The sequence below is a fragment of the Pantoea sp. NPDC088449 genome (assembly GCF_044753225.1).
Taxonomy (GTDB): domain Bacteria; phylum Pseudomonadota; class Gammaproteobacteria; order Enterobacterales; family Enterobacteriaceae; genus Pantoea; species Pantoea floridensis.
Window position 1 is genome coordinate 1087312 of record NZ_JBIVMT010000001.1, and the last position, 57434, is coordinate 1144745.

Annotated in this window: 55 protein-coding genes (2 of these 55 only partly in view); 23 read left to right on the forward strand and 32 right to left on the reverse strand. The window is 55.0% G+C overall.

Annotated features, from left to right (window positions below):
- Positions 1-362: the start of a peptidase T gene (gene pepT, locus ACIP6T_RS05195; protein ID WP_097097389.1), read on the reverse strand. 865 nt of this gene lie to the left of the window's left edge; 362 of the gene's 1227 nt are visible here — the first part of the coding sequence; the start codon lies at positions 360-362; the stop codon falls past the left edge of the window.
- Positions 363-488: 126 nt separating this feature from the next.
- Between pepT and ACIP6T_RS05200 the strand changes: the two genes are divergently transcribed.
- Positions 489-2084, forward strand: a complete 1596-nt coding sequence (locus ACIP6T_RS05200; protein ID WP_400455745.1) for an ABC transporter substrate-binding protein — start codon at positions 489-491, stop codon at positions 2082-2084.
- Position 2085: 1 nt separating this feature from the next.
- Here the strand turns inward: ACIP6T_RS05200 and ACIP6T_RS05205 are convergent, their stop codons facing one another.
- Positions 2086-3012 (reverse strand): LysR family transcriptional regulator, encoded by a 927-nt coding sequence (locus tag ACIP6T_RS05205; protein WP_097097387.1) that lies wholly within the window; start codon positions 3010-3012, stop codon positions 2086-2088.
- Between the two features lie 148 nt (positions 3013-3160).
- On the opposite strand from ACIP6T_RS05205, the gene ACIP6T_RS05210 reads away from it, so the two are divergent.
- Both ACIP6T_RS05210 and ACIP6T_RS05215 read left to right on the forward strand, forming a co-directional pair.
- Complete coding sequence (locus ACIP6T_RS05210) at positions 3161-4582, forward strand: M20 family metallopeptidase (protein ID WP_400455747.1); 1422 nt, start codon at positions 3161-3163, stop codon at positions 4580-4582.
- Positions 4579-5853 (forward strand): MFS transporter, encoded by a 1275-nt coding sequence (locus ACIP6T_RS05215; protein WP_400455749.1) that lies wholly within the window; start codon positions 4579-4581, stop codon positions 5851-5853. The genes ACIP6T_RS05210 and ACIP6T_RS05215 overlap by 4 nt, the downstream gene beginning before the upstream one ends.
- A gap of 38 nt (positions 5854-5891) precedes the next feature.
- Here the strand turns inward: ACIP6T_RS05215 and aldA are convergent, their stop codons facing one another.
- The 3 genes from aldA to ACIP6T_RS05230 form a co-directional block, all read right to left on the reverse strand.
- Entirely contained in the window at positions 5892-7328 is a 1437-nt protein-coding gene (aldA, locus tag ACIP6T_RS05220) for an aldehyde dehydrogenase (protein WP_400455751.1), read from the reverse strand.
- Between the two features lie 202 nt (positions 7329-7530).
- On the reverse strand, positions 7531-7629 hold the full coding sequence (locus ACIP6T_RS05225) for a YoaK family small membrane protein (RefSeq protein WP_141400252.1): 99 nt from the start codon (positions 7627-7629) through the stop codon (positions 7531-7533).
- A 14-nt stretch (positions 7630-7643) separates the two neighbouring features.
- On the reverse strand, positions 7644-7967 hold the full coding sequence (locus tag ACIP6T_RS05230; RefSeq protein ID WP_097097383.1) for a hypothetical protein: 324 nt from the start codon (positions 7965-7967) through the stop codon (positions 7644-7646).
- Between the two features lie 366 nt (positions 7968-8333).
- On the opposite strand from ACIP6T_RS05230, the gene rhaT reads away from it, so the two are divergent.
- Positions 8334-9368: an L-rhamnose/proton symporter RhaT gene (gene rhaT, locus ACIP6T_RS05235; protein WP_400455754.1), complete on the forward strand. Its 1035-nt coding sequence runs from the start codon at positions 8334-8336 to the stop codon at positions 9366-9368.
- 28 nt (positions 9369-9396) lie between these two features.
- Here the strand turns inward: rhaT and rhaR are convergent, their stop codons facing one another.
- Complete coding sequence (gene rhaR, locus ACIP6T_RS05240) at positions 9397-10263, reverse strand: HTH-type transcriptional activator RhaR (RefSeq protein ID WP_345829789.1); 867 nt, start codon at positions 10261-10263, stop codon at positions 9397-9399.
- 15 nt (positions 10264-10278) lie between these two features.
- Positions 10279-11100 carry an HTH-type transcriptional activator RhaS gene (gene rhaS / locus ACIP6T_RS05245; RefSeq protein WP_400455756.1) on the reverse strand — a complete coding sequence of 274 codons (822 nt, stop codon included), beginning with the start codon at positions 11098-11100 and terminating at the stop codon, positions 10279-10281.
- Positions 11101-11390: 290 nt separating this feature from the next.
- Here rhaS and rhaB point away from each other — a divergent pair, with 290 nt between their 5' ends.
- The 4 genes from rhaB to rhaM are packed head-to-tail and all read left to right on the forward strand — an operon-like array spanning position 11391 to position 15269.
- A complete protein-coding gene (gene rhaB / locus ACIP6T_RS05250) occupies positions 11391-12863 on the forward strand; it encodes a rhamnulokinase (RefSeq protein ID WP_400455758.1) in 1473 nt (490 codons plus the stop codon).
- Positions 12856-14112 carry an L-rhamnose isomerase gene (locus tag ACIP6T_RS05255; protein ID WP_400455760.1) on the forward strand — a complete coding sequence of 419 codons (1257 nt, stop codon included), beginning with the start codon at positions 12856-12858 and terminating at the stop codon, positions 14110-14112. Before rhaB ends, ACIP6T_RS05255 begins: the two co-directional genes overlap by 8 nt.
- A 10-nt stretch (positions 14113-14122) precedes the next feature.
- A complete protein-coding gene (gene rhaD, locus ACIP6T_RS05260) occupies positions 14123-14965 on the forward strand; it encodes a rhamnulose-1-phosphate aldolase (RefSeq protein ID WP_097097377.1) in 843 nt (280 codons plus the stop codon).
- Complete coding sequence (gene rhaM, locus ACIP6T_RS05265) at positions 14955-15269, forward strand: L-rhamnose mutarotase (RefSeq protein ID WP_097097376.1); 315 nt, start codon at positions 14955-14957, stop codon at positions 15267-15269. The genes rhaD and rhaM overlap by 11 nt, the downstream gene beginning before the upstream one ends.
- A gap of 57 nt (positions 15270-15326) precedes the next feature.
- Here the strand turns inward: rhaM and ACIP6T_RS05270 are convergent, their stop codons facing one another.
- Entirely contained in the window at positions 15327-15974 is a 648-nt protein-coding gene (locus ACIP6T_RS05270; RefSeq protein WP_345829785.1) for a TetR/AcrR family transcriptional regulator, read from the reverse strand.
- A 296-nt stretch (positions 15975-16270) separates the two neighbouring features.
- Between ACIP6T_RS05270 and ACIP6T_RS05275 the strand changes: the two genes are divergently transcribed.
- Complete coding sequence (locus ACIP6T_RS05275) at positions 16271-16528, forward strand: YdgH/BhsA/McbA-like domain containing protein (RefSeq protein WP_400455763.1); 258 nt, start codon at positions 16271-16273, stop codon at positions 16526-16528.
- An 84-nt stretch (positions 16529-16612) separates the two neighbouring features.
- Here ACIP6T_RS05275 and ACIP6T_RS05280 read toward each other — a convergent pair whose 3' ends face one another.
- The 3 genes from ACIP6T_RS05280 to ACIP6T_RS05290 all read right to left on the reverse strand — a co-directional run bounded on the left by ACIP6T_RS05280 (position 16613) and on the right by ACIP6T_RS05290 (position 19858).
- Positions 16613-17797, reverse strand: a complete 1185-nt coding sequence (locus ACIP6T_RS05280) for a sugar transporter (RefSeq protein ID WP_097097373.1) — start codon at positions 17795-17797, stop codon at positions 16613-16615.
- Positions 17798-18176: 379 nt separating this feature from the next.
- Positions 18177-18434, reverse strand: coding sequence for a hypothetical protein (locus ACIP6T_RS05285; protein ID WP_097097372.1), 258 nt, complete (start codon positions 18432-18434; stop codon positions 18177-18179).
- Positions 18435-18601: 167 nt separating this feature from the next.
- Positions 18602-19858, reverse strand: coding sequence for an MFS transporter (locus ACIP6T_RS05290; RefSeq protein WP_400455766.1), 1257 nt, complete (start codon positions 19856-19858; stop codon positions 18602-18604).
- 94 nt (positions 19859-19952) lie between these two features.
- Here ACIP6T_RS05290 and ACIP6T_RS05295 point away from each other — a divergent pair, with 94 nt between their 5' ends.
- The 3 genes from ACIP6T_RS05295 to bioD all read left to right on the forward strand — a co-directional run bounded on the left by ACIP6T_RS05295 (position 19953) and on the right by bioD (position 23009).
- A complete protein-coding gene (locus tag ACIP6T_RS05295) occupies positions 19953-20849 on the forward strand; it encodes a LysR family transcriptional regulator (protein ID WP_400455768.1) in 897 nt (298 codons plus the stop codon).
- A gap of 135 nt (positions 20850-20984) precedes the next feature.
- Entirely contained in the window at positions 20985-22202 is a 1218-nt protein-coding gene (locus ACIP6T_RS05300) for an ROK family protein (RefSeq protein ID WP_097097369.1), read from the forward strand.
- Positions 22203-22304: 102 nt separating this feature from the next.
- Positions 22305-23009, forward strand: coding sequence for a dethiobiotin synthase (gene bioD, locus ACIP6T_RS05305; RefSeq protein ID WP_097097368.1), 705 nt, complete (start codon positions 22305-22307; stop codon positions 23007-23009).
- A gap of 114 nt (positions 23010-23123) precedes the next feature.
- Here the strand turns inward: bioD and osmV are convergent, their stop codons facing one another.
- Genes osmV through ACIP6T_RS05325 form a run of 4 tightly spaced genes read right to left on the reverse strand, consistent with a single transcriptional unit; the run spans position 23124 to position 26577 of the window.
- Entirely contained in the window at positions 23124-24260 is a 1137-nt protein-coding gene (osmV, locus tag ACIP6T_RS05310; protein ID WP_097097367.1) for an osmoprotectant ABC transporter ATP-binding protein OsmV, read from the reverse strand.
- Positions 24260-24907, reverse strand: a complete 648-nt coding sequence (gene osmW / locus ACIP6T_RS05315) for an osmoprotectant ABC transporter permease OsmW (RefSeq protein ID WP_064738719.1) — start codon at positions 24905-24907, stop codon at positions 24260-24262. Before osmW ends, osmV begins: the two co-directional genes overlap by 1 nt.
- A gap of 9 nt (positions 24908-24916) precedes the next feature.
- The gene (locus tag ACIP6T_RS05320) at positions 24917-25843 is read right to left on the reverse strand and encodes a glycine betaine ABC transporter substrate-binding protein (RefSeq protein WP_097097366.1); all 927 of its coding nucleotides are present in this window, start codon (positions 25841-25843) and stop codon (positions 24917-24919) included.
- A gap of 17 nt (positions 25844-25860) precedes the next feature.
- Positions 25861-26577: an ABC transporter permease gene (locus tag ACIP6T_RS05325; RefSeq protein WP_097097365.1), complete on the reverse strand. Its 717-nt coding sequence runs from the start codon at positions 26575-26577 to the stop codon at positions 25861-25863.
- A 383-nt stretch (positions 26578-26960) separates the two neighbouring features.
- Here ACIP6T_RS05325 and ACIP6T_RS05330 point away from each other — a divergent pair, with 383 nt between their 5' ends.
- Complete coding sequence (locus ACIP6T_RS05330) at positions 26961-28421, forward strand: MDR family MFS transporter (protein WP_400455773.1); 1461 nt, start codon at positions 26961-26963, stop codon at positions 28419-28421.
- 31 nt (positions 28422-28452) lie between these two features.
- Here ACIP6T_RS05330 and ACIP6T_RS05335 read toward each other — a convergent pair whose 3' ends face one another.
- A complete protein-coding gene (locus tag ACIP6T_RS05335) occupies positions 28453-28749 on the reverse strand; it encodes a DUF1161 domain-containing protein (RefSeq protein WP_097097363.1) in 297 nt (98 codons plus the stop codon).
- Between the two features lie 52 nt (positions 28750-28801).
- Positions 28802-29137: a DUF1283 family protein gene (locus tag ACIP6T_RS05340; RefSeq protein ID WP_097097362.1), complete on the reverse strand. Its 336-nt coding sequence runs from the start codon at positions 29135-29137 to the stop codon at positions 28802-28804.
- 131 nt (positions 29138-29268) lie between these two features.
- Here ACIP6T_RS05340 and ACIP6T_RS05345 point away from each other — a divergent pair, with 131 nt between their 5' ends.
- A complete protein-coding gene (locus ACIP6T_RS05345) occupies positions 29269-29598 on the forward strand; it encodes a YnfA family protein (protein ID WP_400455776.1) in 330 nt (109 codons plus the stop codon).
- A 127-nt stretch (positions 29599-29725) separates the two neighbouring features.
- Here ACIP6T_RS05345 and ydfG read toward each other — a convergent pair whose 3' ends face one another.
- Positions 29726-30472, reverse strand: coding sequence for a bifunctional NADP-dependent 3-hydroxy acid dehydrogenase/3-hydroxypropionate dehydrogenase YdfG (gene ydfG / locus ACIP6T_RS05350; RefSeq protein ID WP_049852249.1), 747 nt, complete (start codon positions 30470-30472; stop codon positions 29726-29728).
- Positions 30473-30853: 381 nt separating this feature from the next.
- On the opposite strand from ydfG, the gene guaD reads away from it, so the two are divergent.
- From guaD to dcp, 5 genes are all read left to right on the forward strand, one after another.
- Positions 30854-32182 (forward strand): guanine deaminase, encoded by a 1329-nt coding sequence (gene guaD / locus ACIP6T_RS05355; RefSeq protein ID WP_400455778.1) that lies wholly within the window; start codon positions 30854-30856, stop codon positions 32180-32182.
- Positions 32179-33621 (forward strand): xanthine dehydrogenase small subunit, encoded by a 1443-nt coding sequence (gene xdhA, locus ACIP6T_RS05360; RefSeq protein ID WP_400455781.1) that lies wholly within the window; start codon positions 32179-32181, stop codon positions 33619-33621. Before guaD ends, xdhA begins: the two co-directional genes overlap by 4 nt.
- Complete coding sequence (xdhB, locus tag ACIP6T_RS05365; RefSeq protein ID WP_400455784.1) at positions 33611-35977, forward strand: xanthine dehydrogenase molybdopterin binding subunit; 2367 nt, start codon at positions 33611-33613, stop codon at positions 35975-35977. The genes xdhA and xdhB overlap by 11 nt, the downstream gene beginning before the upstream one ends.
- A complete protein-coding gene (xdhC, locus tag ACIP6T_RS05370; RefSeq protein ID WP_097097358.1) occupies positions 35964-36746 on the forward strand; it encodes a xanthine dehydrogenase accessory protein XdhC in 783 nt (260 codons plus the stop codon). The genes xdhB and xdhC overlap by 14 nt, the downstream gene beginning before the upstream one ends.
- Positions 36747-36818: 72 nt before the next feature.
- Positions 36819-38870 carry a peptidyl-dipeptidase Dcp gene (gene dcp, locus ACIP6T_RS05375; RefSeq protein WP_400455786.1) on the forward strand — a complete coding sequence of 684 codons (2052 nt, stop codon included), beginning with the start codon at positions 36819-36821 and terminating at the stop codon, positions 38868-38870.
- A gap of 37 nt (positions 38871-38907) precedes the next feature.
- On the opposite strand, the gene hpxO is transcribed toward dcp, so the two are convergent.
- A complete protein-coding gene (gene hpxO / locus ACIP6T_RS05380; protein ID WP_400455788.1) occupies positions 38908-40065 on the reverse strand; it encodes an FAD-dependent urate hydroxylase HpxO in 1158 nt (385 codons plus the stop codon).
- A gap of 247 nt (positions 40066-40312) precedes the next feature.
- Between hpxO and ACIP6T_RS05385 the strand changes: the two genes are divergently transcribed.
- Together ACIP6T_RS05385 and ACIP6T_RS05390 are read left to right on the forward strand one after the other, a co-directional pair.
- Entirely contained in the window at positions 40313-40552 is a 240-nt protein-coding gene (locus ACIP6T_RS05385) for a hypothetical protein (RefSeq protein ID WP_097097355.1), read from the forward strand.
- Between the two features lie 75 nt (positions 40553-40627).
- Positions 40628-41890 (forward strand): phosphatase PAP2 family protein, encoded by a 1263-nt coding sequence (locus tag ACIP6T_RS05390; protein WP_400455791.1) that lies wholly within the window; start codon positions 40628-40630, stop codon positions 41888-41890.
- A gap of 29 nt (positions 41891-41919) precedes the next feature.
- On the opposite strand, the gene ACIP6T_RS05395 is transcribed toward ACIP6T_RS05390, so the two are convergent.
- From ACIP6T_RS05395 to ACIP6T_RS05440, 10 genes are all read right to left on the reverse strand, one after another.
- On the reverse strand, positions 41920-42420 hold the full coding sequence (locus ACIP6T_RS05395) for an RES family NAD+ phosphorylase (RefSeq protein WP_400455794.1): 501 nt from the start codon (positions 42418-42420) through the stop codon (positions 41920-41922).
- Positions 42420-42902, reverse strand: a complete 483-nt coding sequence (locus tag ACIP6T_RS05400; RefSeq protein ID WP_345829766.1) for an antitoxin Xre/MbcA/ParS toxin-binding domain-containing protein — start codon at positions 42900-42902, stop codon at positions 42420-42422. The genes ACIP6T_RS05395 and ACIP6T_RS05400 overlap by 1 nt, the downstream gene beginning before the upstream one ends.
- A gap of 103 nt (positions 42903-43005) precedes the next feature.
- Complete coding sequence (locus ACIP6T_RS05405) at positions 43006-43335, reverse strand: DHCW motif cupin fold protein (protein WP_097097351.1); 330 nt, start codon at positions 43333-43335, stop codon at positions 43006-43008.
- Between the two features lie 65 nt (positions 43336-43400).
- Entirely contained in the window at positions 43401-44885 is a 1485-nt protein-coding gene (locus ACIP6T_RS05410; RefSeq protein ID WP_400455798.1) for an FGGY-family carbohydrate kinase, read from the reverse strand.
- Positions 44886-44945: 60 nt separating this feature from the next.
- Positions 44946-45785, reverse strand: coding sequence for a class I fructose-bisphosphate aldolase (locus ACIP6T_RS05415; protein ID WP_097097349.1), 840 nt, complete (start codon positions 45783-45785; stop codon positions 44946-44948).
- A complete protein-coding gene (locus ACIP6T_RS05420; RefSeq protein WP_345829762.1) occupies positions 45769-47523 on the reverse strand; it encodes a glycerol-3-phosphate dehydrogenase/oxidase in 1755 nt (584 codons plus the stop codon). Before ACIP6T_RS05420 ends, ACIP6T_RS05415 begins: the two co-directional genes overlap by 17 nt.
- Positions 47516-48505, reverse strand: a complete 990-nt coding sequence (locus tag ACIP6T_RS05425; protein WP_097097347.1) for a sugar-binding transcriptional regulator — start codon at positions 48503-48505, stop codon at positions 47516-47518. Before ACIP6T_RS05425 ends, ACIP6T_RS05420 begins: the two co-directional genes overlap by 8 nt.
- 13 nt (positions 48506-48518) lie before the next feature.
- Positions 48519-49514 (reverse strand): ABC transporter permease, encoded by a 996-nt coding sequence (locus ACIP6T_RS05430; RefSeq protein ID WP_097097346.1) that lies wholly within the window; start codon positions 49512-49514, stop codon positions 48519-48521.
- On the reverse strand, positions 49511-51019 hold the full coding sequence (locus ACIP6T_RS05435; protein ID WP_400455802.1) for a sugar ABC transporter ATP-binding protein: 1509 nt from the start codon (positions 51017-51019) through the stop codon (positions 49511-49513). Before ACIP6T_RS05435 ends, ACIP6T_RS05430 begins: the two co-directional genes overlap by 4 nt.
- Positions 51020-51029: 10 nt before the next feature.
- Positions 51030-52058 (reverse strand): substrate-binding domain-containing protein, encoded by a 1029-nt coding sequence (locus ACIP6T_RS05440; protein WP_400455804.1) that lies wholly within the window; start codon positions 52056-52058, stop codon positions 51030-51032.
- Between the two features lie 391 nt (positions 52059-52449).
- Here ACIP6T_RS05440 and ACIP6T_RS05445 point away from each other — a divergent pair, with 391 nt between their 5' ends.
- Both ACIP6T_RS05445 and ACIP6T_RS05450 read left to right on the forward strand, forming a co-directional pair.
- Positions 52450-53712 carry a YbiU family protein gene (locus ACIP6T_RS05445; RefSeq protein ID WP_400455807.1) on the forward strand — a complete coding sequence of 421 codons (1263 nt, stop codon included), beginning with the start codon at positions 52450-52452 and terminating at the stop codon, positions 53710-53712.
- 42 nt (positions 53713-53754) lie between these two features.
- Complete coding sequence (locus ACIP6T_RS05450) at positions 53755-54498, forward strand: DNA-binding transcriptional regulator YciT (protein WP_345829755.1); 744 nt, start codon at positions 53755-53757, stop codon at positions 54496-54498.
- Between the two features lie 221 nt (positions 54499-54719).
- Here the strand turns inward: ACIP6T_RS05450 and ACIP6T_RS05455 are convergent, their stop codons facing one another.
- The 3 genes in view from ACIP6T_RS05455 to ACIP6T_RS05465 are tightly spaced (at most 13 nt apart) and all read right to left on the reverse strand, a layout consistent with a single transcriptional unit that may run on beyond the window.
- Positions 54720-55673 carry a sugar-binding transcriptional regulator gene (locus ACIP6T_RS05455; protein ID WP_400455810.1) on the reverse strand — a complete coding sequence of 318 codons (954 nt, stop codon included), beginning with the start codon at positions 55671-55673 and terminating at the stop codon, positions 54720-54722.
- Between the two features lie 13 nt (positions 55674-55686).
- Positions 55687-56625 (reverse strand): sugar phosphate isomerase/epimerase, encoded by a 939-nt coding sequence (locus ACIP6T_RS05460; RefSeq protein ID WP_097097338.1) that lies wholly within the window; start codon positions 56623-56625, stop codon positions 55687-55689.
- 10 nt (positions 56626-56635) lie between these two features.
- Positions 56636-57434 carry the 3' portion of a glycerol-3-phosphate dehydrogenase gene (locus ACIP6T_RS05465; RefSeq protein ID WP_400455813.1) on the reverse strand. 728 nt of this gene lie beyond the right edge of the window, so only the last 799 of its 1527 coding nucleotides appear in the window; the start codon falls outside the window, past its right edge; it ends in the stop codon at positions 56636-56638.

Consider the following 57434-nt stretch of genomic DNA (forward strand, 5'->3'; position numbering starts at 1 on the left):
TGTTCAGCAACGCGCAGCCAGATATCCTGCGTACGATTCAGGCAGACATCATCGCCGGTAAATGTCAGGGTTTGCGGGTGGATGTCCGGTGAAAGACCCACATCCACGGTATCGATGTGGGTGATAAAGCCAATACGCGGCGCAGCAGGACGATTGCCTGGTTTTACGGCCGTTACCGTGGCGTGCTTATCGATCACGATATCCTGCAATCCCAGTTCGCCGAGCTCCTTTGCCAGTAATTCTGCCATCGCATGTTGCGAAGGCGTACTCGGCAGCGTGGTTGATTTGGCATCGCTCTGGCTGGAAACCGCCAGATAACGGTAAAAACGCTGGGTCAATTGGCTGGCAAGTTGGTCTGTCATCACAATTCCTTATTAGCATTGCGGCGTCTGTAGTACGCGTGCTGGTTAAATCATGTTATTTATTAGTCAGATGAACATTAAATAACGAAGCTGACTCATGGAAGTCAATAAAAAGCGAGGATAATGATGAAAAAAGTGATGGCAAAACTGACGCTCACGGCACTGGGATTAGCGGTTGCCGGCGGAGTTTCGGCGAAAACGCTGGTTTATTGTTCAGAGGGATCGCCGGAAAACTTCAACCCGCAGTTGTATACCTCGGGCACCAGCGTGGATGCCAGCGCCGTGCCGATTTTCAACCGCTTGGTTGATTTCACTCCGGGTACAACCAAACTGGTGCCGAGCCTGGCCGAGAGCTGGGATATCAGCGCGGATGGTACGGTTTACACCTTCCACTTGCGCAAAGGGGTAAAATTCCAAAGCAACAAGCTGTTTAAGCCTTCGCGCGACTTCAATGCCGATGACGTCATTTTCTCGTTTATGCGTCAGATGGACCCGAAAAACCCCTACCACAATGTCTCTGGAGGTAACTACGCTAACTTTGAAAGCCTTGAGTTGGCGAAGCTGATCAAAAATATTGAAAAAGTCGATGACAACACGGTGCGTATCACCCTGGCACATGCCGAAGCGCCATTCCTCGCCGATTTGGCGTGGTATTTCGCCTCAATACATTCGGCTGAATACGCCGACCAGATGCTGAAAGCCGGAACGCCGGAAAAAGTGGATATGGAGCCCATTGGCACCGGACCGTTTGAGCTGGTGCAGTACCAAAAAGATTCGCGCATTCTCTATAAAGCCTTCCCCGAGTATTGGCAGGGCAAGGCGAAGCTCGATCGTATAGTGTTCTCCATCACGCCGGATGCGTCGGTGCGTTACGCCAAGCTGGAGAAAAATGAGTGCCAGATTATGCCGTTCCCCAATCCGGCCGATCTGGAGAAGATGCGCGCCAATCCTGACTTAACCCTTGAACAGAAATCGGGCCTCAACACCGGTTTTCTCTCTTTCAACACCACCAAAGCACCGCTGGATAACGTTAAAGTACGTCAGGCGCTGGCGATGGCGATCAACAAGCAGGCGATCATTGATGCCATTTTCAAAGGCACCGGCACCGTGGCGAAAAACATCCTGCCGCCGGACGTGTGGAGTGCGGATAAAGATCTGAAGGATTACGACTACGATCCGGCGAAAGCCAAAGCGCTGCTGCAGGAAGCGGGAATCAAGCCGGGTACCGAAATTGCGCTGTGGGCAATGCCGGTACAAAGACCGTATAACCCCAACGCACGTCGTATGGCAGAGATGATCCAGGCCGATTGGGCTAAAGTGGGCATCAAAGCCAATATCGTGAGCTATGAGTGGGGCGAATACCTCAAGCGCGTCAAGGATGGTGAACATCAGGCGGCGTTGATGGGCTGGACCACCGCAACCGGTGACCCGGATAATTTCTTCGGTCCTCTGTACAGCTGCACGTCAGCTAACGGCGGCTCCAACTCCTCGAAATGGTGTTATCAGCCGTTTGAGAAAATCATCACCGACGCGCGGGCTGAGCAGAATCATGACAAACGCGTGGCTCTTTATCAGCAGGCGCAGCAGATGATGCACGACCAGATGCCTGCGGTGATGATTGCTCATTCAACCATTTTCGAACCGGTACGCAAATCGGTGAGCGGCTATCAGGTGGATCCGTTCGGTAAGCACATCTTCTATCCGGTGGATATTAAGAACTAAATTACGGCTTCCAGCGCTGACGTAAAGGCTCTTCCAGCGCATCAAGTTGCTGTAGCAAAAAAGTGAGAAACACATTCAGGGCGGCGCTACGGGGCCGCCCTGAATGCGTCTGCAGCTGCAAGGTGCGCTGGCTCAGCTGATCAATGCCCACCGAGCGCAATATCAAACCGTGTGTTTCAGCTTCCTGCAGTACGGTAAAGGCACTGCAAATAGTCACTGCCTGCGGCGTGCGTAGCAGAAATTGAAATAGCATGGAGAAGGTATCGCAGGTCATTACCGGCTCTAGCAGGCAGCCGCTCATGTGGCTGGCGAGTTCAAACAGCTGCCGTACCGTGGTGTTCTGCTGCGGCAATGCCAGCGGATAGTGGTTCAGATCGGCCAGCGTGACATGTGTAGCTTTGGCTAAGGGATGGCTGTGATGCATCACAATGAGTACTGGAGCAGGCCACGAACCCACAACATCAACGCCCCGTTCAGCGTGCAGGCTGAACTGCAGGGCCACATCACAGTCGCCGTTGCGCAGTGCTTCCGCCACGCCTTGCGTGCTTAACACCTTTACTTCAAACAACACGCCAGGATTGTGAACGCGAAAGTCTGCAATCATGCGCGGTAAAAGGGTAAATGCCAGTCCATCGGTACAGGCGATGCGAATCAGCGTGCGGCGCACCGCGTTTAATCCTTTAATTTCCGCTAGCGCGTACTCCATATCCAGCATGTTTTTATGCACGTGGTGCGCGAAGATTTCTCCAGCCTCATTCAGCGCCATTCCGCGTGCGTGGCGGTCAAATAGCGGTGCGCCAACCTGCTTTTCCAGCCGTTGAATTTGGCGACTAATAGCGGAAACGGCAACAAACAGCTGTTGACTGGCCGCGCTTAGCGAGCCGGTATTAACGACGGCGAGAAAATAGCGGATTTCAGTGCTTAACATGCAGACGCCTCATCGTGGAGCATGCCTCATAACCGGGCAGGCGAGTTTTGCTTTAAAAGCAAATGTTACTCGATAATTTGATAATTGTGGCAAAGCAGAGTTTCCGTAAAGATGAAATTACGACAAAACAATAAAAGACAGAGCAAACATGACGGCACAACAAGCGGTGCAACAAGCCAGCGCCTATTTTGATAGCGGGGAATTCCAACGTATTTTGGCGCGTCGCGTCGCCCAGCGCACAGAGAGCCAGCGACAAGATCGTGATAGCGAATTACAGCGTTACCTGCAGGATGAAATCGGCCCACAGCTGATTGCGCTCGGCTTCACCTTGCATTTTATCGACAATCCGGGAGCCGCCCATCGTCCGTTCCTCGTGGCGGTGCGCATTGAGGATCCCGCTCTACCAACGCTGCTCAGCTACGGTCATGGCGATGTGGTATTTGGCGATGATGAAAACTGGCGTGAAGGTTTATCACCGTGGCAGCTGGTGGAAGAGGGCGATCGTTGGTATGCCCGGGGTAGCGCAGATAATAAAGGCCAGCACTGCGTCAATCTGGCCGCGCTTGAGCAGGTTTCCCAGGCGCGCGGCGGCAAACTGGGCTTCAACTGCAAAATACTGTTTGAGATGGGCGAGGAGATCAGCTCGCCAGGCCTGGCGCAGCTGTGCCATCAGCACAGTGAATTGCTGCAAGCCGATCTGTTTATCGCTTCCGACGGTCCGCGTCTCAATGCGATTCGCCCAACGCTTTTTCTGGGTTCACGCGGTGCCGTTAACTTTCGTTTGACGGTTAACGCCCGTGATAACGCCTATCACTCTGGCAACTGGGGCGGCTTACTGACCAACCCCGGCACGCAGCTGGCTAATGCGATTGCTTCGCTGGTCAACGCGCAGGGCGTATTGCAGGTTGATGCGTTGAAACCCAACTCACTCACGCCGCAGGTGCGCGAGATTCTGGCGGATATCGAGGTCGGGGGCATGCCGGGCGATCCCGCTATTGATGCCAACTGGGGCGAGCTAGGGCTTTCGCCTACTGAGCGGCTGTATGGCTGGAACACGCTGGAAGTGTTGTCATTTCTGACGGGCAATCCGGCGCAGCCGATGAACGCGATTCCAGGCAACGCAACCGCAGTATGCCAGCTGCGCTTTGTGGTTGGCACCGATTGGGAGCACCTTGCGCAGCATATTAGCGCCCATCTGCAACGACACGGTTTTGGCTACGTGGACGTTGAGTTCCTGCGCGGATCGCCCGCGACACGTCTCGATCCCACCGATCCGCTGGTCAATTGGGTGCTGACCAGCATGGCGGAAACGTGCGGCAAGAAACCGGCGCTGCTGCCTAATCTCGGCGGTTCGCTACCGAATGAAGTGTTCTCCGATATTCTCGGCTTGCCAACGCTTTGGGTGCCGCACTCCTATCCGGCCTGCGGCCAGCATGGCGTGAACGAGCACATGTTGAAATCGATTGCCCGCGAAGGTTTGCAGATCATGACGCGCCTGCTGTGGGATCTGGGTGAGCGGGGAACCGAACTGGTGGCGCAGCACCGTGCGCACGTGGGAGGTGGGCGATGAGCAGCGTGAATACCACCTTGTCATTGAGTACCACCAAACCGAATCTGCATAAAACCCTGTTTGCTACCTGTATTGGCAACGCGCTGGAGTGGTTCGACATCGCCGTTTACGGCTTTTTTGCCAGCTACATCGCGCATGCTTTCTTCCCCACCAGCGATCCCTCGGTCTCAATGCTGCTGACGTTTGGCAGCTTTGGCGTATCGTTCCTGATTCGTCCCTTGGGTGCCATTGTGCTGGGCAACTACGCCGATCGCCACGGACGCAAAAAAGCGTTGCTGCTGTCGATTAACCTGATGATGCTCGGTGGCGCGGTGATCACCTTTATGCCGAGCTACAGCAGCATTGGTGTGATAGCGCCATTGCTGATTTTGCTGGCGCGCCTGGTGCAGGGATTTTCAGCCGGTGGCGAATTTGGTAGCTCGACGGCCTTTCTGGTGGAGCATTTTCCGGAGCGCAAAGCTTTTATTGCCAGCTGGCAGTTCGCCACTCAGGGTGCCAGTACCTTGATGGCGTCAGCATTTGGGCTGGGATTGACGCAGGCTCTCACAGAAAGCCAGATTCAGGAGTGGGGCTGGCGGATCCCCTTTGCCTTTGGTCTGCTGATTGGTCCGCTGGGGATTTATATACGCCGTCACGTCCATGAACCCGCAAGCTTCGCCGAACACAAACCGGAAGCCGCGCCGCTGAAACGCCTGTTGGGTCGACAAAAAGAGCTCATGCTGTTGGCGATCGGCCTGATGGTGATTTCGACTGCCGTCAATTACATGCTCAATTACGTGCCGACCTATGCCACTAAAAATCTGCACTTGTCGGGGAGCGTCGCGTTCACTGCCACGCTGTTGGCGGGGGTGATTTTGACGGTAGTGACACCGATTATGGGCCTGTGGGCGGAGCGCGTAGGACGTGTACCGCTGATGTGGGGTTCACTGATTCTGCTGATCGTCACCATCTATCCGGCGTTTAAGCTGGTCGTGGAGCACGCCACGCCAACCACGCTGATTCTGCTGGTGTGCTGGATGGCGCTGCTGAAGTCGATTTACTTCTCTACGGTGCCTTCAGTGATGGCGGATCTCTTCCCGATCGGCACGCGCGCCAGCGGCATGGCCATTAGCTATAACGTGGCGGTAACGGTGTTTGGTGGTTTTGCGCCGCTAATCTGTACCTTGCTGATTAGTGCGACCGGCACCAGTCTGGCGCCGGGCTATTATCTGATGGCGATGTCACTATTAAGCGGTCTGGCCTTGCTGCGCAGCCAGAAGCGCATTGCGTAATGGTTTTCCGGTGCGCAGCAATGCGCACCGGGTTTTCCTCATGAGAACTGCAAATAGGCGACGTGCGTCTGTAGAAACTCTTCTAACCCGTGACGTCCATCGGCGCCCCCAATCCCCGACTTGCGCCAGCCCGCGTGGAAACCTTGCATCGCTTCAAAATTCTCGCGGTTGATGTAGGTCTCTCCAAACTTCAGCTTACGCAGTGCCACCATTGCGGTATTCAGATTTTGCGTATAAATCGATGAGGTAAGGCCGTATGCGCAATCGTTGGCCAGCGTGACGGCTTCATCAAGCGTTTTAAAGCTCATCACTGGCAGCACCGGTCCGAAGATTTCCTCTTGCATGATCTCCATATCCTGACGCACGCCAGTAATAATGGTGGGTTCAAAATAGAAGCCTTTATTGCCGGCACGTTTGCCGCCCAGAACCACTTTGCCGCCATCAGCGACCGCTTTTGCAACTTTGTGTTCAACGCGCTCCAGCGCGGCGGACGTAATCAGTGGGCCCATATCAATGTCGTTTTGCTCAGCCGGATTACCGAACTTCACCTGCTGCATCGCGCGAGTTAGGGCACTGATAAAGCGGTCGTAAATGCCTTCCTGCACGTAAACACGCTCAGCACAGTTACACACCTGCCCGGTGTTGATTACGCGCGAACTGACAATGGCTTTAACCGCTAAATCCAAATCGGCATCATCCATCACGATTGCTGGTGCTTTTCCGCCCAGCTCCAGCGACACTTTGGTGACATTTTTCGCCGCTGCTTCCATGGTTGCGATGCCGGCGTTGACGCTGCCGGTCAGGCTCACCAGGCCCACCTTCGGGTTGCCTGCTAGCTCCTGGCCAATTTCCGGGCCATAGCCGTAAACAAAGTTGATCACGCCTTTTGGCAGGCCAATCTCATGAATAATCTGCGCGAAAATTGCCGCATTGTTCGGCGTCAGTTCACTGGGTTTGATCACGATAGTGTTGCCGGTCACCAGCGCAGGCGCCGCTTTACGCGCAATCAGGAAGAAAGGGAAGTTCCACGGCAGGATGCCAGTGGTGACACCGATGGCTTTTTTGAAGACAAAGATGTTTTCGTTGGGACGATCGCTGTTAATGATCTCGCCGTCATAGCGGCGCGCCCATTCAGCCATGTACTCAAGATAATCGGCGGTGAATAGCACTTCGGTTTGCGCCAGGCCTTGCGTTTTGCCACCCTCAGCAACGATAGTCGCGGTCAGTTCCGGCTCGCGCTGGCGAATAGCTACCGCAATTTTGCGCAGCCAGTTTCCGCGCTCCACGGCGGGCAGGGCTTCCCAATCAGGTTGCGCCGCTTCGGCGGCGTGAATCGCCTGCGCGGCATCTTGCCTACGCCCTTCGGGTATGCGCGAAAGCAATACTTCTGTCGCCGGATTAATAACTTCTATCCATTTATCATTCTGGTCGGCAACAAACGCGCCATTAATATAATGTTGGTGATGTGTTGTCATATGCAGGCTCCCCGCGATCGTTTTCGTTAAAATTCTGTGAAATAAAGAGTGAAACAGATCAGGGTGTCGCACCTTTTCGTCATTGCCAGGACGAAGGGTGGGATGGCAAAGAAGGGAAGAAGAGCGTGACGGACGCAGCATTCCTGGCGAAATGCCGCGTTTTCAGGTGGTTAGTTGCGCCTGGGCAAATGTTAAATCGTTATCAGGAACCCGGTACAGCTGCACCACTTACAATAAACCACGCTAGAAAACTAACGCCGGCAATAATGATGGCAATGGGGAAAAGCAGTCCGATTTTCATAATAATCCCGTGAGTTATGCGAGTTGAACGATCGCGCGATGGGTTTTCATCATACTGAACAGCTGGAATTGCGTTGCGTCATCAACCTGACGCAGATGTTCACCTTTTTGATAATGAATACTGTGGACGTGTCCCAGCTGGCGCCACACCACAATCACCGACGCCAGCAGGGCGCAGTTCTCTTCGCTCTGCAGGCAATCAATCGTGGCGTAATGTGCCTCATCCAGTCCATTAATAAAGACGTTGAGCGCCTGCGCTGGCACGACAGCGCGGATGTCATCGAGCATCACGCGACTCACCGATTGCGACAGCAGCAGCCTCAATCTTTTGGTATTCATCTCAATCCTTCGTCCTGATGATTTTCCCAACGTTATACGGATTATTTGTCAGCGGGGAAAGCCTGGCGCACGGCTTTGTGTGACTGCCATGTTAAAGGACGCTTTGGCAGTGAAGTAAATACTGTGCTGATCGACACAACAAAAAATAAAAATATGCTGAATAATAAGCTACTTATCAAAATCCTATGCTGTCATGCCTGCAAATGCGATTTTGTGATCCTTATGTTGATGACCCCCCGAATTTTGCCAGTCACCTGCGCTTTCCGGCAGCCATTCAAAGGCTGAGCGAAAGCGGCTCACCGTAGACTGCCGGTAATCGGGAGACCGCCGGTTTCCTGTTGGCCTCAACCTTACGAAGGAATAACAATGAACAGTGCCATCATTGCAGGTATTTTCTGGCATCTGGTGGGTGCCGCCAGTGCCGCCTGTTTTTATGCTCCATTTAAGCAGGTGAAAAAGTGGTCTTGGGAAACGATGTGGTCGGTCGGGGGTATTATGTCATGGCTGATTCTGCCTTGGGCGGTCAGCGCCGTCTTGCTTCCTCACTTCTGGAGTTACTATAGCAGTTTCAGTTTTTCACAGCTGATGCCGGTCTTTCTGTTTGGTGCCATGTGGGGCATAGGCAATATCAATTACGGTTTGACCATGCGCTATCTGGGGATGTCGATGGGCATCGGTATCGCCATCGGTATCACCTTAGTGGTAGGAACCCTGATGACACCGCTGCTGCAAGGGCGTTTTGTCGAGTTGTTCAGCTCGGCAGGTGGACGAATGACACTGCTCGGCGTGTTTGTTGCGCTGATCGGTGTAGGAATCGTGTCACGTGCTGGTCTGTTGAAGGAGCGCGCGCTGGGTATCAATGCCGAAGAGTTCAATCTGAAAAAAGGACTGGTGCTGGCGGTCATGTGCGGCATCTTCTCTGCGGGCATGTCGTTTGCGATGGATGCCGCGAAGCCGATGCATGAAGCCGCTGCCAATTTAGGTATCAATCCCCTCTATGTGGCATTGCCGAGCTACGTGGTAATCATGGGCGGTGGTGCGTTGGTGAATCTGGCTTACTGCTTCATCCGCCTGGCGGTAAAAAGCGATTTGTCTGTGCGTCGTGATTTCTCGGTCGCTAAGCCCATGCTGCTTGCGAATATTGCCTTTGCCGTGCTGGGCGGCACCATGTGGTATCTGCAATTCTTTTTCTACGCATGGGGCCACGCCAAAATCCCAGCGCAGTATGACTTCGTCAGCTGGATGCTGCATATGAGTCTTTACGTGCTGTGCGGCGGCTTGGTCGGATTGGTGCTGAAAGAGTGGAAATCGGTGGGGCAACGTCCAGTACGCGTCCTTTCTCTGGGTTGTGTGGTGATTATCATTGCCGCCAACATTGTGGGTTTAGGCATGGCGGCCTGATGAATAGCCTGATGCGCCAAATGGCGTGTCAGGCTTTGGCCTTTTCTGATAAGAGTTCTCGCTGCGGCAGGAAGCGCTGCCGCCAGGCACTCGGCGTTAATCCCGTTTCACGCGTAAACACCACCGAAAAGTAGTTGCTGTCATCAAAGCCACACCGCGCCGCCACTTCACTGATTAATCCCTCTTGCGTCCGTAACAGATATTTCGCCTGACAAAGCTGGAGCTGTCGTAAATAGTGCCCAACGGTCATCCCCGTTTGCTGACGAAAAAGCTGTTTTAATGCGCGTTCACTTAACTGATTCTGTTGACAAAAAAGGGATAAATCGAAGGGGCGACTGATGGCACCTTGCAGCGCCGACATCAGGAGATCAAGCTGTTCGCCTTCCGGCAGTGCCCAGGGGCGATCGGCTGCATAACCGTGCCGCCGCAAAATGAGCGCCAGCTGTAAAAACAGGGCTTCAGAGAGCTGTATCGAAAGTGAATCACTTTTACGGCTTTCGCGTTCTAGCTGACTAATTACGCCGCGAGCCAATGCCATACCGCGCGTGGTTAAGCGCCAGCAACCGGGAGAATTCTCTTCCTGTGGAGGCAGCAGCTGACTCCAGTCGAGGCCAAGGCGAAAGCGATCGCGACAGTAAAGTATATTGTCGAGCGCCAGATCGTTGACGCTGTCATAGCTGTGGCAATCATTGTCATGGATGTAAAACACATCGCCGCAGGTCACTAACCATGGACGATCGTTTAATACATGCAGGCCGTTGCCGCGCCAGACAATGACAATTTCACTGAACTCATGGCGATGTGGCGGAAAGGAGGGCTGCGGCATGCGCTCGGCCACGGCAATCGGCAGATTGGTGGCCGGGAAATAGTCTTCGCGCGTTAAGAGCAACGGCATGAGAAAACACTCCGGTTATAGCATCTGCTGGCGCTCCGCTCGGGGCGCGCAGCCAAATTCTCGCCGGAACAGCGTGGAGAAGTGGTTACTGTCACCAAACCCACACTGATAGGCGATGTCGGTAATGCGCATATCGCTATGACGCAGTAAATGCCGCGCCTGTAACAGGCGTAGCCGATTAAGGTAACGCTGCGGCGTATTGCCGGTTTGCTGCTTCATCTGACGGTGCAGGGTACGCAGCGACAACGAAAAACGATCGGCCAACGCATCCCACACAATATCTTCACTGTAGTGTTCATTGAGCCAGTCAAGCAACCGGTGCAAGCGTGCTTCCTGGTCCTGAGAGTGATCGTTGTGAGCCGCTTCGCGCAGCAGCACCAGCAGTTGCAGAAAGAGCTGTTCCTGGTGTGCGTGGCGTTCCAGCGACCAGCCATCCTGTTGCTTCATCTGCGTCACAATGTGCAACGCTTGCGCCATGACTTTGTGATTAATGCGCCAATGCGAAGCGTAGTTATCCTCTTCCTCACGAGGCAGCAACGCCTGCAAACCGGAAAGAAATCGAAAAGAGGCCGGGCTACGGTAAAGCACATTGGTCAGGCACAAATTTTCGGTTTGCTCATAGAGGTGGCGATCGTGATCGCGAATAAAGCATACGCATCCGGCAGATAACGCCTGCGGCTGACCGTTAAACACATGAATACCTGAACCTTGCTCCACCAGCACAATTTCATGGAAATCATGATGATGTTCAGGAAACGCCTGCTGTGGCACGCGCGGCTCAATGGCGATGGCGTAATCCCCGGCTGGGAAGAAATCTGCGCTATGTAGAACAGTCATGGTTCGCCTCTCATTTGACTCAACTGCAGCCGAGTCTACGCAGGCGCCCCGCAGCTTACCTTGAATTTTGAACTGTGTGACGCAGGAAAATGGCTAATTTTTCAAGATCTCATCGGCGAATGACGGAAATGCGGCAAGGCTCACAACTCTCTACTTATCGGGTTATGTGAGCTTTCTCACGAACTTCTTTGTCCGTCTGCCAGCAGATATTACGGCCTGGCAGTAAGGGGAAGGTGGCCAAAAGCAGAGGTTTCTAATCTGTAGTCATCTCATTACAGGAAGAACACGCCATGAGTATGCGTAACATTGTTGCCATTGATTTAGGCGCATCCAGCGGGCGCGTGATGCTCGCACAATGGAGTTCAGCGAAGCAGCACATTAGCCTGCGCGAAGTCCGCCGCTTTACCAATCAGCGCGTACGCCGTGCCGACTATGATTGTTGGGATCTGGACCGACTGGAGCAGGAGATACGTCTCGGACTCGCCCAGCTAGACGACGAAGGCATCGTGCCAGACAGCATCGGCATTGATACCTGGGGCGTCGATCTGGTGCTGCTGGATGCCAACGGCGAGCGTGTCGGTGAGGCGGTTAGCTATCGTGACAAGCGCACGGAAGGGCAAATGGCGCAGGCCATTAACGACCTTGGCAAAGAAGCCATCTATCAACGTACGGGCATTCAGTTTCTCCCCATCAATACGCTCTATCAACTGCGTGCGCTGCATCAACAGCAGCCCGATTGGCAGGCACGAGTGCGCCATGCCTTAATGATTCCGGACTACCTGCATTATCGCCTTACCGGCCAGATGAACTGGGAATATACCAACGCCACAACGACACAATTGCTCAATATCCAGAGCGGTGAGTGGGACCACGATTTACTGGCATGGGCGGGTGTCCCTGCCGAGTGGTTTGGTAAACCGACGGCACCGGGAAATACCGTGGGATACTGGACCAGCGCCAGTGGCAACCATATTCCCGTGATTGCTGTCGCCACTCACGACACCGCCAGTGCGGTTCTGGCGACACCATTGATGCAGGATGATGCTGCCTACCTCAGTTCAGGCACCTGGTCACTGATAGGCATTGAGAGTTTGCAGCCTTGTGTCAGCAGCGCTGCGCTTAACGCCAACGTGACTAACGAAGGCGGAGCAGAAGGCTATCGTGTGTTGAAAAACATCATGGGCCTGTGGCTGCTGCAACGAGTGTGCACGGAACTGCACATTACCGATCTCTGCTCACTGATCGACGATGCTGCACAAGAACCGCTGTGCCACGCCCTGATCAATCCCAACCACAGCCGCTTTATCAACCCTATCAGCATGGTCCAGGAGATCCAAAACGCCTGCGCCGAGCAGAATATGCCGGTGCCGCAAACGCCTGCCGCGCTAGCGCGCACCATTTTTGACAGCCTGGCACTGTTATATCGCCAGTCAATCGGAGAACTCGACCAGCTCCGCGCCACGCCGCTGCGGCAGCTGCATGTGGTGGGCGGTGGCAGCCAAAACCCGCTCCTGAACCAACTGTGTGCCGATGCTTGTCAGTTACCCGTATTGGCCGGCCCTATTGAAGCCTCAACGCTCGGCAACGTCGGTTGCCAGTTAATTGCGCTGGGGGAATTGCGTGACGTTAACGATTTACGCCGCTGCATCAGCCAAAACTTCCCGTTGAAAACATTTGAACCGCTAAAAAACAGTGCCTTTGCTGCCCATCAGGCACGCTTTGCGGCGCTGAGCCAACCTGCTAAGGAACTTGCATATGACTAAGCTGATTGAACAAGCCTATGAACTGGCTAAACAACGCTATGCCGCGATGGGCATAGATGTGGAACAGGTGATGGCGCAACTGGATGGCATTCCTGTCTCAATGCACTGCTGGCAGGGCGATGATGTACGCGGTTTTGAAAATCCGAACGGCGAGTTAACCGGCGGCATTCAGGCGACGGGCAACTATCCCGGCCGCGCCCGCAATGCTGACGAGCTGCGCGCTGATGTAGAAAAAGCGATGTCGCTTATTCCCGGCGCCAAACGCCTCAACCTGCACGCGATTTATCTGGAGAGCGATAAGCCGGTTGATCGTGATGCAATTGAGCCACAACATTTCAGCAACTGGGTGGAATGGGCTAAAACGCATAAGTTAGGTCTCGACTTCAATCCAAGCTGCTTCTCGCATCCGCTGAGCGCGGATGGTTTCACGCTGTCGCACGCAGATAACGGTATTCGCCAGTTCTGGATCGATCACTGCAAAGCCAGCCGCCGCATTTCTGCCCACTTTGGCGAGCAGTTAGGTACACCTTCGGTCATGAATATTTGGGTGCCGGACGGAATGAAAGATCTCACCGTCGATCGATTAGCGCCACGGCAACGACTGGCCAGCGCTCTTGATGAAGTTATCAGTGAAAAACTCAACCCAGCGCATCATATCGATGCCGTAGAGAGCAAACTATTTGGCATTGGGGCAGAGAGCTACACCGTGGGCTCCAATGAGTTCTGCCTCGGGTATGCCAGCAGCCGCCAAACCGCATTAACGCTCGATGCCGGGCACTTCCATCCTACCGAAGTGATTTCGGACAAAATATCCACCGCCATGCTTTACGTGCCGCGTCTGCTGCTGCATGTGAGCCGCCCAGTGCGTTGGGACAGCGATCACGTGGTCATTCTCGACGATGAAACGCAAGCCATCGCCACTGAAATTGCCCGCCACAAGCTGTTCGACAAAGTGCATATCGGCCTCGACTTCTTCGATGCTTCGATCAACCGCATCGCGGCATGGGTGATTGGGACGCGCAATGCCAAAAAAGCGCTGTTACGTGCGCTGCTTGAGCCAACCGATCAGTTACGTAAGCTGGAATTAGAAGGGGATTACACCGGCCGTCTGGCCATGCTGGAAGAACAGAAATCCTTGCCGTGGCAAGCGGTATGGGAAGCATGGTGCCTGCGCCACGATGTTCCGGCTGACGCCAGCTGGCTGAGCGAAGTCCGTCATTATGAACAACAAACACTGCGTCAACGTTAAGGGACACATCATGCAAAATATTCTCTCTTCCGCTTTTGTTCAGGGAATGGTTAAAGCGACCAGCGACATGTGGTTGAAGGGCTGGGATGAGCGTAACGGCGGTAACGTTACCCTGCGCTTGTTACCTGAGGAAGTTAAAGCTTACGCCAGTGATTTTTATACGGAGCCGCGCTGCATTGAGTTGACGCAACCCGCACCGGCCCTGGCCAATGACTGGTTTCTGGTAACCGGTTCGGGCAAATTTTTCCGCAATGTCCAGATCGATCCGGCCGATTGCCTCGCGCTGTTGCAGGTGGATGACAAAGGGTTGTCATACAAAATCCATTGGGGATTGAGTCATGGTGGCTTGCCAACGTCAGAATTAGCTGCGCACTTTCAGTCGCACAGCGTGCGCAAGCAGATCTCCAACGGCGTCGACCGCGTCATCATGCATTGTCACGCCACCAACTTCATGGCGCTGAGCTATGTGGTGGATCTGGACTCAGCGCGCTTTACGCGCTTGCTATGGGAAGGCAGCACTGAATGTCTGGTAGTGTTCCCCGATGGCGTTGGCATTCTGCCGTGGATGGTGCCTGGCACCGATGGCATTGGGCAAGCGACAGCGGATGCGATGGCAAACCACAGCATTGTGATGTGGCCGTTCCACGGCATTTTTGGTGCCGGCCCCAATCTTGATGAGACGTTTGGCTTAATTGATACTGCCGAAAAATCATCAGAAGTGGTGGTAAAAGCGCTGTCGATGGGCGGCATTCGTCAAAGTATCACCACCGAGCAGTTGATTGCATTGGGTGAGCGTTTCAACGTCAAGCCATGGCAAGCAGCTTTACAGGCGGAGCGCAGTGATGTTGCGTAAGGCGTTTGTGATGCAGGTTCATGCACACTGCCACGATGAGTATTTGCGTCGCCATTCGCCTATATGGCCAGAGCTGGCCGAAACGCTGAAAGCCCATGGTGCACACAATTATGCTATTTGGTTAGACGAAGAGCGCAATCTACTCTTTGCAAGTGTGGAGGTTGAGTCTGAAGCGCGTTGGGATGCTGTGGCAAAAACGGATGTGTGTCAGCGCTGGTGGGCATCGATGAAAGAGTTAATGCCAGCAAATCCTGATAACAGCCCGCTGAGTGCGGCTCTCAAACCGATGTTTTTCTTGCCGTAGAATCGCGCGGTAAAAGAAGTTAAGCAGGCCAGCATTCATGTTGGCCTGCATTTTTATCTAGCTCAGCTCACAATAACCTGCCAACGCAGGCCAAATTGCCATCTGCGTATCGACGATCTGGTCAAGATCGGCGCGATTGGCACCTTCGCGAGCCCGCACCGACATTCCCTGCAGCAAGCAGGCGAGATAACTGGCTAATGTGCTGCTGTTAGCGCACTGTGGCAGTTCATTACGTTGCTGCCGCTTATCGAGAAACGCTTTTAACGCAGACTCTTGCGCATGATGCTGCTGCGCAAGCATCTGTGCCACCTCTTCTGAGCCAGACGATAACGCGCTGGACGTACAGATAAAAAAGCAGCCTGCGGGTTTATCGCACTCGGTAAAGCAAGCCGCGGTGGCGCGAAAATAGGCTTCAATTGCGGTTTTCACATCCAGAGCATCATCATTCAATACCGCATTACGCTGTGCACTGAATGTTTCGATGTAGCGCTGCATTGCCGCACGAAATAAACCCTCTTTGTTTTCAAACTCAGCATAGAGCGTAGGTGCTTTAGCGCCGGTTGCGTTAACCAAATCTGACAGCGAAGTGCCTTCATAACCATGGGCCCAGAACAGCATCAATGCTTTATCTAGCGCATCGTTACGATCAAAGACTTTTGGTCGACCGCGAGTTTTACGGTTTACCGCTGCGGTAATGTCTGTCATTGGGCACCTCATTGCATAAAAACACCCAATTAAATTACCGATCATTAAATAAATATGCAAGTCGACTTCATCTTACCTGGTTCAGGCTTTGCCCGTTTGTGCTTTCGCTGGCTAAAAGCACCCGAATGGATAAGTCAAAAAAGCGCTGAAAGCCCATAATCACGCCACTCCCGATTAAAATAATGACCGTTAATAAAATGATTGACGAGCATGCCCATTCGGCGTTAGCATTTAATTAACGGTTGTTAAGTTAATCGCATCCGACCCCAATTCATCTGTGTATAAGAGAGAAAATTATGAAAAGCATTAAACTGACCCTGGCCGCTGTGGCACTGTCCTCCATCGCGTTTGGTAGCATAGCTGCCGATCTGGTGAACGAAGCGCCAATGAATCAACAACAGGTTGGCGTGATTAGCGCTTCAGGTAGCACTAACCTGACCTCGCTGGAGAACCAACTATCGGAGAAGGCCAATGCTGCGGGAGCAAAGTCTTTCCGCATAACTTCGACCTCTGGCAACAACAAGCTAAATGGCACAGCAGTCATTTATAACTAAGAGAATTGTGCAGCGTGCCCCGAAGCATGCTGTGAGAAATGAATAAAAGGCTTCAGCAGCGTATGTCTGCTGAAGCCTTTTTTATTATCCGTTGGAACGTAACTGAGGATAGCGACGGAAGATAGCGATACACCAGAACAGGGCGGCAAGCCCAATAATGCCACCAACGTTACCCACATCTGACATTTTCATATGCAGGCTAACCTGGTTGCCCAGCAGCGCGCCTGCGCCAATGCCAATATTGTAAATCCCTGAGAACAGCGACATTGCGACATCAGTTGCATCCGGTGCCAGTGCCAACACGCGCACCTGCATAGCCAATCCGATCATCATCATTGCCATGCCCCAGGCGATGCATAGCACGGTGATTGCGGCGGGACGCGCGGCGGCAAAGACCAATAGACCCATGCTCAACGTGATGATAGCAATGGCCGCGATCAACATCGCTGAGGGGAATTTATTACCTAGCGTGCTGAACAACACGCTGCCGATAATGCCAGCCGATCCAAACAGCAGCAAAAGCAGGGTGGTGAAGTTTTCATCGGCATTGGCCACTACCTGCATAAACGGTTCGATATAGCTGTAAGCGGTGTAATGCGCCGTCACCACCACCGTTACCAGAATGTACATGGCGACCAAAGCAGGACGACGGAATAACATCGGTACGCTGCTCAGCGAACCGGTGTGTTCACTAGGCAGGCGAGGAAGTACGCGCATCAGCAGGATGAGCAATACCAAAGCCGACAATCCAATCATACCGAAAGTTGTACGCCAGCCGAGGTATTGACCCACGATGCGGCCAATGGGCACACCCAATACCATGGCCAGCGCCGTCCCGGTAGCCAGCATACTTAATGCCTGTGTTTTCTTACCGGCAGGCGCCACACGAATTGCCAGCGAAGCGGTAATTGACCAGAACACCGCATGCGCCAGCGCAATGCCAATACGGGAGATAACCAGAGAAGTGAAATCCCACGCCACAGAAGAGAGCACGTGGCTGGCAATAAACAGAATAAATAGCACCGACAGGAGTAAGCGGCGTTCAATGTTACGCGTCAGCAACATCAACGGCAGCGACAATAGTGCCACCACCCATGCATAGATGGTGAGCATGATGCCAACGTCGGCGGTCTTCATGGCATAACTGGCGGCGATATCCGACAGCAGACCAACCGGAACGAATTCCGTGGTGTTAAAGACAAAAGCAGCGATAGCCAGCAGCACGACGCGCAGCCAGGCTGTCTTACGGGAGACGGTTGTAGATTGCATGGAGTTCAAATCAGTCAGGCGGCGAATGTAAGGGCCAAATTGCACCCCATAAAGGTGACCTTTGTCACAAAATTGCGGCTATTGTGGAGCATTAATGCGCCGAGGGAAACCGTTTGTCGGGCTTTTATCGCTGAATATTTTTTATCACCTCAGGCGTGGCTAATAGCCTGAGGTTATTATTGTTTTCTGCTCGATAAATAAACAGCACGAAGGAGTGAAGTAAAATGCTAAGACGGATTCGGGGCGATCTGGACCTTGGGCGCATTCCTTACACAAAGGTCCAGTCAATATTAAGCTGAAATTTATAATTATTATGAAATCCCTTAGTTTCGCTTAACAAAATGGTTTAATCGCTTAAGCCATTGTCAGACCAGTATTATCAGAGTCTCACCATATGTTTTAGTGCCACACTATTCTGGGTTGTCAGGTTTTTTTTTACACCGACCGGACAACAGTGCTCGCAGCCCATCGCGCTGGTATAAAACTTACGCGCCTGTTGGATGGCGGCGTTCGGCGTATAAAAAGTACCTAGAAAACGGCGTGCATTATCGGAAGGGAGGAACGGGCAGCCCGTTGCATGTACCACATGATTGTCGTTATAGCCGGCATGCTTATCGACGTAATAATAGAGTTCCATCTAACGTCCTCATTGCTGTGAAATAATAAAAGTCTAACTATTGTTGGAATGGAATTATTATAGCGATGAATCGCCATTTTGTTTTATCTGGAACTGTCAGAACGGCGGATGGCGTAACGTGATAAAAGAAGCGGGGCGCACAGGCCCCGAGAGAAAGGTGAAAAGTATTACAGTTTTCGGCACTGTAAGCGCCATCCGACCAACAAAGCCATTAATAATAAAAGCGTAATGAAGACGGTGACGCCTATCCAACCATAGCTATGCCAGAACACGCCACCTAGCGTTCCTGCCACACTTGAGCCCACATAGTAGCTGAATAGATAAAGTGAAGAGGCCTGGCCTTTAGCGCGGCGCGCGCGTGGACCAATCCAGCCGCTTGCAACCGAGTGAGCGGCAAAGAATCCAGCGGTGAACAACATCATGCCAGGTAAAATTGCCCACAGTGAGTCAAAGGCGGTAAGCAACAGTCCCGCGAGCATGATCGCCGTGGCGCTAATCATCACTGGACCACGCCCAAAGCGGCTGGTCATGGCCCCGGCCTTCGGCGAGCTCCAGGAGCCGGTAAGATAAACAATTGAAAGCAAACCCACCACCGCCTGGCTTAGCGACCACGGTGCGTTCAGAAGGCGATAACCGATGTAGTTAAACAGCGTCACGAATGCGCCCATCAGCAGAAAGCCTTCCGCAAACAGCAACGGCAGTCCTTTATCGCGCCAGTGCAGGCGGAAGTTGATGAACAAACTGCGCGGTCGCAGCGATGCCGGACGGAAATGGCGCGATGCTGGCAAAATTTTCCAAAACATCAGCGCACCGGCAAGCGCAAAGCAGCCGATTACGCCAACAGCAATGCGCCATGAGAAAAAGTCAGTGAGAACGCCGGTAAGCAATCGTCCACTCATACCGCCAATCGAGTTGCCGCTAATATACAGTCCCATCGAAAAGGCGATAACCCGCGGATGAATCTCTTCGCTCAGATACGTCATGCCCACAGCCGCGACGCCGCTAAGCGATAAACCTATCAACGCGCGCATCAGCAAAATCCCCTGCCAACTGCTCATGGTGGCTGATATCAACGTGCAAATGGCCGCGAGCAATAGTGCCGTTACCATTACCGATTTGCGTCCAATTGCGTCCGATAACGGGCCGGTAAACAGCAATCCCAACGCCATTAACCCGGTCGAAAGTGAGAGCGAAATGCTGCTCTCTGCGGGCGACACGCCAAATTGCTGTGATAGCACTGGGAGGATGGGCTGTACGCAATATAACAAAGCAAAAGTGGCAAGGCCGGCGGAAAACAGCGCAAGGGTCACGCGCATAAACTGCGGCGTTCCGCGCTCAATCCATTCTGAAGGGGGTACAGCGGGTGCAGGCTCTACGGACAACTCGTCTTCATCAAGTATCCCCGCCTGGGAAGAGCGACTCACGGAACATCCTCGGTTGGTGATTAATGACGTTACTGTAGGAAAGCGCTAATAGGTTGTACAATATATTAATAATCTCAAATAAGACGTTTAAAATATGAATATTGAGTTGCGCCATTTACGCTATTTCATCGCCGTGGCGGAAGAGTTGCATTTTGGCCGTGCAGCACAGCGCCTGAATATTTCGCAACCGCCGCTCAGTCAGCAGATTCAGCATCTGGAACAGGAAATTAACGCTCAACTTTTTACGCGTACCAATCGTAGCGTGCAGCTCACGCCCGCAGGGCGCCTTTTTCTCCAGGATGCGCGCGCTATTATGCTGCAGGTTGAGCAGGCAACGGGCCGTGCGGCGCGAGTACATAGCGGCCAGGAGGGTGAGTTACGCATCGGTTTTACGTCGTCCGCTCCGTTCACCGGTCTGGTATCCGATGCGCTTTATCAGTTCCGGCAGCGCTGGCCGGAGGTGCACATTCAGATGCAGGAGAACAATACGCGCCAGCAGCTTGCGCCTCTGCATGAAGCGCGGCTCGATCTCGGCGTTATGCGCAATACGCCGCTACCCAACGACCTGCAACATCGGGTGTTACTGCGTGAACCGCTCTGTGCCGTGGTGCACTGGGCACATCCGCTGGCTGATGCGGAATCAATTTCCATCCAGCTATTAGCAAACGAGCCATTTGTGTTTTTTGATCCGCAAGGGGGGACGGCGCTGTACGGAGAAATTCTGGCGCTGCTGCATCGTTATCAAATCCAACCCTTTATTACCCAGGAAGTCGGTGAAGCGATGACTATTCTTGGCCTGGTGGCAACCGGTCTTGGTGTCTCGATCTTACCGGCGTCTTTCCGTCGAGCGCGTCTGGCGGATGTGGTATGGATTCCCTTGCAGGAGAGCGATGCAGTTTCTGAGGTTTGGCTGGTCTGGTCGGCGACGCGAGAACCCACCGCGCAGATGGCAAATATGATGACGCTGATGCTCAAAAATGCCGAGAATTGAACCAGCTGCTGTCGCGACATACTCTCTTTATGTGCGATAAATCACATTTCTAATCAAATATTTGACGCTGCCGGTCAATCTGCATCACCATAGCTGCTGTTTATTTAGAAGCGCGAAAATAATGGGAGCAGGGGCGTGAATCTGTACAGTCAACCTGGCCATATTGACCAGATAAAACAGACCAACGCAGGTGTGGTTTACCGACTGATTGACCTTTACGGCCCGATTTCGCGTATTGAGCTGTCTAAACGTGCCCAGTTAGCACCCGCCAGTATTACCAAAATCGTACGTGAAATGCTTGATGCCCACCTGGTGCAGGAAACGGAGTTCCAGGATCCGGGCAGTCGCGGGCGTCCGGCGATTGGTCTGATCCTCGATACCCTTGCCTGGCACTTTCTCGCTATTCGCATCCAACCCGGACAGATTACGCTAACGCTGCGCGATCTCAGCACGCGAGCAATCCAGGAAGATCGCTTACCGCTGCTCGCCACGCCTGAAAAGCCTTTGCTACAAACCTTGCAAGACATCGTCAATGATTTCTTCATTCGACATCAAAGTAAGCTGGAGCGGCTAACCGCTATCGCCATTACGCTACCGGGATTAATCAACGCCGCTTCGGGCGTGGTGCATCGCATGCCAGGATATGATGTGGAGGAGATGCCTCTGGGAGAAACCCTGGCTCAGCGCACCGGGCTACCGGTGTTTGTGCAGCATGATATTTCCGCATGGACGCTCGCAGAAGCGCTATTTGGCGCATCGGGCGGCGCGCAAAACGTGATTCAGATAGTGATTGATGAAACGGTTGGCGCGGGCGTCATTAGCGGCGGACAGTTGTTGCATAAGAATGGCCGCACCTTAGTGGAAATTGGACATACGCAAATCGATCCCTACGGCCAACAGTGCTATTGCGGGAATAATGGTTGCCTCGAAACGGTGGCCAGCACCGGAAGTCTGCTGAACCTGACGGCGCAGCGTTTGCCGTCGCAGCCAGAAAGTTTGTTGCATGATGCACCTTTGACCATCGCAAGCCTGTGCTCGGCAGCCCAGCAGGGCGATCGTCTGGCGCGCGATGTCATTGCCGGAGTGGGCCATCATATAGGCCGCATGCTAGCAATGATGGTCAACATCTTTAATCCTCAACAAATACTTATCGGTTCTCCGCTCAACCAGGCTTCTGACGTTCTGTTTCCGGCGGTGAGTAGTACCATTCGTCAGCAGGCATTGCCCGCGTATAGCCGTGAAATCCAGCTCACGCCAACGGCTTTCAACGATCCTGGTACCTTTGGCGGCGCGGCGCTGATCAAAGACGCGCTCTATAGCGGCTCTTTATTGGTAAAACTGTTGCAGGGATAATTAAAGCTCACCTTAAGTTTGCGCTAACGCAATCTGCTTCTCGCCACATTTCCTTAAACTGCCTCCTTCGCACGTTACACATCGCTTTAATGAAGGAGGAGAGTGGTGAAAACACTTTTTGTCACCGGTACCGACACCGCGGTGGGTAAAACCGTCGTATCACGCGCGTTATTACAGTGTTTCGCAAAAGCCGATTTATGCGCAGCAGGTTACAAACCTGTCGCCAAAAGCGCGCAGGTCACACCTGAGGGGCTACGTAATAAAGATGCGCTTTTATTACAGCAGTCTTCCGCTCTCACTCTGCCTTATAGCGCGGTGAATCCTATTACGTTGATTGAGGATGAGATCAGCACCAGCTCTTCGCAACGTATTGATTATTCACTGTTGAGTCGCGGGCTTCATGATTTACAAGCGCGCGCAGCCTGCGTTGTGGTTGAGGGCACGGGTGGTTGGCGCAGTTTAATGAACGATCTCCAACCGTTATCTAACTGGGTACAGCAGGAGCAATTACCCGTGCTGTTGGTGGTAGGGATTAAAGAAGGCTGTATCAGTCATGCATTACTCACCGCAGATGCCATTGCGCTTGATGGATTGAAATTAGTGGGCTGGGTTGCTAATCGTATTAATCCAGGTTTGGCCCATTATGCTGAAATTATTGATGTGCTGCGGGAAAAACTGCACGCCCCTTTGTTAGGGGAATTGCCTTATTTACCGCGCGCAGAACAGCGCGAACTCAGCCGCTATCTGGATGTAAATCTATTGAATGAAGCGGTTGCGCGCAATGACAGTGCCAAACCGGCAGCCTGATGAAAGTGAATGCAGTGATGAATTTTGCTCTGGTGCGTCTCGTCGTCACCCTATGCTGAGTCATGCCCCGCGCGGTAAAAAGCGCGGGGCACTTACTCGATTAACGTTGGTTTATTACGGATTTAACCGACGACGCGTACGCCCTGAACTCAGATAATCGGCGATGTAATCCTGTGATATTTCGCCGCTGTAGCGTCCCTCTTCATCGACAATCGGCATCCATACCGTGTTGTGTTCATACAGTTTGGAGAGCACCACACGCAGGTTTTCTTCGGCTTTACCCGTCACTTTAAACGTATGCAGCATCTCTTCGCAGCGACCGGTGGCTCCGCGCGCTTCACGACGCTTCACAAATCCCAGTGGCTTGCCATCTTCATCTACTACCGTCACCGAACGCATATCGTTATCGTCCATGGTGGCGAACGCTTCCTGCAGGGGCGTATTACGTTGTACGGTAATGGTGGGCTGTTGATCGGTTACATCGCCTGCCTGCACCAGCAGTAACCGTTTCAGCGTTCGGTCCTGACCGACAAAAGAGCCAACAAAATCGTTAGCGGGTTTGGCTAACAGCTCATCCGGGCTGGCGCACTGCACGATTTTACCCTGACCAAATACCGCAATGCGGTCGCCCAGTTTCAACGCTTCATCGATATCATGACTCACCAGCATCACGGTCTTCTTCAGCTGACGCTGCATCTCGAGAAACTCGTTCTGAATCACTTCTCGGTTGATGGGGTCGACCGCACCGAAAGGTTCATCCATCAGCAATACCGGCGGATCAGCGGCCAGTGCGCGAATCACGCCGATACGCTGCTGTTGGCCACCGGACATTTCGCGTGGATAGCGGTGCAGGAATTTGGTCGGATCGAGCGCCACCATGCTCATCAATTCCGTGGCACGTTCGCGGCAGCGCTTCTTATCCCAGCCCAGCATACGCGGCACTACGGTGATATTCTCTTCGATGGTCATATTCGGGAACAGACCAATCTGCTGGATGACATAACCAATATTACGGCGCAGGGTCACGGTATCTTGTCCGCTGGTGTCTTCGCCGTTGATCAAAATCCGGCCGCTTGAGGAAGGGATCAGACGATTAATCATCTTCAGGGTAGTGGTTTTGCCACAGCCCGATGGACCGAGCAGCACACACATTTCCCCGGCAGGCACTTCAAGGCTGACGTTATCAACGGCATTAAGCGTAGTGCCGTTCTTTTGCGTAAAGGTTTTCGTCAGGTTTTCCAGTTTTATCATTATCGAATCCCCTTAGGAGTCAGCGCCGACTGCAAACGGTGCAGCAGCCAATCAAGCACAATCGCGAGCAAACAAATCATTAAGGCACCGGCAATCAACATACGCACATCGCTGCCGCTGATACCGTCGAGCAGCTGCAGGCCCAGGCCGCCGGCCCCAATCACGGCAGCAATCGCCATTACACCGACGTTCATCACTACCGCAGTACGAATACCGCCGAAAATCACCGGCAGCGCCATTGGAATTTCTACCCAACGCAGGCGTTGCCAGAAGGTCATGCCAATTCCGCGCCCGGCTTCACGCAGACCTGGCGAAAGATTCTCCAGTGCGGTGTGCGTGTTACGTACGATGGGCAGCAGCGAGTAAAGGAACACGGCGGTGATCGCGGGAAGGGCACCGATGCCTTGACCGATCATCGAAAACAGCGGAATCATCAGGCCGAACAGCGCAATGGTGGGAATGGTTAACACGATGGTGGCGATGCCGAGCACCGGCGTTGCCAGCCACTTAAAGCGCACAATCAAAATGCCCAGCGGTACGCCGACAATAATCGCGAAACCGACCGCCACCAGCACCAGCCACGTATGTTGCCAGGTGAGCGTCATCAGGGTGTGCCAGTTATTCATGATGTAATGCAAGGTATCCACAGCGCCTCCTTACAGCATGTTTTTAGATTGAAGGAAATCACGCGCCACCTGTTGCGGTGACTGATGATCAATATCGACACGCTTATTCATCTCGGTAATCGCTTCGTCATTGATCAGCGCCGACAGCTGATTAAGGGCGCTATCCAATCCCGGATGACTTTGCAACACATCCTGGCGCACCACTGGCGTGACGTTGTAACTTGGGAAGAAGTGCTTGTCGTCCTCTAACACTTTGAGTTCAAAACCTTTCACACGCCCATCGGTGGTATAGATCAGGCCGGCATCCACAAAACCATCACGAATCGCGTTGTACACCAGGCCCGGATCCATCTGGCGAATCTGCGGTCGATCCAGCGGCATGTTGTAGGCTTTTTGCAGCGGCTTCAGGCCGTCGGAGCGTCCTGAGAACTCGAGATCCAAACCGAGTTTCCAGTTGTGTTTAGGATCGTTTTTACGCACCTCTTCCAGCTTCGCCACCAGCTGCGACATGGTGGTGATGCCTTCTTTATCCGCGCGGTCACGCTGCATGGCGAACGCATAGGTGTTGTTCATCGGAGCAGGATTGAGCCACACCAAACCCAGTTTGGCGTCCAGCTGTTTGACCGTTTTATAGGCGTCTTCCGTCGACATCGGTTTATTGATGTGATTAAAGATGATCAGCGAAGTGCCGGTGTATTCCCAGGTCATATCAATCTGTTTATTGATCATCGCGTTGCGACCAATGGTGGTGGCGATATTGGTCTTTGGGATCACCTGAAAACCTTTCTTCTGCAACCACAACACCGTCATCGCGGACAGGATGTGTTGCTCGGTAAAGCTTTTGGTCGCCATGGTAATCGGTGTTGCGGCGGCGGCGCTTTGGCTGATTGCCAGCGTCGCGGTCAGTGCCAGCGCCGTACGTTTAACCCAGCGCGCCAGCTTATTGGCAGTAGCCATCACAAAACTCCTTGTGTTTAAGCCGCAGAGTGCGGGCTGAGATAACGTCCCAATGCCGCCAGCAGCATATCGAGAATCAGCGCGACCAGAGCGGTAGCGACTGCGCCAAGAATAAGCGTGGGGAAATCATTGAGATAGATGCCGGGGAAGATCAGCTCGCCAAAGCTGCTGGCGCCAATCAAGAACGCTAATGGCGCGGTACCTACGTTGATGGCGGTGGCGATGCGGATACCGGCTAACATCACCGGCAACGCGTTGGGGATCTCCACCTGGCGCAAACGCTGGAATTTGGTCATACCTATACCATTGGCGGCTTCGATTAACGACGGCGGCACCGCGCTTAAACCGGCAAAAGTATTACGCACAATCGGCAATAGTGAAGCGAGGAACAAGGCAATGAGCGCAGGACGATCGCCGATACCGACAATCACCATGGCCAGCGCCAGAACGGCCAGCGGCGGCAGCGTGTTACCTACGTTGAAGATTTGCATTACATATTCAGCCCAGCGACGGGCGAACGGACGACTAAGTAAGATACCGCTGGGAATCCCGACCAGCAGCGCAAAGAACATCGACCAAAACACTAAAAACAGATGCTGCTGTCCGAGATAAACCAAATCTTCCCGGCGATCGCGCAGCGTATTTAAACCCAGCCCCCATACCAGCAGAGCAATCACCGCGACAATCGCGAGCAGAGCCAGCCCCGCGCGGCGGGCGAGCGATGCATTTTGCATAGCCAGTGTCTCCCTGATTCGAAAAATCGTTCGATATGCTTATGTCATTCCCAGGATGGCGGCGATGTGAGCCATACTCACACACGAAAATCCTTCACCCCGTCAAATTGCAGTTAAAATGACTGTTTGCTAATGCTTTTCCAGCGAATAACTGGAAAGCACCGTTTAGAGCTATAGCAATGCTTGTCGAATAGCGCCAGTTTTTACGGCAAAATCAGACAGATAGAAATCACAGGAAATCACAGCGAACCCGCATGGAATAAGGCATCATCCGACAATAAAAAAATTTCATCGAAATGCGTGACGCTGTCACAAATAGGCGCACGCAGAGGAAACTGCTATTACGAATTTTCAGCTAGCCTTGTTAGAAATTAGGGAGACGTATGACTGAAACTGCAGAATTGAATACGGAACATCGCCATTGGATTCTCATCGGCTGCATGCTGGCCATGTTTATGGCGGCGATTGAGGTCACCATCGTGGCCACCGCGATGCCGACGATCATTGCCGATCTCGGCGGTTTTTCGCAGTTTGGTTGGGTGTTCTCCATCTATCTGCTCACCCAGGCGGTAAGCGTGCCGCTGTATGGCCGCCTGGCGGACATGTGGGGCCGTAAACGGCTGCTGTTTATTGGTGTTACGCTGTTTTTGCTTGGCTCCATTCTCTGCGGATTTGCCCACAACATGACGTGGTTAATTCTGTTCCGTGCTTTTCAGGGCCTGGGCGCGGGCGCCATTATGCCGCTGACATCGACCATCGTTGCCGATGTCTATTCTCCGCGCGAACGCGCCAGCGTTCAGGGCTGGCTCTCCAGCGTGTGGGGTATTGCCGCAATTATTGGACCACTAAGCGGCGCATGGCTGGTCCAGCACTTTAGCTGGTCGGTGATTTTTTGGGTCAACGTGCCGATTGGCGTGCTTTCGATGTTATTGCTGGCGCGATTCCTGCCAACGCGTGAGCACTATCAGGATTCCGCACTTAATCTCACCGGCAGCTGCTGGCTGATGATATGTGTAACGGCATTATTAGTCGCGCTGCTGCAAGCGGAAGTGCTTGGCTATTGGTTATTGCCGTTCCTGGCGCTGGCGCTCGTTGCCGCATGGCGCTTAAAACATCATGAACAGCGCGCCGATGCGCCCCTTTTTCCGCTCGAAATTTGGCGCAGTCGCCTCATCGTCGCGGGTAACGTGGGCAACCTGATCATAGGTGCCACCATGATGGGCATTAGCGCATTTTTACCCACGTGGATTCAGGGCATCACCGGCGGCACGCCGCTGCAGGCGGGCAGCGCATTAGCAATGATGTCGATTGGTTGGCCGCTGGCGAGTACCTTGAGCGGACGATTGATGTTGGTGACGTCGTATCGATTCACCGCACAAATGGGTGCACTGCTGCTGATTGCGGGCAGCGCGTTACTGTTACTGCTGCGCAGTGATAGCTCCATTATGCAGGCCGGTTTTACCGCGTTTGTAATGGGGACCGGCATGGGAATGACCAGCACGACCTTTTTGGTATCGGTACAGAACCACGCGCATTATGACATTCGCGGCATTTGCACCGCGTCGATCATGTTTAGCCGCATGATAGGGTCGGCCATTGGTACCGCTTTGATGGGGGCGGTGCTCAATCTCAATCTGTCACTGCGTTTGCCGCAGGCAGACGATCCGATGCAGAAAATCATGTCGCACGAAAGCCGTCAGGTGCTACCAGAGGCGACGTTGCATGCCTGGACTGGGCAAATTGCCTCCTCATTACACTGGGTGTTTGTCGTGTCGCTGTTGATTGCGCTGTTAACGTTGGGAGTGGCATGGCTGATGCCGCGCCAGCGGCCGGAAGCAGAGTAAAAGCAGGGCGGCCAGGATGCCGCCCGAAAGATTATTGCGCTGAGCTATCCTGAGAACTGCCTGCGCTGTCTGGCACGCTGCTGTCAGCATCATGGCCATTTTTCTTGTAAACAATCTTCTGTGTGTCATTTTCACAATGACCAACCACCTGACCACCAGCCTGATCGGCTTGATCGTTGGGGACAATATCAAGCGTGAAGTCCGCTTCAGCGACGCCGTTATTGATAATTTTTTTGCTGATATCCGCTTTAACACTTTCACACGATGCCTGTGCTAACACCGGAAGAGCCAGCATGGCCATCAGCAGAACTGCATTACGTTTTTTCATCATTCACTCCTTTGGTAAGAATTCCTTTGCAAACTATAGCAGCGATAACGCATTAGGGCGCAACGGGGCGTCCGGTACGACGATCAAGGCAACGCAGCGTGTTAGGTTCCCAATAGGCGTTAACGTTGTAACTTTTCTCGCACGAATCACGCGTATCAAAGGCTTTATCCGCTTTGTCGAACTCTTTCTCAACGCGGGTATTGACCTTGTTACGCAGATTTTTTGTGTCGTTCCACTGCTCTTTGCTTTGACGCGCTGCTTCATTGCTGGACGCACTGTTGCCATTTTCAATAATCAGGCGATCGGTATTGGCAGAAGCCAGCGGCGCGGCCAGTAATGCGCTGGAGGTCAGCACGGTTACCAGCAGGGTGGAATACAGTTTTTTCATCTTCATTTCCTTCAGTTTAACACCAGCACAGCCGGGATCATGGCTGTAACAACCATGGACGCTAGTATATCATCGCTGCTTCTTTGCTCACCAGCGGTGAGCTATTTGTTTAGGTTAGAGAGAGATTTTCAATGCTGGTGAAAACCACGTTGCTGTTTTTCATTACAGCGATTGCGGAAATTGTCGGGTGCTTCCTGCCGTGGCTCTGGTTAAAGAAGGGCATGACGGCCTGGCTATTGCTGCCAGCGGCGGCGAGTCTGGCGCTGTTCGTTTGGTTATTGACGCTGCATCCAGCGGCAAGCGGACGCGTCTATGCGGCCTATGGCGGCGTGTATGTGTTGACCGCGCTAATCTGGCTGCGTGTGGTAGATGGCGTGAAACTGAGTACCTGGGATTGGGTCGGCGCGCTGGTGGCGTTTAGCGGTATGCTGATCATCGTTGCTGGCTGGAGCCGGGTTTAGCGGCCGGTAAGATCGAGATACTCGGGGCGACCATCCCGTGAGGCGCTCCGGCGGCTTTCGCCGCTACGACCTCATCGGGATGTTTCCCCTAATATCGGACTATCAAGTACGCGGCCTGAAAAGCCCGTTAACCTTTATGCACCTTCAAACCTGCGGTGGTTTGCGTTACGGGCATAATCTCCAGCGTATTAATGTTGACGTGTTTTGGCAGCGTGGTCACCCAATAGACCGCTTCAGTAACATCCTCCGCCGTTAGTGCGGTGGTGCCTTCATATACCTGTTCCGCTTTACCATCATCGCCTTTAAAGCGCACGTTAGAAAACTCGGTGCCGCCAACCAAACCTGGCTCAATATCGGTTACGCGCAGCGCGGTGCCGTGCAGATCGGTACGCAGATTCAGGCTGAACTGACGCACGAACGCTTTGGTCGCGCCATAAACGTTACCGCCTAAATAGGGCCAGCTGCCGGCAATCGAACCGATATTCACAATATGCCCCACGTTGCGCTCAACCATCGCTGGCAGCACCGCGCGCGTCATATACACCAAGCCTTTGTTGTTGGTGTCGATCATATTTTCCCAGTCTTCAATATTGGCTTTATGCGCCGGTTCAACGCCCAGCGCCAGGCCGGCATTGTTCACCAGCACATCAATATCGCGCCATTCGGCGGGCAGGGCAGCAATCACTTCGTCGATGGCGGCACGATTGCGCACGTCCAGCTGCACGGTATACAGATTGTCGCCCAGCTCCTCTTTCAACTCTTTTAAGCGCTCAGCGCGACGTCCGCTGGCGATCACCTTGTGACCTGTAGCAATGAAGCGGCGGGTGATACTTTGACCAAAACCAGCAGTTGCGCCAGTAACAAAAATAATCATCTCACTGTTCCTTAAACGATTTCAGGTTATCAGCCACACCTTAGCATTAACCTTGAACCCATGCTCATGAAAACCAAAAGCAAGCTGTTGCAGGATTTTGCCTGCACGTTGAGAGTGCAATCGCGCACCACAAAGACGCATGTCATCGAGCTTTGTACGCGCTCAATGAAGCAAAACTCAGCGCAATGGTAGATAGCAACCGTTTGCCACCATAAGCAATCGGTTGCGCATACGATTGCAGTACCAGCTTGACACAAAAACCAGTCCAATCAACCTATTATATTGAATTTAAACAGTATTTTTTGTTCTTTGCGTTGGCATGCGCTTTGCAAACTATCTTTAAGCCATTACCTGCACATTAAAAAGCACCAAGGAACCGTTATGCCTTACGCATCCGAAACGCTGCTGCGCGCCAGCTTCTTTGATATCACCGCTCTGGCCGCGCAGCCGGACGACATCGCCGCCAACGCACGCTATCTCGAAGATGGCTTATTAACGCTGCGCGACGGCAAAGTGGTCAGCCTCGAAAGCTGGCAGATCGCGGAAGGGCGCGTCAATCCAGCAGAGGTTACCGATCTGCGCGGGAAAGTGATTGTGCCGGGCTTTATCGATACCCATATTCATTACCCGCAAACTGAGATGATTGGTGCCTTCGGCGAGCAGTTACTCGAATGGCTGAATCACTACACCTTCCCGGCGGAAAGCCAATATCACTGTCCCGATCACTCAGCAAAAATGTCGGCGTTCTTCCTGCAACAGCTGTTATCAAATGGCACCACCACCGCGCTGGTGTTTGGCACCGTGCACAAACAGTCGGTGGATGCTCTATTTAGCGCGGCGCATCAATTGGATATGCGGCTGATTGCCGGCAAAGTGATGATGGATCGCAATGCGCCGGAATACCTGACTGAAACGCCCGAACAGAGCTACCAGCACACGCGAGAACTGATTGAACGCTGGCATCAACGTGGTCGCCTGAGCTACGCGCTCACGCCGCGCTTCGCGCCGACATCCTCACCGGAACTGCTGGACAAAGTGCGTCAGCTGCGCGAGGCTTATCCAGACGTGTGGATGCACACGCACCTGAGTGAAAACCAGCAGGAAATCGCCTGGGTAAAAGCCCTGTTTCCGGAGCGTGACGGATATCTCGACGTCTATCATCATCACCACCTCACCGGCAAACGCAGCGTGTTCGCCCACTGTTTGCATCTGGAAGATAAAGAGTGGCAATGCCTGCACGACACCGATTCATCGATTGCGTTCTGCCCGACCTCAAACCTGTTTCTCGGCAGCGGCCTGTTCAATATCAAACGCTGCTGGCAGCAGGGCGTGCGCATGGGCATCGGCACCGATGTCGGCGCTGGCACCACCTTTAACCTGCTGCAAACGTTGGGCGAAGCGTATAAGGTCGGCCAGTTACAGCAGTACAAACTGAGCGCCTGCGAAGCGTTCTATCATGCCACCCTGGGCGGCGCGCACGCGCTCGATCTGGATGACGTCATCGGCAACTTTAATCCCGGTAAAGAGGCCGATTTCGTGGTGCTCGACGCGGCGGTTTCGCCGCTGCAGAAGCTGCGCCATGCCAATAGCAAAGATATCTGGGAGCGCCTGTTTGTGCTGATGACGCTGGGCGATGACCGCAACATCGCGCAGACCTGGGTGAGCGGCAAACCGGTATGGCAGCGTGAAAGTGAGGAGCAAATCGCATGATTCAGTTTTTACTCAACAATCGTCTAGTGACCGAACACGCGCTGGATCCCAACCTCACCGTGCTCAACTACCTGCGTGGCCAGCAGCAGCGACGCGGCACCAAAGAGGGCTGCGCCTCAGGGGATTGCGGTGCCTGCACCGTCACGCTCGGTAAGGTCGTCGATGGCCAGATGCACTATCAGGCGGTCAACAGCTGCCTGACACTGGTCAGCAGCCTGCAGGGTAAGCAACTGATCACCGTGGAAGATCTTAAACAGGGCAGCGAACTGCACAGCGTGCAGCAAGCGATGGTGGATTGCCACGGATCGCAGTGCGGTTACTGCACGCCAGGCTTTGTGATGTCGCTGTTCACCCTGCAAAAAAACAGTGGCGGCTGGAATCGTCATCAGGCGGAACTGGCATTAGCGGGCAATCTCTGCCGCTGCACCGGTTATCGTCCGATCATGGAGGCCGCGCAGCAGGCAAGTGAACACGCACATGCGGATGCGTTCACCGCCAACGCCGCCTCGGTGGTGCAGCGTTTACAGGCGCTCAGCAACGATGACGTGCAGATTATCGAAGCCGATGGCAGCCGCTGTTATCTGCCGAAAACCGTGGCGCAGCTCGCCGATCTTTATCAGCAGCATCCCGAGGCGCATTTAGTGGCGGGCGGCACCGATCTGACACTGCAAATCACCCAGCAATATCAACGCCTGCCGCTGTTAATTGCGCTGGAGCAGGTTAACGAGCTGAAGGTTTGCCACGAGGATCATGACCATATTTATCTCGGTGCCGCCGCGTCCTTGCACCAGTGCTACCAGTTTCTGGCGCAGCACATCCCGGCGTTTAGCCGCATGCTGGAGCGTTTTGCCTCGCTGCAAATCCGCAATCAGGGCACGCTGGGCGGCAACATTGGCAATGCATCACCGATTGGCGATTGTGCGCCAATGCTGCTGGCGTTGAACGCGCAGCTGGTTTTGCAGCAGGGCGAACGGCAGCGAAAAGTTCCGCTCGATCAATTCTTTACCGCATATCGCCAAACGGTAATGCAGCCGGGTGAGTTCATTCACAGTATTACTATTGCCAAAGTGACGGTGTCACCAAACTTTGCCGCATGGAAAGTGGCGAAACGACTGGATGATGATATTTCCGCCGTGTTCGCCGCCATCAATCTGCACATCAGTAATGATGTGATTGTGGAAGCGCGTATCGCCTTTGGCGGCATGGCGGCAACACCGAAACGCGCGCTGGCAGCGGAAACAGCGCTGCTTGGCCAGCCATTGAATCTCACCAGCATCGAAAAAGCCTGTACCGCGCTGAGCGTGGATTTCCAGCCGCTGAGCGACTTCCGCGCCAGCGCTGATTATCGCCTGCAGGTGGCACGCAATCTGCTGCGCCGCTATTACGCGCAAGCGTCTGGCGAGCTGACCATTACCGAGGTGTCGCGCTATGTCTCATAACCGCCCGGAACTGAATGAAACCCTGCTGAAAACGCAGTTCGCCACCGGCATGCAAACTGGCGTGGGGCGCAGCAACAAACATGAAAGTGCCGACAAGCACGTCTCCGGTGAAGCGCTGTATATTGACGATAAGCCGGATTTACCGGGATTACTGCATCTCTGTCCGCGCCTCAGCGAGCACGCGCACGCGCGCATCCTCAAGCTGGATGTGCAACCCTGTTACGCGGTGCCGGGCGTGGTCAGCGTATTGACCTGGCGCGATGTGCCTGGCCTCAACGATGTTGGGCCGCTGGAGCCGGGCGATCCGCTGCTGGCGCAGGACAAAATCGAATACTTCGGCCAAATTGTGATTGCCGTCGCGGCCGACTCACCGGAAGCGGCGCGTGCCGGCGCCGCGGCAGCGGTCATTGAATATGAAGCACTTCCGGCGGTACTCGACGTGCGCGAAGCACTGGAACAGCGCTTCTTTGTGCAGCAGCCACATGTTCATCAGCGCGGTGATGCGGAAGCCGCGCTGGCGCGCGCGCCTCGGCGAATCAAGGGCGAGTTTCATATCGGCGGCCAGGAGCACTTCTATCTGGAAACCCAGACGGCGCTGGTGATTCCTGGCGAAGACGACAGCCTGCAGGTGTTCTCCTCCACGCAAAACCCCACCGAAGTGCAAAAACTGGTGGCGGAAGTGATGGGCATCACCATGAACAAAGTCACCATCGATATGCGCCGCATGGGCGGTGGCTTTGGCGGCAAAGAGACACAGGCGGCGGGCGTGGCCTGTTTATGTGCTATCGCCGCACGGCAATTGCGCAAACCGGTGAAGATGCGTCTGGCGCGGCGCGACGATATGCAAATCACCGGCAAACGCCACCCGTTTTTTGTGCGTTACGACGTCGGCGTTGATGACGATGGGCGCTTCTGCGGCGTGAAAATTGATTTGGCCGGCAATTGCGGCTATTCGCTCGATCTCAGCGGATCGATTGTCGATCGCGCGATGTTCCACGCCGATAACGCCTATTACCTGGGCGATGCGCTGATCACCGGCTATCGCTGCCGCACTCACACCGCGTCTAACACTGCTTATCGCGGCTTCGGCGGCCCGCAGGGCATGGTGGCGATTGAGCAGATCATGGATCACATCGCGCGGGAAATGGGACTGGACCCGCTTGAGCTGCGCAAACGCAACTATTATGGCAAAACCGATCGCAACATCACCCATTATCACCAGCAGGTGGAAGACAATCTGCTGGATGAGATGACCGCCCAACTCGAAACCAGCAGCGAATATGCGGCACGTCGCCGTGAAATAAGCGCCTTTAACGCCAGCAACCGTTTGATGAAACGTGGGCTGGCGCTGACGCCGGTGAAATTTGGCATCTCCTTTACCTCCAGCTTCCTTAATCAGGCCGGCGCGCTGATTTTGATCTACACCGATGGCACGGTGCAGCTCAATCATGGTGGCACCGAAATGGGTCAGGGGTTAAACACCAAAGTGGCGCAGATTGTGGCGGAAGTGCTGCAAATCGATATCAGCCAGATTCAGGTCACCGCCACCGATACCGGTAAAGTGCCGAATACCTCGCCCACTGCCGCCTCAAGCGGCGCCGATCTCAACGGCAAAGCGGCGCAGAATGCCGCGCAAATCCTGCGCGATCGCATGACCGAGATGCTGTGTCAGCAGCATCAATGTGCTGCTGACGCGGTGAGCTTTAGTAACGGCATTGTGCGCGTTGGTGAGAAGCACTTTACTTTTGCGCAGGTGGCACAGCTTGCCTGGCTTAACCAGGTGCCGCTCTCTGCCACCGGCTTCTATAAAGTGCCGGGTATCCATTACGATCGTGCCGCCGGACGCGGCAAACCGTTTTATTACTTCTCTTACGGCGCCGCCTGCTGCGAAGTGTTGGTCGATACCCTGACCGGCGAATACCGCCTGCTGCGCGCCGATATTCTGCATGATGTGGGCGCCTCGCTGAATCCCGCTATCGATATCGGGCAAGTGGAGGGTGGTTTCGTACAGGGCATGGGCTGGCTCACCTGCGAAGAGCTGGTATGGAATGATAAGGGCAAACTGCTCACCGACGGTCCGGCCAGCTACAAAATCCCGGCGATCAGCGATGTGCCGAGCGATCTGCGCGTCACGCTGGTGGAGAATCGCAAAAATCCGCAGGACACGGTGTTCCATTCGAAAGCCGTTGGCGAGCCGCCCTTTATGTTAGGCATTGCCGTGTGGTGTGCATTACAGGATGCCGTCGCCAGCGTCGACAACTATCGCCGCCATCCGCAGCTGGATGCACCCGCCACGCCAGAGCGGGTGTTCTGGGGGATTCAGCGCTTATCAGGAGCAGAGCATGATTTATCATGACTGGATCAGCGTGCTGCACAGCCTGCGCGAAAAGCGCGAAAGCTGCGTGCTCATCACCGTGCTCAGCGAGCGTGGCTCGGTACCGCGCGATCGCGGCAGTAAGATGGTGGTAAGCGCCAGCGATACGTTTCTGACAATTGGCGGTGGTCATCTTGAGTACCAGTGCATTGCGCAAGCGCGTGCCATGCTGCAGCAGCGGTGCACGCAACCGCGCAGTGAAGAGTTCGCGCTGGCCGCACGTCTCGGCCAGTGCTGCGGCGGTCACGCCACGTTGCTGTTTGAGCCGCTGATGCAGCATCAGCCGGAAATTCACCTGTTTGGTGCCGGTCATGTTGGCCAGGCGTTGGTGAATTTACTGGCCACCTTGCCGTGCCATATCACCTGGATTGATAGCCGCGCCGCACAGTTTCGCACGGTACCGGCTGGCGTCACGGTGCGCCAGGTCGACGATCCAATCGACTGTGTGCAGGAAGCCGCCCCCGACAGTTACTTTGTGGTAATGACCCACGATCATCCGCTGGATCTGGCGCTCAGCGAGGCGATTCTGCGCCGCGGCGATTTCCGCTATGCCGGGGTGATTGGCTCGGCGACGAAAGCCCAGCGCTTTCGCTATCGGCTGGAGGGCAAAGGCATTGCTGCCGAATCCGTTGCACGCCTGCGCTGCCCGATTGGTTTAGCGGATGTGAAGGGTAAGTTGCCAGCTGAAATTGCGGTGGCGGTGGCGGGCGAAATCATCAGCGTTTATCAGCAGCAGGCGATAAGTTGTTGAGAGAGGTGGAAACTGCCAGGATAGAAACATCCAGCCGCCGCCGTGCGGCGTTGCTGATTATCAGGAGCGATAATGACTTCACGAGCCAATCCGTTTTTCACCGCCAGCCGTTTGCCGTATCAAACGCCACCCTTTGATCAGATTCAGGAAGACGATTTTCTGCCTGCGCTAGAAGCGGGCATTGCAGAAAAACGCCGCGAAGTGGCGGCAATCGCCAACAATCCGGATGCGCCAGACTTTGCCAACACCTATGAGGCGCTGGAGCGCAGCGGTCAGCTGTTAAAACGCGTCAATCTGGTGTTTGGCGCGATGACCTCTGCCAATACCAGCGATCGTCTGCAGGAAATCGACGAACAGATTACGCCGCAGCTCACCGCGCTGAACGATGAAATCTGCCTCAACAGCCAGCTGTTTGCCCGCCTCGATAGCGTGTATCAACAGCGCGGTTCGCAGTGTCCGGATGCCGAAGCGATGCGTCTGGTGGAAGTCACCTGGCAGCATTTCCAGCTGGCGGGCGCCAGTCTGAGCGAAGCCGATAAAACCCAACTGCGTGCCTGCAATCAGGAACTGGCGAGCCTCAGCACGCGCTTTGGCAACAAGCTCTTAGCCGCCACCAAAGCGGGCGCCTATGTGGTAAGCGATGTGCGGGCGTTGGCAGGATTAAGTGAAGACGATCTGGCGCACGCCAAAGCCGCCGCCGAAGCGCGCGGTTTACACGGTGAATGGCTGATCGCCCTGCAAAACACCACCCAGCAACCGGCCTTACAATCGCTGGAGGTACGCGCCACGCGTGAAGCGTTGTTCCAGCAGGCACTAACGCGCAGCGAGCAGGGCGATGATAACGACACGCGCGCCATCGTGTTGCGCATGGCGCAGCTACGCGCTCAGCAGGCGAGCTTGCTCGGATTCAAAACCTATGCCGAATGGAGCATGCAGGATCAGATGGCAAAAACGCCAGATGCCGCGTTTGCCTTTATGCGTAACATTGTGCCTGCCGCGCGCGCGCGCGCAGAACGCGAAGCCGCTGATATCCAGCGCGCCATTGAGCAAGCGCACCACCGTTTCCCGCTGCGCGTCTGGGACTGGAATTTCTATGCCGAGCAGGTACGCAAAGATAAATACGCGCTGGACGAGAGCCAAATCCGCCCTTATTTCGAGCTGAACAACGTGCTGGAGAAGGGCGTGTTTTGGTCCGCCAGCCAGCTGTTTGGTATCCGTTTTAGCCAGCGTCACGATCTGCCGGTGTATCATCCGGACGTCAACGTGTATGAGATTTTCGATGCCGACGACATGCCGCTAGCGCTGTTCTACACCGATTTCTTCAAGCGCGATAACAAGAGCGGCGGCGCGTGGATGAGCAATTTTGTCGACCAAAGCACGCTGCTCGGCAGCAAGCCGGTGATCTACAACGTCTGCAACTACACTAAGCCGCAGGCTGGCCAGCCGGCGCTGCTGAGCTGGGACGAAGTGATTACGCTGTTCCATGAATTTGGTCACGCGCTGCACGGTTTATTTGCGAACCAGCGTTATCCGAGCCTGTCCGGCACCGCCACGCCGCGCGATTTTGTCGAGTTCCCGTCGCAGATCAACGAGCATTGGGCCAGCAACGAAGCGGTGTTTGCTAACTATGCGCGTCACTACCAAAGCGGCGAGGCGATGCCTGGCGAATTGCGTGACAAGATGGTGCGTGCCGCGAAGTTCAACAAAGGCTATGACATGACCGAGCTGCTGGCCGCGGCGCTGCTGGATTTGCAGTGGCATTCGCTCACGACCCAAGATAATCCGCAGGACGTGAGTCACTTTGAACTTCAAGCGCTGGCGGCGGAAAACATCGCGCTGGCGGCGGTTCCGCCGCGTTATCGTTCCAGCTATTTCCGTCACATTTGGGGCGGCGGTTATGCGGCCGGTTATTACGCCTATATCTGGACGCAGATGCTGGCCGATGATGGCTATCAGGCCTTTGTTGAACGAGGTGGATTAACACGCGAAAACGGCCAGCAGTTCCGCGACCATATTCTGTCGCGCGGCAACAGCACCGACCTGCAGCATCTGTGGCTGGCCTGGCGCGGCAGAGAGCCGGAGATCGGCCCGATGCTGAAAAACCGTGGTCTGGAGGACGCGTAACGATTGTTTGTAGGGTCGCCATTCATGGCGACCCGGTTCACCCGAACGGCCCGCCTTCAATGGTTTCGATCATTCCGGCCAGCACGCGCTCGCCGGTTTCGTTTTTCAAATCCGCGTACCACGCCGCGGTCACTTCAGTATCTTTCGCATGCGTCACATCGCAGCGCTTGCGCGCCTTAAGGACCAGATCTTTGGTGCGATCCACGCGCCGTGCTTCGTAGCGTAGCAGCGCATCCTCAATCCCCAGCGAATGCGCTGCCAGCGTCTGCGCCAGCACCACCGCATCTTCCATTGCCGCGCAGCCACCTTGCCCGATATCCGGCGTGGTGCTGTGCGCTGCATCGCCCAGCAAGGCCACGCGACCTTTGACGAAACGGCTGAAGGGTTCGATATCGTGAATTTCTACCCGATTAGTGGTTTGTGGATTGAGGCTTTCAATCAAGCGTTGCACCGGATCGGCCCAGCCGCTGAAGTAGCCTTTAAGATCGTTTTTCAGCGTGGAACGATCTTCCGGTAAGCCTTTCGGCAGGGGGACATCGAAGAAAAAGTAGAAGCGATTGCCGCTAACCGGCATCAGCGACACGCGTTTACCTTCCCCAACAAAAGTGGTCCACTGATCGGCAGGCGCGATGGTTTCATCAATGGTCACCAGACCGTTCCAGTTAACGTAGCCGGCATAACGCCGCTCCACGCTCTCGCCCAACACATAGTGACGGATCACTGAATGCGCACCGTCAGCGGCAATCAGGAAATCGCCCTCGGCCTGGCTGCCATCATCAAACCAGGCGGTGACGCCTTGCTCGGTTTGCTCAACCTGGGTCACGCGCTTGCCGAAGCTGATACGCGAACGACCGTAGGTGTCGATTAGCATTGCCTGTAATTCGGCGCGTGCCACCGGGTAAGGATATTCACCAACCTGTTGCACCAGCGGCGTCATGCTGAAGCGGGTGAGCGTATGGCCGCTGTGCGCATCGTTGTAAGCCATATACGCCATGTTGCCGCCCAGTACGCGCAGCGACGCTTTCATGCCTAATGCATTGAGGCATTTAACGCCGTTTGGCCAGATAGAGATTGCCGCACCCACCGGCTTCATCTCTTTCACTGCTTCAAACACCGTTGTATCAAAACCCGCTTTCTCCAGCGCAATAGCGGCACTCATCCCACCAATGCCCGCACCAATGACAATCGCTTTCATATTTATCTCCTTTGCTATGCCTTAGAGATTGCAACTTTTGTACCAGTTATGTTTATGGAGAAAATTATCGATATCATTTTGATTTATAAATGATAATTTAGTTTTATCTCGGCGTGCTGCACGGTAAGGGAACGGCCTGGTGCACCTTATCAGGGCAAGCTGCGCATTTTTGTGAATCAAAGGTTTCAGCATGGTAATTGGCCTGGGAACAGCCATACTGATAGAACCTTTCTGCGAGGACTTACTCATGAAGTGGATAATGGCTTTTACGCTGCTATTCAGCGCTAGCGTGCTGGCGCAACCGCAATGGCAGCCGGAGAGAAAAGCGCCGGTAGTGCAGCTAACGCCAATTGCCGCGAAGTGCGATGTGTCGGCGTGTCAGCAAAACTGCTACGTGCAGCAATCGCAGTGCAAGAACGACAATGGAGGCGGCTGCGGCTCGCTGGCACAAATTTGCGTACAAAACTGTTCCAGTCAGTGTCGTTAAGTGAAATAAATCTGTCACAACAGGGTGCTAGCGTGTTTCCCCGGCAAGGTAATATTTTGATAACAGGGGAAAATAATGAAAACCCGCTTCACACTGATTGCAACGGTACTACTGCTGGCACAGCAGGCGTATGCGGTTTCACTGCCCGACGCTGCTGCGCTGGCCGATCTAACGTCTACCGGTTCCACGCCCGGCTACTCCCAACTTGAACAGCAATCACTGCAGGCTGAACGGCAGGCGCTGCAAGGCAACGCCAGTGCCTTAACGCGTGAACAGCTGGAAAAGGCCAGGCAGACAGCGAAACAGGCCGACACGCAGTGGCTAAAAAACAGCGGTTACGACTTCAAAAGCAAAGAGAATCAGCAGGCGGGCATAGCGTTGCTTTCCGGCTTTAGCGCACTGCCCAGCAGCGTACTGGATGCCAGCCGCGCCACCGTCAGCAGCATCAACCTGAACGCCACGCAAAACGTCCGTCATCAGGCTCTGGCCGATGCGGAAGCGATTAGCTATCTCTATTTCCTCTCCGATGCGCTCGGTCCGCGCCTTGGCAAAGCGTTCCTCACGGCTTACGACAAAGGTGAAATCGGCAAAGCGGCTGCCCTGATTAAAGCTAGCGAAGTCAGCACCAGCGCGGCGAAGAAACACTTTAATTACCCACGACCTTTTCTACATGAGGGCAACAGCATTCATCTGGTGCCAGACGATGTGGTAGTGAAAGACAATGTACGTTATACCGCCGACGGCGGCTCCTTCCCAAGTGGCCACACCAATACCGGTTACACCGACGCCTTGTTGTTGGCCGAAATGGTACCGGAGCGTTTTGAAGCGCTGGTGACGCGAGGAGCGCGGTACGGTTATTCGCGTGTGGTGTTAGGCGTGCATTATCCGTTGGATGTGATGGGTTCTCGCATGGTGGCGCAGCGTAACGTGGCACATTACCTCAACGATGCGCGTTATCAGGCGCTGTTCAGTGAAGCGCGCGATCAGCTGCGAGCCGCATTGGAGAAAGAGTGTGGTACTACGCTTGCAGAGTGTGCACGCAGTGAGGGCAAAAACGATCCGTACCGCTCGCCAGCTATGCTGCCGTTCTATCGCTTCACCATGAGTTATAACCTGCCGAAAGCCGCGGTAAAAAATACGCCGGTTAAGGTGCCGCAGGGCGCGGAGATCTTGTTGAAGGCGGCGCTGCCGCAGCTTTCTGATGCGCAGATTCGCGGCCTGATGGTGAAAAGTGCATTACCTAACGGTTATCCGTTGTCGGGTAATAACGCCGAGCAGTCGTTCTGGCAACGTCTGGATTTAACGGCGGCATATGCGTTGGCCAGACCGCAGCGCTAATATGTTGATCGCCATTCCTGCGCGCGGCATCACTCCTTAATCCGCCGGTCAAGCGTGAAGGGCGCTGAAGCGGCCTGGGCGAAAAGGGCGGCAGCGGCGGGATGATCGGGATGCAAAATGGCATTGTCTTCACCGGTCAGAATGCTCGGCACCGTCAGCAGCAAAGGCAATTCACTCTCCAGATTGAGAAAGGCCGCGCCAATCGCCTGCGTCTCTTCCTGCTGCTGATATTTATGCCAGTCGCTGGGCAGCTTGCTGCTGTCCAGCGCCATAATTTCGCTTTCTGGAACCGGCACGGTAAAGATCACAAAGCGACTTTTCTCCAGCATGGCTTTACCCGTATGCACCACCAGTTCCAGCGTGGCGAGCGCCTTTGAGCTGCTGAGATAAACCGTTTTAATACCGGGCGGATTCCAGCGACCGCCCCATTTTTCTGCGCCAGCGCCGCTAAAGGCATCGCTGGCGTACTCTTCTTTCACTAAACGATAAAACAGGCGGTAGGGAGCATCCGGTTCCTTCCGTTGCGTCATTACACAATTACTCCGTGTTCCAGACGGCCAATCAGCGTTAACACCGCATCACAGCCCGCGGGCGTGCTCAGCATCTCCATGGGCACTGCATCATCCAGTGCTAACGCAGGTTGATACATCCAGTGCATCGCGGCGTCAACGTCACCACCAAATAATTGCAGCACGGCATCCAGAATTTCGAAGACCTGATAAACACGTGCGCCTTGCTCCACGGATAGCTGTGAACCGGCTTTCTCGCGACGACGATAGGTATTGCGATCGATTGAGACCATTTGCGCGACGTCCAGCGGTGTCGCTTTGAGCACCGTAGCAGCGCGCTCAACGATGCCAACGTCCAATCCTTCGGTGATCAGCTGGTGCGCTTTGAGCGGATTACGCGGCAATCCCATTTGGTCCATGAAGGATTTATGCGCATGCTGCATCAGCGTAGGATCGAAGACGCGTGCGGCATTGCCATGATTGAATGGGGATGCAGTTGTCATAACAACCTCCTGTGTAATGTTCATTTGAACATTTTGATAGTTCAAGTGTACAACACTACGCAGAGGTTGTCATTTTTTGTCCGTGCGTAAAAACAAATGGCGTTTAATCAACAATAAATAACGTTGCGCCCAGCGTTGTTGAGGAGCGATGTGCTTCCGCATTGTCCGCAACCTGGTAACTGACGCCAGCGGTTAAGGTGAAGGTGCGTCCATCATCCAGCTCGGTCACCATTTCACCTTGCAGGCACAGCAAAATATGTCCTTTACTGCACCAGTGATCTGCCAGATACCCCGCTGAATACTCCACCATGCGAACGCGAATATCACCGAAGCGCTGGGTGCGCCACAGCGCAAAACCCTGTTCGCCGGGATGCGTTTCAGGCGCGATGTGGTCCCATGTAGTGATGCCAAAAGGAAGCTGATTGATTTGCATGCGGATACCCTGATGAGGTTGAGGCATCCATGATTAGCAGCCAGCGGGCCCATTAGCCAGTAAAATCAACTGGCTTCCTGCCACATCTCGCGCATCGCCAGTTCGAGTTTTTTAAACACCCGGTAACGCGAGTCATGGAACGCAAAACGCTCCGCACGCGGCAGCAGTTCGCCTGGATTGATCTGCACCGCCTGCTGCACCGCCTCGGAGAGGTTACGCCACGCGCCAACGCCCACACCGGCACACAATGCCGCGCCTAGCGCACCGGTCTCTTTACACTCGGCCACGCGAATAGGAATGCCTAATACATCAGCAAACATCTGCGGCCAGATGCAGCTGCGCGCTGCGCCGCCGGACAAAATCGCCTGGGTAAAGGGAATACCGGCCGCGCGTAACCGATCGATATGCGCGCGATGCGCGAAGGTCACGCCTTCAAATAGCGCAAACAGCATATCGGCACGCGTGTGCCAGCCGCCAAGACCGTAAAATCCGGCTTTCGCCGGTTCCGATTTGCGCCCGGAGTAGAGATAAGGATGATAGAGCGGCAGCTGTGCATTAGGTTGTACATGGGCTACCGTGTCGCTGCTGCGCGCCGCGCCCTGGCCGCCGCGGCCATCGTCAAATTCGCGCAGGAACCAGTCGAGGTTAGCCGCCGAGGTGGCGCTGGCTTCAATCGCCATATAGCGATTGGTTTCGATGATCGAGTTCATAAACACCGGGCGCAGATAATCAGGTTTATCCACCACCACTTGATTGATGCTCCAGGTCCCCGCGACAATCGAGGCTTCGCCGCTGTTAACCACGCCGGAACCAATGGCACTGGCCACCACATCAAAAATCCCGGCAACCACCGGAATGCCCGCCGGTAAGCCGGTGAGCTGAGCCGCTCGTGGGGTAACATGGCCGACCACCTCGCAGGATTCCCGCAGTACGGGTAACAGGGCGAGGGCGTCTTCAATGCCGTACAGCGCCAGTAACTCCTGGCTGTAACCCCGCTGCCGATAATCAATCAGGCCGGCACCGGCGGCATCCGAATAATCTGCGCTGATGGCGCCACTGAGAAAATGGGCGATAACGTCTTTGGCGCAGAGTAAATGTCCCACCTGCGCCCAGCGTTCGGGCTGGTGCTGCTTAATCCAGTTGATTAACACCGGCGTCGCCGCAGGCCAGGGCTTTTGCAGTGAAATTTGGTAAATGCGCCGATCCGCGCCGCTCGCCTCCAGCGCCTGCACCGTTTCACTGGCGCGATGATCGATGGATTGAATGCCAAACAGCGGCTGCTGCTGTTTATCCAGTGCGTACAAGCCGTTGCCGTGGCCGGCCGCGCCCACCGCAATCACATCACTCGCCGGCGTGCCCGCCTGGTGCAAACAGCGGCTTACGGCATCGCTGACGCCGTGCCAAATATCCGCCACCGGCCGTTCGGCGTAACCTTCCTGCGGGCGCTGGGTTTCTCCTGCGCACTCGGCCACCGACAATACGCGACCGCAGAGATCAAACAGCACCGCTTTGATCATGGTGTTTCCGGCATCAATACCCACTATCTTCATATCCGACTCCGTTCTACAAGCGAAGACGGCGCACCGCTTAAGCGCCGGTGCAGGTAAGGCTTAACCCTGCTGATAAATTTCCAATGCGTCGGGGCCGCTGGCGCCCTGATGAATAATCGCCATCAGCGCTTTCACCACGCGAGAAGGGTTGTCATGCTGATAAACGTTGCGGCCATACACCATGCCGCTAGCCCCCTGCGCCATTAGCGCGGCGCTTTTTGCGAGCACGCCCGCCAGCTCGCCTTTGCCGCCACCGCGTACCAGCGTGGGGCAGCGCGCCGCTTCGACCACGCGATGAAAATCTTCCACGTGCTCGGTGGGATCGGCTTTGATGATATCTGCACCTAACTCACGCGCCAGCCGCACCAGCGGCACAATCTTCTCCACATCGCCAAGGGATCCATACGCCGCGCCTTGCCCGGCGGGCGCCATCACCAGCGGTTCAATCATCAGCGGCATGCCATAGCGATCGCACGCCTGGCGCAGACGACCAATATTCTCGACACACATGCGGAAAATGCCCGGCTCATCGGGGATCAGATAGAGATTCACCACCACCGCAGCGGCGTCCAGCTGCAGCGCGGCGAGAATCGGTTCATCGGGATTGTGCAGCACCGCCCACATTTCACGATGGCGCGCGGCGTTGTAGGCGTTGCCGACATCGGTGCGCATTACCAGCGCCGGTTTGCGCCCGGCGACGCGCTGTAGCAGATCGGCCTGACCGTAATTCACCTGAATCGCATCCGGCTGCGCGGTAATCAGGTTATCCATTACCGCTGCGATGTTCTCCAGCCCAATGAGAAAATCCGGCTCGTTGGCGATGCCGTGATCGATCGCCACATCCAGACATTTACCGTGCTGGAACAGGCGATGCATGCGCACTTTATTGGTTACTAACATGTCGTGTTTCCTCCTGAAAAACCGTGGGATAAAGACCGGTGAGGCCGTGTAAACGCGCCAGATTGTCACAGCCACGTTGCAGCTGCTGCGCGCGTTCGGTGTCGCTCCAGCCCAGCGTGGTCGCCATGATCTGGGCAATCTCCTGCACCAGCGGCGCGGTCAGTTCACCGCAGATCGCCAGTGAGGTGCGGCGCACCAGCAGATCTTCCAGCTGGCACACCTGTTCATGCTCAATCAGATAGCGTAGTTCGATATCGCTGTACGCCGCGTGATGCTGCAGCGGGTGTTCGCCTTGCTGCTGAATCAGCGCCAGCAGCGGCACGGCGCGGCTGCCATAACGTTTTGCCAGCTGCATTACGCGCGGCAGCGGCGCAGCATAACGCTGCGCCAGCTGCGCCAGCCACGCGGTTTGCCCTGAAGGCGGAGGGAAATCGCGTCCGCCGCCAATCGGCACATCGCCGCTGGAAAGATGGCGTTTTTCGCCGAGCAGGCGCAGCACGCGATCGGCTGCCTCTTCACCAAACTGACGAAATGTGGTCCATTTGCCGCCGACTAAACACAGTGTGCTCCACGCCCGATTGGCATCGGGTGGCAGCATCACCAATGAGTGGTTACGTGAAATCTGGCCGTTGAGTTTGGCATCGCTGGCCGGCAGCGGACGCACGCCGCAGAAGGTATAGACGATAGCGGCATCGGGCACGTCGATGTGGGGAAAGACGAAGCGCAGGGATTCCAGGATATACACTTTTTCATCCTCTTCGCACACCACCGCATCGGGATCGTCAACGCGAATATCGGTGGAACCCACCAGCACCTTGCCGAACCACGGGAACATGATGCAGACGCGGCCTTCCTGATTTTCGAAGTAGACCATTTCGCCATCCAGCATATGCAGCAGTTCGGGATGATTGAGGATCAGATGCGATCCTTTGGTACCGCCAATCATTTTTGGCAGGTCGTCGCGAGAAGAGATGCGCTGGTTGAGCTGGTCGATCCACGCCCCTCCGGCATTCACCAGCACGTGCGGTTGCAGGCTAAAGCGCTCGCCACTTAACGCATCCTGCAGAATAACGGTTTCGCCCTCGGCGCTCACCAGCTGCAGATAGTTGAGCGCCAGCGCTTCCGGACACGCCTGTTGCGCGTCGTCTATGAGTTCAAACCCCAGCCGTTCCGGCGCGCTGATCCACGCATCATAGTAGCTGGCGCTGTACTTCACCCAGGGCGCAAATCCCGGCCAGCGATCGCGCGTGGCCGCTTCACTGCGCACCTGATGCTTCGGCATTGAGCCATACTGGCGGGTGTAGATATCGTAGAGGCTGAGGCCGGTTTTAATCAGCAGCGCGCCGCGCCGCGTGGGCTTATCGCTCAGGCGTAGAAAGCGCCGCGTCGCATTGACCAGCCCGCCAGCGAGATTGTCGATTGGCACCGTCGTACGTAAAGGGAATACATAATGCGAGGCATTTTTTAACAGGCGATCGCGCTCGGTGACCGACTCTTTCACTAACGTAAACTCACCGGTTTCCAGATATCGCAATCCACCGTGGATCATGCGCGAGAGCGCGCCGCTGGCGGCCTGGCACCAGTCGCCTTTCTCCACCAGAATCGCCGGAATACCTTGCAAGGCCAGTTCACGAAAGGTGCTGATGCCGTTGATGCCACCGCCGACGATCAACACCGGGGTGGACGAGCGCTGGCGTAAGAGGTTCAGGCGCTGCTCGCGCGTTTGAATATTATCCATGAGTGACTCCTCGGCTCAGGTCCAGTTCCAGTACGCCTGCCGCAGTGGATTCATCCGTGACCATGCTTTTCAGCCACTGACCATGCAGCGCGCAGCGGATGGGATCCACTTTGTCCCGTCCGGCGACTACCGCCATTGAGAATGGAATACGCTGCAGCTCGGGCAAGGTAAGTGCGACCAGCCGACGGTTGGCGTCAAACGGCGCAGGCTGACCGCGAGCATCCAGCAGCCAGGCTAGCAGTTCACTGCGCGCGCCGCTGGTTTCAATACTCGCCGAGGCATGACGCGCCGCCAGGTTGAGGTCATAGTAGCTGGAGCTGTCGCTATGAATCGATCCAAGGCCAACCACGGCCAACGTGGCGTTGCGTGCTTTATCCAGCACATTCTCGACGGCGCTGATGCCCATCAGCATGTCGCGTTCTTCGGCGGAATCGGTAAACAGCGGGGCATGGATCTGCCAGGCGTGTCCGCCGAGGCGCGCCGCCATTTCCGATGCTACGTGATTAACATCGGTGTAATGCTTGCCTTGTACGCAGCCCAGGGCGGGCACCACCTGCACATCGTATTTACGCGTGGGCTGTAAGGCATCAACCAACGCGCTAACGCCTTTCCCGCCGGTGATGGCAATCACATCGCCATCTTTGAGGCGCGAGAGCAGATATTCTGCCGCCGCAGCGCCAACCATTTGCAGGCTCTGATCCTCGCTGCGCGCCACATTCGGTGCGACCACCACCTGTTGCAGCTGGCCGAGAGCGGCCAGATCGCTCTCCAGCTGGTGCGCTGACAGCCACGGCGATTTGATGGTGATCTCCACCATGCCGCTCTCTTTACCCTGGCGAATCAGCCGATTGACGCTAGCCACAGACAGGCCAGTCTCAACCGCAATATCCGACTGCTTTTTGCCGTCGAGGTAATACATCACCAGTACCTGGTAAATCTGACGTGCGCTGTGAAACGCGGGATGTTCGCTAGTGAATTCCATGGGCGATAATTCCTTATGCAGCTCGGTATTTATTCAGCAAATGGTCAATAGACACCGCGGCCAGCAGGATCAAGCCTTTAATCAACTCCTGCCAGTAAACGGAGACGTTAATCAAAATCAGCGAGCTGGTAACAATCGACAACAGCGCCACACCGAGCACCGCGCCAAGAATCGAACCGGTGCCGCCTTTCAGACTCGCACCGCCAATCACCGCCGCCGCAATCACATTCAGCTCCATACCCACGCCAAACGTCGGGGTAGCAGAGCCGAGACGCGCCATGTAGATAATGCCCGCCAGCCCAGCCAGCGTTGAGGTCAGCACCGTGACCCACAGTTTGATGCGATTGATGTTAATGCCGGAGTAGGCGGCGGCACGTTCGTTGCTGCCGGTATAAAACACTTTGCGGAACAGGGTTGCTTTACGCAGCAGCACGTCGAACAGCGCCACCAGGACAAAAAACAGCACAATGACAAAGGGAATGCCCCAGATAGCGCCCTGGCCGATAAACTTGAAATTCACCGGCAGAGTAAACAGCGACAGCGGTGTGCCCTGGGTGACGATCATGCACAGGCCGCGCACAATCACCATCGCTGCCAGCGAGGCGATAAAATGGCTGAGGCCGATTTTGGTTACCGTTAGTCCCATGAGTAAGCCCACCAACGCCGCCGCGCCAATGCCTGCCAAACTCGCCAGCCAGGGATCCATGCCGCTGAGGAACAGCTGTCCGGCCACCACCATGGAGAGACAAACCACCGCGCCAACTGAAAGATCGATACCGCCGACAATCAGTAAAATGGTCATGCCGATCACCACGATGCCTTCAATCGAAAACGACAGCAGCATCGCCTTCATGTTGGCCCAGGTGAGGAAGTAGGGCGAGGTAAAGCTCATCACCACGAAGATCAGCGCGATGATCACGATCAGCCCCACTTCGCGCTGTTTGTGTATGCCGCCGAACAGCGACCAGCGCGATTTTTGCAAGGTGGGCAGGGTGGTATTCATGGTCATACGGCCTCCGCTTCAGGATTGATGCCGGCGGCGAGCCGCATCAGATTTTCTTCTGTCATGGCATCACCGGTGACTTCACCGCTAATACGCCCTTCATGAATCACAATGATGCGATCGCACAGGCCAATTAACTCGGGCAACTCCGACGAAATCACCACTAAACCCACGCCGTTTGCCGCCAGTTTGGCGAGAATGCTGTAGATTTCCGCCTTGGCGCTGACGTCCACGCCACGCGTGGGTTCGTCAAGAAAGACAATTTCCGGCTGTACCGACAGCACGCGGGCTAGCGCGACTTTTTGCTGATTGCCGCCCGACAGCGATGACACCGGATCGCTCAATTTGCCATGCTTCAGTTTCACCTGCTGTGCCAGCGCTTCTGCTTGCTGGCGCTCGCGGCCCGGGCTCAGCAGCAGGCGATGATGACTCACGGCGTGGAGATCCAGTGCCGAAATATTCCAGTCGATTGGCATCGAGAGAAACAACCCGGCGTCTTTGCGATCCTCCGATAAATAAACCATGCGCTGTGCAATGCTGGCCGCGTAATTGCGCAGCGTCACCGCCTCGCCTTTAATGCGGATCGCGCCGCGTTTAATCGGCAGTAAACCGCAAATCCCTTGCGCGATTTCACTGCGTCCCGCGCCCATTAAACCGCCGATACCGAGGATTTCACCGGGTCGCAGATCAAAATGAATAGCGTGGAAGTGTTTGCCATCACCGAGATCGCGCACCTGCAACAGCGGCGACACGGCGCTAACCGGGCGTTTATTGGGGTAAAGCTGTGAAAGCTCACGTCCTACCAGGCGCGTAATCACTTCATCGGGCGTCATGCTGCGCAGCGGCGCGCTGTGCACGGTGCGGCCATCACGCAAAATAGTGATGTGCTGACACAGCGCAAAAATTTCCGCCATGCGATGGCTGATATACACCACCGCAATCCCTTGCGCCTGTAGCTGACGCACAATGGTAAACAACGCCTGGGCTTCCGGTTCGGTCAGTGCGGCAGTCGGTTCATCCAGAATCAGCAGGCGACAATCCAGCGTCAGCGCCTTGGCAATCTCCACCAGCTGCTGCTGCGACAGTGAGAGTTCGCCCACCTTGCGGGTCACGGCGATCGGCGCCAAGCGGTTCATCACCGTCTGTGCTTTCTCACGCAGCGCTTTATGTGGCATCAGCACGCCACGCTGGCTGGCGGCGTGCGCCATCCAGATGTTTTCATACACGCTGATATCCGGGCACAGCGCAATTTCCTGATGCACTAAACCTATACCGAGCTGCTGTGCCTCGCGCGGCGAGCGCAGGGTGATAGGCTTGCCATCAAGTAACACCTCACCGCTATCCGGGCGCAGAATGCCATCGATAATATTCATCAACGTCGATTTGCCTGCGCCGTTTTCGCCTGCCAGCGCATGGATTTCACCGGCGCGCAGAGTGAGATCTACGCCCTGTAACGCCCGCACCGCGCCAAAGCTTTTACTGATGCCTCGCAATTCAAGAAGTGCCGTCATGATTGTCACCTTACTCGTTGATGCCTTTGGTACCACGGCGTTTCAGATAGGCATCCCAGCGGAAATCGTCGGCATTGTCTTTTGTCACCACCGCATAGCCGTTATCGAGGATGGGGAAGGCGAAAGGATTGGTGCCGTTGCGTTTGGCATCGTTCATGGGATCGATCAGTTCCGGATGAGCGGCGAGGAATAAGGTCATAAAGCCCATATAACCCTGAATGCCCTGATTCGGATTGATGGCGCCAAACACCTGGCCGCTTTTAATCATATCCAGCACCTTGGCGTTAACATCGACGGTCATCACTTTTACTTTGCCGCCATTTTCCGCCACCGCCTGCGCGGCACCGATCGCCGAGCTGGCTTCCGGCATGAAGATGCCTTTGAGGTTAGGGTTGGCCTGCAGCATCGAGAGCACGGCGTTATACGCCTTTGAAGGATCCTGATTGGTGGCGGCGCGCGCCACCAATTTGCTATCCGGGAAGGCGGCTTTCATTTCGTTGATAAAAGCGGTGACGCGACGATCGTGATTATCCTGCCCCGGGTTTTCCAGTACGGCAAACTCTGCGCCTTTACCCATCGCTTTGCCAAGCTCATCGGCAGCGGCTTTGCCTTCACGGAAGTTGTCCGAGGTGATGTAAGCGACGCGTTTGCTGTTGGGAGAATCGGCGGCGAAGGTCACTACCGGAATGCCCATTTCAGCGGCGCGATTAATCGGTTCAATAAACGGATCGGGATTCATCGGATGAAGAAAGATACCGGCGGGTTTTTGCGCCAGGATTTGCTCAAAGCTGGAGAGCTGTTGGTTAACATCATAGGCTGGCGTGCCGCCGTAAACGGTTTTGCAGCCCAGCTGGTGCGCCGCCTGTTTGAACATTTCATAGACCGGGAACCAGTATTCCACGCCGGTTACCATCACGTTCATATAATAGGTTTCGCCGGGCTTACAGCGAAATTGCGGCGCGTCATCGGCGGCGCTTACGGTGCTGGTGAAACTGGTCGCCAGCAGTAAACTCGCGAGAAGTGCGGTGATTTTTTTCATGTTTTTTCCCCGGAACTGACGCTGAATGTGTATGGCTCAGCCGTGACAACAAAACGCGGAAAAACGAGCCGGGGTTAATCGTGAAAATTATTTCTTATGCATGAAATAATTTTCACAAGGTATAAAAGCTGGCGCGAAAAAGATCAATTTATGGTTAACGAATTGTTTCGTAGTTGTGAGTGCGTTCACTAATTGCACTCTTAGGCTGGGTGCAAGCGGCGTTGATCGTCGTTGGTGTGCTCATGCTTTCATATGAAACCTGTCATCAGCTTTATGTGTGACAAATATCCCAATTATAAGGTTGCGTGATTGTTAATTGTTCTTCATTAGTTATGAATGAAGTGTAATTTATTTCGAATGAAGATTTTAGGCAATCAAATCGGAGCACCTCATGAACACAACCTTCACGTCTTTACAGCAACCTGATGATTTCAAACAGAACGTCCGCCTGATGAAAAAAGCGCTGAGAGAGCAGATTGGCGATGTGGAAGGGCTGTTTGAACAAGTCAGAAGCAAAATCGTTAACGAAATTGCCGCCGCCCGCGCCGAAGAAGCCCAAAACGGATCGGCATGGCCACAAGTCACTCAGCAGGACATCGCTGCCGGACGCATCAGCGAGGCAGTGAAGGATCATATTCGTCGGCGCGGCTGCGTGGTGGTGAAACAAACTTTCGCGCGCGATCAGGCATTGGCGTGGGATGAATCAATGCTCAAGTACCTCGACGACAATGATTTCGATAATGTCTATACAGGGCCAGGCGATAACTTCTTCGGAAATCTTGAGGCCTCACGCCCGGAAATCTATCCGATTTACTGGAGCGATGCGCAAATGTCTGCGCGCCAAAGTGAAGCCATGGCGCAGACGCAGTCCTTCCTCAATCGCCTATGGAAGTTTGAGTCGCGCGGTATGCGCTGGTTTGAGCCGGACGTCAGCATTATCTATCCCGACCGCATTCGCCGCCGTTTACCGGGCACCACCTCAAAAGGGCTCGGCGCGCATACCGATTCCGGCGCGCTGGAGCGGTGGTTGCTGCCGGCTTATCAGCAGGTGTTCAGCAAAATCTTCACCAACCAGTTTGATCAATACGATCCGTGGGATGCGGCGCACCGCACGGAAGTGAATGAATATCAATCTGGCACCACCACCAAGTGCTCGGCATTCCGTACCTTCCAGGGCTGGACGGCACTATCGGATATGCAACTTGGGCAAGGTTTGCTGCATGTGGTGCCGGTGCCGGAAGCGATGGCCTATTTGCTGTTGCGTCCGCTGCTGAATGATGTACCAGAAGATGAGCTGTGCGGCGTCGCGCCGGGCAAGGTGCTGCCGGTATCTGCGCAGTGGCATCCCGAGCTGATTGAGGGTTTATGTTCGATTCCGGCGCTGCAGGCGGGCGATTCGGTGTGGTGGCACTGTGATGTGATCCATTCGGTTGCTCCGGTTGAAAATCAGCAAGGTTGGGGCAATGTGATGTACATTCCTGCCGCGCCGCTGTGTGAGAAAAATGCGGCTTATGCCAGCAACGTCGCGCAGGCGCTGGCCAGCGGTGCGTCGCCGGGCGATTTCCCGCCAGAAGATTACGAAACACACTGGCGCAACCGTTTCACGCTTGAGGCGCTGAATGCCAGCGGTCGCCGCAGTCTGGGATTGGACTAAATTTCTGGTAAGCTTGGCAAAAATCTTTCGGCAGCGGGTGTTATGAACGCACGTCATCAGCAAATTATTCAATTGGTTAGCGAGCGCGGTAGCGTCAGCGTAACTGAACTGGCGCAAACCACCGGCGTTTCGGAAGTGACCGTGCGTCAGGATCTCAATCTATTGGAGAAAGGCGGCTTTTTGCGCCGCGTGCACGGCTCTGCCGTGGCGCCAGAGAGCGATGACATTGGTGCGCGCATGCAAACCCGCTTTGCCGTGAAAAAACGGCTGGCGGAATATGCGGCGTCGTTGGTGAACAGCGGGGAAACGGTGTTTATCGAAGGGGGTAGCACCAATGCGTTGCTGGCACGCGAACTGAGCGATCGCAGCGATATCACGATCATTACCGTGAGTCATTACATCGCCGGATTGCTGCGCGAAAAGGGCGGCGATGTGATTATCCTCGGCGGTCTTTTTCAAAAAAGCAGCGAATCGGTGGTGGGGCCGCTGACGCGCTTATGCATTCAGCATCTTAATTTTCATAAAGCCTTTATCGGCATTGATGGCTGGGATGCGGTGACCGGTTTTACCAGTCGCGACATGCTGCGCTGTGACGTGGTGAATGCCATTATGGAAAAACCCACCCACACCATCGCGCTGACCGATTCATCGAAGTTTGGCCAGATTCATTCGTTTGCGCTGGCCCCCACACAGCCGTTTCAAACGCTTATCACCGATGACGGACTGGATGCCGCCTATCAAAAGACGCTGCGTGCGCAGGGTGTTGATCTGAATTTAGTCTCGTAGTAGAAGCAGGTACGCATGAATGCGTACCCTACGAAACCTCGCAAAATAAACGTAAGGGCGCCATTGATGGCGTAATGGTTGTCAGTTAACCCTGATGACCGCGAGCACACATTGTAGCGGCGCAATTCATTGCGCGATAAATCGCGCCGCTACGGAAGGTGCGGTGATTTGATACGGCGCTTAACTGATCGGCACTACGCCATCCATGCCGCCCCATCCCGTTAACCTACCAGCGCCTGCGCCGTTACTTCATCGGTAATCAAACCTGTTACCAGCCCGCTGGCCAGCACCGCGCGGATCGCTTCAACTTTGCTGACGCCGCCTGCCAGCGCCACAATCTCTGCGCGATGCGCCAGATCCAGTTCCACCGACAAGGTGCGCGACGTCAGATTGGTGTTAATCATCTGCCCGTTAGCGTCAAAGAAATGCCCGAGTAATTCACCGACCGCGCCCGATGAGGAGATGTCGTTGATCTCTGCTTCATCAATCATACCGGCCTCAACCAGCTGCGCCGCCGGTTCCACCGTGCCAATCCCCACCAGTTTAATTTCGCTCTGCGCCGCCATGGCAAACACCTCACTCACGCCACGCTGCGCCAGCAGGACGTCACGATCTTCCTGGGTATTAGCAAAAAACGGTACCGGCATCATGTAGGCTTGTGCACCGGTTTTCTCCGCGATGCGATGCATAACATCGTGCGGATTCAGCGCGTAGTTACGCGTCAAACAGCCAAGCAGCGAGACAAAACGCATGTGCGGCGCATCGATGCGTGGCAGCTGGTGGATGGCAGCGGAAAGGGTGCGACCATGCCCAAGACCTAGCGTGGTGGAGGGCGATGAAGCCAGGAGATTGCGCAGATAGTCCGCGCCCGCCATACCCAATGCGCGCACCGGTAATCCCTCTTCACCGAGATCGGGCGCGACCTGGCAAAAGTTCAAGCCGAACTTTGCGCGCAGTCGATCTTCTAACGCCACGCAGGCCACGATATCGCCATCAATGGATACCTTTACCGCGCCTTCCGCCACCACGCGCGCAATCATGCGGTGCGTTTTAACCGACGGCAGCCCAAGCCGTTTCGCGACTTCGGCCTGCGTCAAACCGCCAACGTAGTGCAGCCAGGCGGCGCGCAGCGCCAGAGATTCGTCGCGTTCAGTAGAGGTTGGAGCCGGTTTCATGGTTTACGTCCTGTTAGTTAGACAAATGCAGATCCTGCACGCCGGTATCGATATGCCCGGCCCAGAAGGCGACGCTCTCGGCAATCTCATTGACCACGTTGCTATCTGTCGGCTCGCGTTCTTTAAAGCTCAGCTCCAGACAGATCTCATTATCCTGCGCTCCACCACGCGCCAGCGCGTCCAGCAGCGGCTGGGGCTGAATGCGGCCGCCGGCATTGTACTGCAATGTAAACGGTCTGTGGCCGCCTTTATCCAGCATGCTCTGCTTGATGTGGATAATCGGCGAGTAGCGCGGCACCGCTTCCGCCCACGCGTAAGGATCGAAGTCGCGCGGATCGGCAGAGGTAACATCACCGTGATCGATATCCGCCATCATCCACATCGGTACGGCCATTGCTGCCTGGCTCAGCCGCTGCTGCAGGGCTAAACAGGCCGGGATGGTTTCACCGAATTCGCGGCCCACGCTCATCGGTTCCCAGAACAGGTATGTTAACCCGGCGGATTTTGCGTGTTCGGCCACCTCAGCCCAGCAATCAATGGCTATGTCGATTAACGCGGCGCGGCGCGTCGTATCGTTGAAATCTTGCTGGGTAAAAATGGCAAACTGCGAACCCACTGCAGCACCGCCCAGTTCCGCGGTAATGTCGGCAAAGGTTTTGAACCAGTCTACGTAGTAACGGCGTACCGCAACGTCAGGATGGCCAAAATGGTTGAGGCGGCCATAAGGTCCGGTCATACCCGACGTGATGCGCACGCCCGTTGCGCCCAGCGCCTGCTGCATGCGCCGCGTCATGCGGTTGATGGTGGCAGCGGGCCAGCTGGGATTGATAAATTCGTGGGTCAGCTGCACGTCACGAATGCGGATCTGCTGCGCCACGGTGTGAATCAAATCCTGGGGATCGGCAAAGCGATTCACCAGCGGGTTGGTATTGAGTGACAGCGTTAACGGCATGGTTCACCTCTTATCCGGCGTGCGCACGCAGCGGTGCGGGGGCAGCATAGGTGGCGTTGAACCACTGCGTGAAAGCCTGCTGCTGCGCCTCATCGAGATGCAGCTTATGCTTGGTGCGGCGCCAGAGCACATCCTCTGCCTGCTGCGCCCATTCGTATTCCACCAGATAGCGCACCTCAGCTTCATACAGCTGCCCACCGAAATGACGTCCCAGATCGCCCAACGCATTGGCGTGATCGATAAGCTTGTCCATACGTGTGCCGTACAGACGCGCGTAGTGTTTCCGCAGCGGCTGAGGCAGCCACGGCCAGCGTGATTTAACCTGCTCTAAAAACGTCTCGAAATCGGCGTGCGGCATATCGCCGCCCGGTAAGGTGGCGGCGCGCGTCCAGTCGGCACCCATGTTCGGGAAGTAGGGCGCCAGTTTTTGCATGGCGTGCTCAGCGAGCTTACGGAAGGTGGTGATCTTACCGCCAAATACGTGCAGCAGCGGGGCGTTTTGCCGATCGTCGAGGTCGAAAACATAGTCTCGCGTGACGGCAGAGGGATTGCCCTTGCCGTCATCAAACAGCGGACGCACGCCGGAAAAGCGCGTTATCACGTCGCTGGCGCGCAGTTTCACCTTAAAATAGCGATTAACCACATCGATCAAGTATTGCTGCTCGCTATCATCGGCCGTGACCGCTTCCGCTTTGCCTTCCCACGCAATATCGGTGGTGCCGATCAGCGCGTTATCGCCTTCATACGGGTTAATAAAGATCACGCGCTTATCCGTGTTTTGCACCAGATAAGCCTGCTGACCTTCCCAG

Coding starts and splice junctions, on each gene's coding strand:
- ACIP6T_RS05200 (WP_400455745.1), top strand. CDS start 489: ATGAAAAAAGTGATGGCAAAACTGACGCTCACGGCACTGGGATTAGCG.
- ACIP6T_RS05205 (WP_097097387.1), bottom strand. CDS start 3,012: ATGTTAAGCACTGAAATCCGCTATTTTCTCGCCGTCGTTAATACCGGC.
- ACIP6T_RS05210 (WP_400455747.1), top strand. CDS start 3,161: ATGACGGCACAACAAGCGGTGCAACAAGCCAGCGCCTATTTTGATAGC.
- ACIP6T_RS05215 (WP_400455749.1), top strand. CDS start 4,579: ATGAGCAGCGTGAATACCACCTTGTCATTGAGTACCACCAAACCGAAT.
- aldA (WP_400455751.1), bottom strand. CDS start 7,328: ATGACAACACATCACCAACATTATATTAATGGCGCGTTTGTTGCCGAC.
- ACIP6T_RS05225 (WP_141400252.1), bottom strand. CDS start 7,629: ATGAAAATCGGACTGCTTTTCCCCATTGCCATCATTATTGCCGGCGTT.
- ACIP6T_RS05230 (WP_097097383.1), bottom strand. CDS start 7,967: ATGAATACCAAAAGATTGAGGCTGCTGCTGTCGCAATCGGTGAGTCGC.
- rhaT (WP_400455754.1), top strand. CDS start 8,334: ATGAACAGTGCCATCATTGCAGGTATTTTCTGGCATCTGGTGGGTGCC.
- rhaR (WP_345829789.1), bottom strand. CDS start 10,263: ATGCCGTTGCTCTTAACGCGCGAAGACTATTTCCCGGCCACCAATCTG.
- rhaS (WP_400455756.1), bottom strand. CDS start 11,100: ATGACTGTTCTACATAGCGCAGATTTCTTCCCAGCCGGGGATTACGCC.
- rhaB (WP_400455758.1), top strand. CDS start 11,391: ATGAGTATGCGTAACATTGTTGCCATTGATTTAGGCGCATCCAGCGGG.
- ACIP6T_RS05255 (WP_400455760.1), top strand. CDS start 12,856: ATGACTAAGCTGATTGAACAAGCCTATGAACTGGCTAAACAACGCTAT.
- rhaD (WP_097097377.1), top strand. CDS start 14,123: ATGCAAAATATTCTCTCTTCCGCTTTTGTTCAGGGAATGGTTAAAGCG.
- rhaM (WP_097097376.1), top strand. CDS start 14,955: ATGTTGCGTAAGGCGTTTGTGATGCAGGTTCATGCACACTGCCACGAT.
- ACIP6T_RS05270 (WP_345829785.1), bottom strand. CDS start 15,974: ATGACAGACATTACCGCAGCGGTAAACCGTAAAACTCGCGGTCGACCA.
- ACIP6T_RS05275 (WP_400455763.1), top strand. CDS start 16,271: ATGAAAAGCATTAAACTGACCCTGGCCGCTGTGGCACTGTCCTCCATC.
- ACIP6T_RS05280 (WP_097097373.1), bottom strand. CDS start 17,797: ATGCAATCTACAACCGTCTCCCGTAAGACAGCCTGGCTGCGCGTCGTG.
- ACIP6T_RS05285 (WP_097097372.1), bottom strand. CDS start 18,434: ATGGAACTCTATTATTACGTCGATAAGCATGCCGGCTATAACGACAAT.
- ACIP6T_RS05295 (WP_400455768.1), top strand. CDS start 19,953: ATGAATATTGAGTTGCGCCATTTACGCTATTTCATCGCCGTGGCGGAA.
- osmV (WP_097097367.1), bottom strand. CDS start 24,260: ATGATAAAACTGGAAAACCTGACGAAAACCTTTACGCAAAAGAACGGC.
- ACIP6T_RS05320 (WP_097097366.1), bottom strand. CDS start 25,843: ATGGCTACTGCCAATAAGCTGGCGCGCTGGGTTAAACGTACGGCGCTG.
- ACIP6T_RS05325 (WP_097097365.1), bottom strand. CDS start 26,577: ATGCAAAATGCATCGCTCGCCCGCCGCGCGGGGCTGGCTCTGCTCGCG.
- ACIP6T_RS05330 (WP_400455773.1), top strand. CDS start 26,961: ATGACTGAAACTGCAGAATTGAATACGGAACATCGCCATTGGATTCTC.
- ACIP6T_RS05335 (WP_097097363.1), bottom strand. CDS start 28,749: ATGAAAAAACGTAATGCAGTTCTGCTGATGGCCATGCTGGCTCTTCCG.
- ACIP6T_RS05340 (WP_097097362.1), bottom strand. CDS start 29,137: ATGAAAAAACTGTATTCCACCCTGCTGGTAACCGTGCTGACCTCCAGC.
- ACIP6T_RS05345 (WP_400455776.1), top strand. CDS start 29,269: ATGCTGGTGAAAACCACGTTGCTGTTTTTCATTACAGCGATTGCGGAA.
- ydfG (WP_049852249.1), bottom strand. CDS start 30,472: ATGATTATTTTTGTTACTGGCGCAACTGCTGGTTTTGGTCAAAGTATC.
- guaD (WP_400455778.1), top strand. CDS start 30,854: ATGCCTTACGCATCCGAAACGCTGCTGCGCGCCAGCTTCTTTGATATC.
- xdhA (WP_400455781.1), top strand. CDS start 32,179: ATGATTCAGTTTTTACTCAACAATCGTCTAGTGACCGAACACGCGCTG.
- xdhB (WP_400455784.1), top strand. CDS start 33,611: ATGTCTCATAACCGCCCGGAACTGAATGAAACCCTGCTGAAAACGCAG.
- xdhC (WP_097097358.1), top strand. CDS start 35,964: ATGATTTATCATGACTGGATCAGCGTGCTGCACAGCCTGCGCGAAAAG.
- dcp (WP_400455786.1), top strand. CDS start 36,819: ATGACTTCACGAGCCAATCCGTTTTTCACCGCCAGCCGTTTGCCGTAT.
- hpxO (WP_400455788.1), bottom strand. CDS start 40,065: ATGAAAGCGATTGTCATTGGTGCGGGCATTGGTGGGATGAGTGCCGCT.
- ACIP6T_RS05385 (WP_097097355.1), top strand. CDS start 40,313: ATGAAGTGGATAATGGCTTTTACGCTGCTATTCAGCGCTAGCGTGCTG.
- ACIP6T_RS05390 (WP_400455791.1), top strand. CDS start 40,628: ATGAAAACCCGCTTCACACTGATTGCAACGGTACTACTGCTGGCACAG.
- ACIP6T_RS05395 (WP_400455794.1), bottom strand. CDS start 42,420: ATGACGCAACGGAAGGAACCGGATGCTCCCTACCGCCTGTTTTATCGT.
- ACIP6T_RS05400 (WP_345829766.1), bottom strand. CDS start 42,902: ATGACAACTGCATCCCCATTCAATCATGGCAATGCCGCACGCGTCTTC.
- ACIP6T_RS05405 (WP_097097351.1), bottom strand. CDS start 43,335: ATGCAAATCAATCAGCTTCCTTTTGGCATCACTACATGGGACCACATC.
- ACIP6T_RS05410 (WP_400455798.1), bottom strand. CDS start 44,885: ATGAAGATAGTGGGTATTGATGCCGGAAACACCATGATCAAAGCGGTG.
- ACIP6T_RS05415 (WP_097097349.1), bottom strand. CDS start 45,785: ATGTTAGTAACCAATAAAGTGCGCATGCATCGCCTGTTCCAGCACGGT.
- ACIP6T_RS05420 (WP_345829762.1), bottom strand. CDS start 47,523: ATGGATAATATTCAAACGCGCGAGCAGCGCCTGAACCTCTTACGCCAG.
- ACIP6T_RS05425 (WP_097097347.1), bottom strand. CDS start 48,505: ATGGAATTCACTAGCGAACATCCCGCGTTTCACAGCGCACGTCAGATT.
- ACIP6T_RS05430 (WP_097097346.1), bottom strand. CDS start 49,514: ATGACCATGAATACCACCCTGCCCACCTTGCAAAAATCGCGCTGGTCG.
- ACIP6T_RS05435 (WP_400455802.1), bottom strand. CDS start 51,019: ATGACGGCACTTCTTGAATTGCGAGGCATCAGTAAAAGCTTTGGCGCG.
- ACIP6T_RS05440 (WP_400455804.1), bottom strand. CDS start 52,058: ATGAAAAAAATCACCGCACTTCTCGCGAGTTTACTGCTGGCGACCAGT.
- ACIP6T_RS05445 (WP_400455807.1), top strand. CDS start 52,450: ATGAACACAACCTTCACGTCTTTACAGCAACCTGATGATTTCAAACAG.
- ACIP6T_RS05450 (WP_345829755.1), top strand. CDS start 53,755: ATGAACGCACGTCATCAGCAAATTATTCAATTGGTTAGCGAGCGCGGT.
- ACIP6T_RS05455 (WP_400455810.1), bottom strand. CDS start 55,673: ATGAAACCGGCTCCAACCTCTACTGAACGCGACGAATCTCTGGCGCTG.
- ACIP6T_RS05460 (WP_097097338.1), bottom strand. CDS start 56,625: ATGCCGTTAACGCTGTCACTCAATACCAACCCGCTGGTGAATCGCTTT.